The organism is Micrococcus sp. Mcc89, from assembly GCF_024519795.1.
In the GTDB taxonomy this organism is placed as follows: domain Bacteria; phylum Actinomycetota; class Actinomycetes; order Actinomycetales; family Micrococcaceae; genus Micrococcus; species Micrococcus luteus.
This window is the reverse complement of record NZ_JALJRI010000020.1, coordinates 1-55,920: the sequence shown is the minus strand read 5'-3', so window position 1 is coordinate 55,920 and position 55,920 is coordinate 1. Positions and strand designations below refer to the sequence as shown.

Annotated in this window: 51 protein-coding genes and 1 tRNA gene (1 of these 52 only partly in view); 23 read left to right on the top strand and 29 right to left on the bottom strand. The window is 73.6% G+C overall.

Going from position 1 to position 55,920, the window contains the following annotated elements; genetic code table 11:
* The 6 genes in view from NR072_RS02050 to paaA are tightly spaced (at most 31 nt apart) and all read right to left on the bottom strand, a layout consistent with a single transcriptional unit that may run on beyond the window.
* Positions 1 to 356: the start of an enoyl-CoA hydratase/isomerase family protein gene (locus NR072_RS02050; RefSeq protein WP_049146507.1), read on the bottom strand. Its footprint begins 430 nt before the window's first position; the window shows 356 of its 786 coding nt (coding positions 1-356); the start codon lies at positions 354 to 356; its stop codon lies off the left edge, out of view.
* Between the two features lie 31 nt (positions 357 to 387).
* Positions 388 to 1,557 carry a 1,2-phenylacetyl-CoA epoxidase subunit PaaE gene (paaE, locus tag NR072_RS02045; RefSeq protein WP_256835971.1) on the bottom strand — a complete coding sequence of 390 codons (1,170 nt, stop codon included), beginning with the start codon at positions 1,555 to 1,557 and terminating at the stop codon, positions 388 to 390.
* Positions 1,557 to 2,066, bottom strand: a complete 510-nt coding sequence (paaD, locus tag NR072_RS02040) for a 1,2-phenylacetyl-CoA epoxidase subunit PaaD (RefSeq protein WP_373021415.1) — start codon at positions 2,064 to 2,066, stop codon at positions 1,557 to 1,559. The genes paaE and paaD overlap by 1 nt, the downstream gene beginning before the upstream one ends.
* Complete coding sequence (gene paaC, locus NR072_RS02035; protein ID WP_036316649.1) at positions 2,063 to 2,896, bottom strand: 1,2-phenylacetyl-CoA epoxidase subunit PaaC; 834 nt, start codon at positions 2,894 to 2,896, stop codon at positions 2,063 to 2,065. Before paaC ends, paaD begins: the two co-directional genes overlap by 4 nt.
* Positions 2,893 to 3,195: a 1,2-phenylacetyl-CoA epoxidase subunit PaaB gene (paaB, locus tag NR072_RS02030; RefSeq protein ID WP_020624884.1), complete on the bottom strand. Its 303-nt coding sequence runs from the start codon at positions 3,193 to 3,195 to the stop codon at positions 2,893 to 2,895. The genes paaC and paaB overlap by 4 nt, the downstream gene beginning before the upstream one ends.
* A gap of 3 nt (positions 3,196 to 3,198) precedes the next feature.
* Positions 3,199 to 4,206 (bottom strand): 1,2-phenylacetyl-CoA epoxidase subunit PaaA, encoded by a 1,008-nt coding sequence (paaA, locus tag NR072_RS02025; protein WP_036316646.1) that lies wholly within the window; start codon positions 4,204 to 4,206, stop codon positions 3,199 to 3,201.
* Between the two features lie 259 nt (positions 4,207 to 4,465).
* On the opposite strand from paaA, the gene NR072_RS02020 reads away from it, so the two are divergent.
* Together NR072_RS02020 and NR072_RS02015 are read left to right on the top strand one after the other, a co-directional pair.
* The gene (locus tag NR072_RS02020; RefSeq protein ID WP_135019476.1) at positions 4,466 to 4,903 is read left to right on the top strand and encodes a hypothetical protein; all 438 of its coding nucleotides are present in this window, start codon (positions 4,466 to 4,468) and stop codon (positions 4,901 to 4,903) included.
* A gap of 29 nt (positions 4,904 to 4,932) precedes the next feature.
* Entirely contained in the window at positions 4,933 to 6,432 is a 1,500-nt protein-coding gene (locus NR072_RS02015; RefSeq protein WP_256835970.1) for a hypothetical protein, read from the top strand.
* Between the two features lie 34 nt (positions 6,433 to 6,466).
* Here NR072_RS02015 and NR072_RS02010 read toward each other — a convergent pair whose 3' ends face one another.
* Positions 6,467 to 8,380, bottom strand: coding sequence for an FAD-binding monooxygenase (locus NR072_RS02010; protein WP_256835969.1), 1,914 nt, complete (start codon positions 8,378 to 8,380; stop codon positions 6,467 to 6,469).
* 198 nt (positions 8,381 to 8,578) lie between these two features.
* Here NR072_RS02010 and NR072_RS02005 point away from each other — a divergent pair, with 198 nt between their 5' ends.
* On the top strand, positions 8,579 to 9,307 hold the full coding sequence (locus tag NR072_RS02005) for an IclR family transcriptional regulator (protein ID WP_256835967.1): 729 nt from the start codon (positions 8,579 to 8,581) through the stop codon (positions 9,305 to 9,307).
* 56 nt (positions 9,308 to 9,363) lie between these two features.
* The gene (locus NR072_RS02000) at positions 9,364 to 10,494 is read left to right on the top strand and encodes a histidinol-phosphate transaminase (protein ID WP_256835966.1); all 1,131 of its coding nucleotides are present in this window, start codon (positions 9,364 to 9,366) and stop codon (positions 10,492 to 10,494) included.
* A gap of 104 nt (positions 10,495 to 10,598) precedes the next feature.
* Here NR072_RS02000 and NR072_RS01995 read toward each other — a convergent pair whose 3' ends face one another.
* Positions 10,599 to 11,120, bottom strand: a complete 522-nt coding sequence (locus NR072_RS01995) for an HPP family protein (RefSeq protein WP_070709037.1) — start codon at positions 11,118 to 11,120, stop codon at positions 10,599 to 10,601.
* A 286-nt stretch (positions 11,121 to 11,406) separates the two neighbouring features.
* Entirely contained in the window at positions 11,407 to 13,482 is a 2,076-nt protein-coding gene (locus NR072_RS01990; RefSeq protein ID WP_256835965.1) for a LysM peptidoglycan-binding domain-containing protein, read from the bottom strand.
* A gap of 321 nt (positions 13,483 to 13,803) precedes the next feature.
* Between NR072_RS01990 and NR072_RS01985 the strand changes: the two genes are divergently transcribed.
* Together NR072_RS01985 and NR072_RS01980 are read left to right on the top strand one after the other, a co-directional pair.
* On the top strand, positions 13,804 to 14,133 hold the full coding sequence (locus tag NR072_RS01985) for a bifunctional 3-phenylpropionate/cinnamic acid dioxygenase ferredoxin subunit (RefSeq protein ID WP_098094250.1): 330 nt from the start codon (positions 13,804 to 13,806) through the stop codon (positions 14,131 to 14,133).
* The gene (locus tag NR072_RS01980) at positions 14,130 to 15,419 is read left to right on the top strand and encodes an NAD(P)/FAD-dependent oxidoreductase (RefSeq protein ID WP_256835964.1); all 1,290 of its coding nucleotides are present in this window, start codon (positions 14,130 to 14,132) and stop codon (positions 15,417 to 15,419) included. Before NR072_RS01985 ends, NR072_RS01980 begins: the two co-directional genes overlap by 4 nt.
* 27 nt (positions 15,420 to 15,446) lie before the next feature.
* Here the strand turns inward: NR072_RS01980 and NR072_RS01975 are convergent, their stop codons facing one another.
* The 10 genes from NR072_RS01975 to NR072_RS01930 form a co-directional block, all read right to left on the bottom strand.
* On the bottom strand, positions 15,447 to 16,943 hold the full coding sequence (locus NR072_RS01975) for a YdiU family protein (protein WP_256835963.1): 1,497 nt from the start codon (positions 16,941 to 16,943) through the stop codon (positions 15,447 to 15,449).
* 172 nt (positions 16,944 to 17,115) lie between these two features.
* Entirely contained in the window at positions 17,116 to 18,066 is a 951-nt protein-coding gene (locus NR072_RS01970) for a hypothetical protein (protein ID WP_256835962.1), read from the bottom strand.
* 209 nt (positions 18,067 to 18,275) lie between these two features.
* Complete coding sequence (locus NR072_RS01965; protein ID WP_306230454.1) at positions 18,276 to 19,136, bottom strand: HpcH/HpaI aldolase/citrate lyase family protein; 861 nt, start codon at positions 19,134 to 19,136, stop codon at positions 18,276 to 18,278.
* Positions 19,137 to 19,278: 142 nt separating this feature from the next.
* Entirely contained in the window at positions 19,279 to 20,064 is a 786-nt protein-coding gene (locus NR072_RS01960) for a fumarylacetoacetate hydrolase family protein (protein WP_256835961.1), read from the bottom strand.
* Positions 20,065 to 20,458: 394 nt separating this feature from the next.
* Complete coding sequence (gene hpaD, locus NR072_RS01955) at positions 20,459 to 21,625, bottom strand: 3,4-dihydroxyphenylacetate 2,3-dioxygenase (RefSeq protein WP_063188618.1); 1,167 nt, start codon at positions 21,623 to 21,625, stop codon at positions 20,459 to 20,461.
* Positions 21,626 to 21,887: 262 nt separating this feature from the next.
* On the bottom strand, positions 21,888 to 23,432 hold the full coding sequence (hpaE, locus tag NR072_RS01950; protein WP_256835960.1) for a 5-carboxymethyl-2-hydroxymuconate semialdehyde dehydrogenase: 1,545 nt from the start codon (positions 23,430 to 23,432) through the stop codon (positions 21,888 to 21,890).
* An 80-nt stretch (positions 23,433 to 23,512) separates the two neighbouring features.
* Complete coding sequence (locus tag NR072_RS01945) at positions 23,513 to 24,214, bottom strand: GntR family transcriptional regulator (RefSeq protein WP_036383628.1); 702 nt, start codon at positions 24,212 to 24,214, stop codon at positions 23,513 to 23,515.
* 2 nt (positions 24,215 to 24,216) lie between these two features.
* Positions 24,217 to 25,815, bottom strand: a complete 1,599-nt coding sequence (locus tag NR072_RS01940) for a fumarylacetoacetate hydrolase family protein (RefSeq protein ID WP_135039688.1) — start codon at positions 25,813 to 25,815, stop codon at positions 24,217 to 24,219.
* A 94-nt stretch (positions 25,816 to 25,909) separates the two neighbouring features.
* Positions 25,910 to 27,124: a PLP-dependent aminotransferase family protein gene (locus tag NR072_RS01935; RefSeq protein WP_134377408.1), complete on the bottom strand. Its 1,215-nt coding sequence runs from the start codon at positions 27,122 to 27,124 to the stop codon at positions 25,910 to 25,912.
* A 72-nt stretch (positions 27,125 to 27,196) separates the two neighbouring features.
* Entirely contained in the window at positions 27,197 to 28,018 is an 822-nt protein-coding gene (locus tag NR072_RS01930) for a GerMN domain-containing protein (RefSeq protein ID WP_135039687.1), read from the bottom strand.
* Positions 28,019 to 28,176: 158 nt separating this feature from the next.
* Here NR072_RS01930 and NR072_RS01925 point away from each other — a divergent pair, with 158 nt between their 5' ends.
* From NR072_RS01925 to pdxT, 4 genes are all read left to right on the top strand, one after another.
* Entirely contained in the window at positions 28,177 to 29,022 is an 846-nt protein-coding gene (locus NR072_RS01925; RefSeq protein WP_063188606.1) for a CoA ester lyase, read from the top strand.
* 51 nt (positions 29,023 to 29,073) lie between these two features.
* The gene (locus NR072_RS01920) at positions 29,074 to 29,559 is read left to right on the top strand and encodes a DedA family protein (RefSeq protein ID WP_041102620.1); all 486 of its coding nucleotides are present in this window, start codon (positions 29,074 to 29,076) and stop codon (positions 29,557 to 29,559) included.
* A gap of 115 nt (positions 29,560 to 29,674) precedes the next feature.
* A complete protein-coding gene (gene pdxS, locus NR072_RS01915) occupies positions 29,675 to 30,619 on the top strand; it encodes a pyridoxal 5'-phosphate synthase lyase subunit PdxS (protein ID WP_122054694.1) in 945 nt (314 codons plus the stop codon).
* Positions 30,616 to 31,272, top strand: coding sequence for a pyridoxal 5'-phosphate synthase glutaminase subunit PdxT (gene pdxT / locus NR072_RS01910; RefSeq protein ID WP_041102621.1), 657 nt, complete (start codon positions 30,616 to 30,618; stop codon positions 31,270 to 31,272). Before pdxS ends, pdxT begins: the two co-directional genes overlap by 4 nt.
* On the opposite strand, the gene ald is transcribed toward pdxT, so the two are convergent.
* A complete protein-coding gene (gene ald / locus NR072_RS01905; protein ID WP_122054692.1) occupies positions 31,244 to 32,386 on the bottom strand; it encodes an alanine dehydrogenase in 1,143 nt (380 codons plus the stop codon). The two genes, pdxT and ald, sit on opposite strands and share 29 nt — an antisense overlap.
* Before the next feature lie 105 nt (positions 32,387 to 32,491).
* Here ald and NR072_RS01900 point away from each other — a divergent pair, with 105 nt between their 5' ends.
* On the top strand, positions 32,492 to 32,989 hold the full coding sequence (locus tag NR072_RS01900) for a DUF456 domain-containing protein (RefSeq protein ID WP_036339666.1): 498 nt from the start codon (positions 32,492 to 32,494) through the stop codon (positions 32,987 to 32,989).
* A 55-nt stretch (positions 32,990 to 33,044) separates the two neighbouring features.
* On the opposite strand, the gene NR072_RS01895 is transcribed toward NR072_RS01900, so the two are convergent.
* Complete coding sequence (locus NR072_RS01895) at positions 33,045 to 33,773, bottom strand: FadR/GntR family transcriptional regulator (RefSeq protein ID WP_036313468.1); 729 nt, start codon at positions 33,771 to 33,773, stop codon at positions 33,045 to 33,047.
* A 79-nt stretch (positions 33,774 to 33,852) separates the two neighbouring features.
* Complete coding sequence (locus NR072_RS01890) at positions 33,853 to 35,514, bottom strand: L-lactate permease (protein WP_063188601.1); 1,662 nt, start codon at positions 35,512 to 35,514, stop codon at positions 33,853 to 33,855.
* A 201-nt stretch (positions 35,515 to 35,715) separates the two neighbouring features.
* On the opposite strand from NR072_RS01890, the gene NR072_RS01885 reads away from it, so the two are divergent.
* The 3 genes from NR072_RS01885 to NR072_RS01875 are packed head-to-tail and all read left to right on the top strand — an operon-like array spanning position 35,716 to position 38,908.
* Positions 35,716 to 36,579 carry a (Fe-S)-binding protein gene (locus NR072_RS01885; protein ID WP_135019274.1) on the top strand — a complete coding sequence of 288 codons (864 nt, stop codon included), beginning with the start codon at positions 35,716 to 35,718 and terminating at the stop codon, positions 36,577 to 36,579.
* Entirely contained in the window at positions 36,576 to 38,216 is a 1,641-nt protein-coding gene (locus tag NR072_RS01880) for a LutB/LldF family L-lactate oxidation iron-sulfur protein (RefSeq protein ID WP_256835957.1), read from the top strand. Before NR072_RS01885 ends, NR072_RS01880 begins: the two co-directional genes overlap by 4 nt.
* Positions 38,213 to 38,908: an LUD domain-containing protein gene (locus NR072_RS01875; RefSeq protein WP_044658796.1), complete on the top strand. Its 696-nt coding sequence runs from the start codon at positions 38,213 to 38,215 to the stop codon at positions 38,906 to 38,908. The genes NR072_RS01880 and NR072_RS01875 overlap by 4 nt, the downstream gene beginning before the upstream one ends.
* Positions 38,909 to 38,940: 32 nt before the next feature.
* Here NR072_RS01875 and NR072_RS01870 read toward each other — a convergent pair whose 3' ends face one another.
* Genes NR072_RS01870 through NR072_RS01860 form a run of 3 tightly spaced genes read right to left on the bottom strand, consistent with a single transcriptional unit; the run spans position 38,941 to position 41,031 of the window.
* Positions 38,941 to 39,150, bottom strand: a complete 210-nt coding sequence (locus tag NR072_RS01870; protein WP_256835956.1) for a DUF2871 domain-containing protein — start codon at positions 39,148 to 39,150, stop codon at positions 38,941 to 38,943.
* A 21-nt stretch (positions 39,151 to 39,171) separates the two neighbouring features.
* Positions 39,172 to 39,300: a putative transporter small subunit gene (locus NR072_RS01865; RefSeq protein WP_210411798.1), complete on the bottom strand. Its 129-nt coding sequence runs from the start codon at positions 39,298 to 39,300 to the stop codon at positions 39,172 to 39,174.
* A gap of 33 nt (positions 39,301 to 39,333) precedes the next feature.
* Positions 39,334 to 41,031 carry a sodium:solute symporter family protein gene (locus NR072_RS01860; protein WP_256835954.1) on the bottom strand — a complete coding sequence of 566 codons (1,698 nt, stop codon included), beginning with the start codon at positions 41,029 to 41,031 and terminating at the stop codon, positions 39,334 to 39,336.
* 352 nt (positions 41,032 to 41,383) lie between these two features.
* Between NR072_RS01860 and NR072_RS01855 the strand changes: the two genes are divergently transcribed.
* The 4 genes from NR072_RS01855 (at position 41,384) to NR072_RS01840 (ending at position 44,356) form a co-directional block, all read left to right on the top strand.
* Positions 41,384 to 41,785: a VanZ family protein gene (locus NR072_RS01855; RefSeq protein ID WP_256835953.1), complete on the top strand. Its 402-nt coding sequence runs from the start codon at positions 41,384 to 41,386 to the stop codon at positions 41,783 to 41,785.
* 34 nt (positions 41,786 to 41,819) lie between these two features.
* Positions 41,820 to 41,892 (top strand) — tRNA-Ala (locus tag NR072_RS01850).
* A gap of 245 nt (positions 41,893 to 42,137) precedes the next feature.
* Positions 42,138 to 43,265: a glycosyltransferase gene (locus tag NR072_RS01845; RefSeq protein WP_256835951.1), complete on the top strand. Its 1,128-nt coding sequence runs from the start codon at positions 42,138 to 42,140 to the stop codon at positions 43,263 to 43,265.
* On the top strand, positions 43,265 to 44,356 hold the full coding sequence (locus tag NR072_RS01840) for a glycosyl transferase (protein ID WP_256835950.1): 1,092 nt from the start codon (positions 43,265 to 43,267) through the stop codon (positions 44,354 to 44,356). Before NR072_RS01845 ends, NR072_RS01840 begins: the two co-directional genes overlap by 1 nt.
* Before the next feature lie 35 nt (positions 44,357 to 44,391).
* On the opposite strand, the gene NR072_RS01835 is transcribed toward NR072_RS01840, so the two are convergent.
* Positions 44,392 to 46,398: a glycosyltransferase gene (locus NR072_RS01835; protein WP_256835949.1), complete on the bottom strand. Its 2,007-nt coding sequence runs from the start codon at positions 46,396 to 46,398 to the stop codon at positions 44,392 to 44,394.
* A gap of 164 nt (positions 46,399 to 46,562) precedes the next feature.
* Between NR072_RS01835 and NR072_RS01830 the strand changes: the two genes are divergently transcribed.
* The 4 genes from NR072_RS01830 to NR072_RS01815 all read left to right on the top strand — a co-directional run bounded on the left by NR072_RS01830 (position 46,563) and on the right by NR072_RS01815 (position 51,482).
* On the top strand, positions 46,563 to 47,675 hold the full coding sequence (locus NR072_RS01830; RefSeq protein ID WP_256835948.1) for a hypothetical protein: 1,113 nt from the start codon (positions 46,563 to 46,565) through the stop codon (positions 47,673 to 47,675).
* Positions 47,672 to 49,051: a glycosyltransferase gene (locus NR072_RS01825; protein WP_230956251.1), complete on the top strand. Its 1,380-nt coding sequence runs from the start codon at positions 47,672 to 47,674 to the stop codon at positions 49,049 to 49,051. The genes NR072_RS01830 and NR072_RS01825 overlap by 4 nt, the downstream gene beginning before the upstream one ends.
* Positions 49,052 to 49,234: 183 nt before the next feature.
* Positions 49,235 to 50,188, top strand: a complete 954-nt coding sequence (locus tag NR072_RS01820; protein ID WP_256835947.1) for a WcbI family polysaccharide biosynthesis putative acetyltransferase — start codon at positions 49,235 to 49,237, stop codon at positions 50,186 to 50,188.
* Positions 50,189 to 50,300: 112 nt separating this feature from the next.
* Positions 50,301 to 51,482, top strand: coding sequence for an FAD/NAD(P)-binding oxidoreductase (locus NR072_RS01815; protein WP_256835946.1), 1,182 nt, complete (start codon positions 50,301 to 50,303; stop codon positions 51,480 to 51,482).
* A gap of 170 nt (positions 51,483 to 51,652) precedes the next feature.
* Here NR072_RS01815 and NR072_RS01810 read toward each other — a convergent pair whose 3' ends face one another.
* Complete coding sequence (locus NR072_RS01810; RefSeq protein ID WP_256835945.1) at positions 51,653 to 52,414, bottom strand: OBAP family protein; 762 nt, start codon at positions 52,412 to 52,414, stop codon at positions 51,653 to 51,655.
* A gap of 328 nt (positions 52,415 to 52,742) precedes the next feature.
* Between NR072_RS01810 and NR072_RS01805 the strand changes: the two genes are divergently transcribed.
* Positions 52,743 to 53,018 carry a DUF1540 domain-containing protein gene (locus NR072_RS01805; protein WP_041102637.1) on the top strand — a complete coding sequence of 92 codons (276 nt, stop codon included), beginning with the start codon at positions 52,743 to 52,745 and terminating at the stop codon, positions 53,016 to 53,018.
* A 9-nt stretch (positions 53,019 to 53,027) separates the two neighbouring features.
* On the opposite strand, the gene NR072_RS01800 is transcribed toward NR072_RS01805, so the two are convergent.
* A complete protein-coding gene (locus NR072_RS01800) occupies positions 53,028 to 53,855 on the bottom strand; it encodes a hypothetical protein (protein ID WP_101967488.1) in 828 nt (275 codons plus the stop codon).
* A gap of 195 nt (positions 53,856 to 54,050) precedes the next feature.
* Positions 54,051 to 55,823: a DNA/RNA helicase domain-containing protein gene (locus NR072_RS01795; RefSeq protein ID WP_256835944.1), complete on the bottom strand. Its 1,773-nt coding sequence runs from the start codon at positions 55,821 to 55,823 to the stop codon at positions 54,051 to 54,053.
* Positions 55,824 to 55,920 lie beyond the last annotated feature (97 nt).

Here is a 55,920-nt window from a genome sequence, read left to right as displayed (position 1 = left end):
ACGTCCGTGGCGATCGCGAGGCCCAGGCCCACGCCCAGGCAGGCGCCCTGCACCGCCGCGAAGGTGGGCACCGGGATCTCGGACATGGCCCGCAGCACCGGGGTGACCCTGTCCCGCAGGTAGGCGGTGGCGTCGTCCTCGGCCGGGACCACGGCGGAGATGTCGCGGCCCGCGCAGAACCCGCGGCCCTCGCCGCGCAGCAGCACGGCCCGGACCTCGCCGGACTCGACGCCGGCGGCGGCCCGCTCGTAGGCGGCCTGGAGTTCGGCCAGCGCGGCCTCGTCCAGGGCGTTCATCCTCTGGGGGGCGTCCAGCACGATCTCGGCGACGCCGTTCTCGACGGTGATCTCGATCATCGGGGGCTCCTTCGGTCTCGTGGGCGGGCGCTCAGGCGTCGAAGTCCAGCGTGATCGAGTCGGAGGTCGGGCGGGTCTGGCACGTGAGCACGTAGCCCTTCTCCACCTCGTCCTTCTCGAGCGCGTAGTTCTCGTCCATCTCGTAGGCGCCGTCGACGACCTTGGCGCGGCAGGTGCCGCACACGCCGCCGGCGCACGCGAAGGGCACGTCCGAGCGGACGCGCAGCGCCGCGTTGAGGACGGTCTCGTGGGCGGACTTGGGGGACTCGACCTTGGCGGTGAGGCCGTCGAGGTTGAACTCGATGGTCACGTTGTCGCCCTTCGGGTCCACCTCCACCACACGGCCGGAGTGGCCCTGGGGGTTCTCCGGGCGGCCGGTGGTGAACAGCTCGAAGCGCACGTCGTCCTCGGACACGCCGCGGGCGGCGAGCGTCTCACGGGTGAGCTGCACGAGCTCGAACGGGCCGCAGAGGAACCACTCGTCGGTGCCCTCCACGTCGATCACGCGGTCCAGGAGGGTGGTGAGCTTGTCCTCGTCGATGCGACCGGAGAGCAGCGGGGACACGCGCTGCTCTCGGGAGAGCACGTGGTGCACCGTGAACCGGGCCGGGTACTTGTCCTTGAGGTCGCCGATCTCCTCGGCGAACATCACGTCCATGGCGGAGCGGTTCGCGTAGACCAGGTCGAAGCGCGAGGACTCGGAGGCCGCGAGCACGGCCTTGGCGATCGCCATGATCGGGGTGATGCCCGAGCCGGCCGCGAACGCCACCAGGTGCGTGTCCTTCTTCTCCGCGACCTTCTCCGCCGCCACCTTCTGGGCGTCGTTGAGGGAGGTGACGTGCGTGCGGGACGTGAACGCGCCCTGCGGGTTCATCACGTCGATCCTCTCGCCGACCTCGAGGCTCTCGTTGGCCCACGTGGAGAACGTGCCGCCGATGTCCTTCTTCACGGCCACGCGGATCTCACCGCGCTTCGGGACGGCGCAGATCGAGTAGGACCGGCGCACCTCGGCGCCGTCGAGCTCCTTGCGCAGGGCCACGTACTGGCCCGGCACGTAGTCGTAGTCGTCGGCGAGCTCCTCGGGCACCGCGAAGGTGACCTCCACGGCGTCGTCGGTCAGGCGGCGCAGCTCGGACACCTCGAGGGTGTTGAACGTGGCGCGGCGCTTGCCGGTGGTGGGGGCGTCGGTGGTCTCGGTCATCAGTGCACCTTGAAGTAGTCGAAGGGCTCGAGGCACTCCCGGCAGGTGTAGAGGGCCTTGCAGGAGGTGGAGCCGAAGCGGGTGATCTCGCGGGTGTTCAGGGAGTGGCAGCGCGGGCACTTCACAGCCATGCCGATCCTGATCGGGCCGTCCGTGGTGCGCGCGACGGGCGGGGCGATGCCGTACTCGTTGAGCTTGGCCCTGCCCTCGTCCGTCATCCAGTCCGTGGTCCACGCCGGCTGGAGCACCAGGCGCACCTCGGCGTCGGGGAACCCGGCGCGCCCGAGCGCGCGGGTGACGTCCGTGGTGATGGTGTCCATGGCGGGGCAGCCGGAATAGGTGGGCGTGATGACGACGACGGCCCTCTCGCCCTCGACCCGTGCCTCCCGGAGGATCCCCAGGTCCGCGATGGACAGCACGGGGATCTCCGGGTCGTGCACGGTGGAGGCCGCATCCCAGACCCGCGCGTCGGCGGGATCGGCGGGGCGCAGCTCGCTGACGGTGGTCACCAGGTCGCTCCCGGGTGACGGCGCGCCAGTGACTGCATCTCCGCGAGGATGTACCCGCGGTACTCGCTCATGGCGCCGGAACGGTCGCCGCCGCGGGCGGTGCCCGTCGTCGGCACGGTCAGGCCGGCCTCCTCGATGGCCGCGCGGATGCGGGTCATCGTGGGCTCCTCCAGCGAGGACGGCAGCACGGCGACGCCCTGCTCGGCGAGGGCGCGGACGACGTCGTCGTCGTGGAAGAGCTCGGCCACGTAGGGCCACAGCTCGTCCAGGCCGCGCTGCATGCGGCGCTTCGACTCCTCGGTGCCCAGGCCCAGGCGCTGCAGCCACAGGGCGGCGTGGTCCTGGTGGTACAGGACCTCCTTGAGGGCCTTGTCCGCGATGGCGGCGAGCGTGGGGTCCGTGGACTCGCGCAGGCGGGTGTACAGCTCGTACGAGTAGAACGAGTAGTACAGCTGGCGGGCGATGGTCTTGGCGAAGTCGCCGTTCTCGGCCTCCACGAGGCGGACGGAGCGGAACTCCTCCTCGTCGCGGAAGTACGCGAGCTCGTCCTCGGTCTTGCCCCACGCCGTGCCGGCGTAGGAGAGGAGGAAGCGGGCGTGGCCCACGAGGTCCAGGGCGATGTTGCCCAGGGCGATGTCCTCCTCGAGCTCCGGGGCGCGCGAGATCCACCAGGACAGGCGCTGGCCGAGCATCAGGGCGTCGTCACCGAGGGCGAGCGCGTAGCGGGCGACGTCGTCGCTCGCCTTCTGCTCGCCCGCCGCGATCTCCTCCGCGGTGATGGCCACGCCCGCGGAGTGCCTCGTGGCGGAGTCGTTGGTCGCGAAGCTCACAGGTGCGGCACCCCCTCGGACTGCTGGTAGTAGGTGGCGTGACGGTAGGACTTGCCCTGCGCGGACTCGAAGAAGCCGCCCTTGGAGTCCGGGTCGGAGGCCGCGATGGCCTCGGCCGGGACGACCCACACGGAGGTGCCCTCGTTGCGGCGGGTGTACAGGTCACGCGCGTTGCGCAGCGCCAGGGTGGCGTCCGGGGCGTGCAGCGAGCCGGCGTGCACGTGGGAGAGGCCGCGGTTGGCGCGGACGAAGACCTCCCACAGGGGCCAGGCGTGGGAGGCGGCGGTGGTCTCGCTCATGGGTCAGGCTCCGATCAGGTGGGTCTCGGCCGGCGCGTTCTGCTCGGCCTGGCGGCGGGCGTAGGCGGCGGCGGCCTCGCGGACCCAGGCGCCCTCCTCGTGGGCCTGGATGCGGCGGGCCATGCGCTGGGTGTTCATGGGGCCGTCGCCCTTGATCACGGACATGAACTCGTCCCAGTCCAGCTCGCCGAAGTCGTAGTGGCCGCGCTCCTCGTTCCACTTCAGGTCCGGGTCCGGCAGGGTGAGGCCGAGGGCCTCGGCCTGCGGGACGATCATGTCCACGAAGCGCTGGCGCAGGTCGTCGTTGGAGAAGCGCTTGACCTTCCAGGCCATGGACTGGCGGGAGTTGGGGGAGTCCTCGTCCGGCGGGCCGAACATCTGCAGGGCCGGGCCGTAGAAGCGGTCCACGGCGTCCTGGGCCATCTGCTTCTGCTCCGGGGTGCCGTGCGAGAGCTCGTAGAGGATCTCCCAGCCCTGGCGCTGGTGGAACGACTCCTCCTTGCAGATGCGCACCATCGCGCGGCCGTACGGGCCGTAGGAGGCGCGGCACAGCGGCACCTGGTTGCAGATCGCGGCGCCGTCGACGAGCCAGCCGATCGCGCCCATGTCCGCCCAGGTGCGGGCCGGGTAGTTGAAGATTGAGGAGTACTTCGCGCGGCCGGAGAGCAGCTGCTCGTTCAGCTCGTCCCGCGGGGTGCCGAGGGTCTCGGCGGCGGAGTACAGGTACAGGCCGTGGCCGGCCTCGTCCTGGACCTTGGCCATCAGGATCGCCTTGCGCTTCAGGGAGGGGGCGCGGGTGATCCAGTTGGCCTCCGGCTGCATGCCGATGATCTCGGAGTGCGCGTGCTGGGAGACCTGGCGGGTCAGGGACTTGCGGTACGCCTCGGGCATCCAGTCGCGGGGCTCGATGCGCGAGTCCTCCGCGATCAGGCGATCGAAGTTCTCCTGGCCGGCCGCATCCTCGGGGGACGGGACGGAGGCCAGGTGCTGGGGGGAGCTGGTCTGCGTCATGGGGATCACCTCACGCTGAGTGCGGGCTGGTTCCGTGGTCAGGGCGCACCGGGGCGCACCGAATTACTGACCGCTCGTTCAGGATAGGCCAGGGTGTGACCTCGGTCAACACGCCGGAGCCGGCGCGACCCGGGGGCGACGCGGCCGCCGGGACGGTGCGGGACGGTTCGCTCCTGCACAGGCGTCCCGACGGCGTCCCCCATCCCCGGATCGTCCCCCGCCGCGGTCGCGGGACCCGGGCCCTCCCTACGGTGGCCGCATGTCACCCCTCATCGGACCTCAGCAGATCGCCACGGCCCTGCGGGCCGTCGGACTCGACGACGACGCCGCCCGCCTGGCCGCGTGGGCCGACCCCGCCCGGCGCGAGCGGGAGGCCGCCGAGCAGGCCCTCGCCGACCTCGCCGTGGCCCAGACGCAGCTGCGCACGGCGCTGGGCGGGCTGGTCAGCGCCGCCACGGACGTGCGCTCGGCGATGCACACGGCATGGCGCGGGGAGGCCGCCGGCGCCTATGGGGAGGCCGTGCGGCGGGCGGCGACCCTGGCGGCGGAGCTCGAACGGGAGGCCGGGGAGTGGCTCGCCCTGCGGGCCACCGCCGAGCGGGAGGCGGAGGACGCACGCCGGGACGCCGAGGCCCGTCAGCGGGCGGCCGAGGAGACGGCGCTGGCCGCCCTGCGCTCGCTGGCGGTGGCGGCGTGACCGGCGGGAGGGGTGCCGGCCCGGGGGCGGTGGCCTTCAGCACGCACGGCGGCCCGGGCTCGATCTACGCGGAGGCCGAGGAGATGCGCGTCGTGGCCGGGCGGCACGAGCACGCCGCCGACGAGGCGGCCGGAGCCTCGTGGCAGGTCGACGCGGCCGCCTTCGGGCTGGGCCGGTCGGCCGCGTGGCTCGCCTCCGCCGCCCTGCTGCAGGACCGGCTGGTGGAGGCGGTCGGTCGGGTGCGGAGCCTGTCGGAGCAGTGCGCCGAGCTGCACCGTGACCTGCTCTCGGCGGCGGCCCGCTACGAGGAGGCCGAGCGCGCGGCGGCCGGCATCACGGCCGCCGAGGACGCCTCCCTGGAGGAGCTGCCGGCGCTGCTCTGGCGGGACGGCCATGACGGCCTCACCACCCGCGAGGCGGAACGGCTCGTGCAGGACCTCGTCCAGGCGGTGCCCGAGGCCATCGTGGCCGCCCTGCTCACGGCCGCCGGATTCCCCCTGCTCGCGGCCCTGGCGCGGATCGACGTGAAGATGCTGACGAGGGCGCAGAAGCGGGTGCTGAAACGGCCCGTCTCCTCCGCGGCGAAGAAGGGGGCGGATGCCGCGTCGGACCTCACCGAGGCGCTGCGGGTCTCCCCGGACGAGGCGTGGACCGTGGCGGCGGACGCCCTGACCCTCGCCGGCGCGGCGCCCCAGGGCGCGGTGACCCTGCACGGGGCACCGCAGGACCGGCCGACGGCGCCCGCCCTGCTGGACGGCTCGGCCACGGGGCTGGCCTCGCTCATCCCGCGCGAGGAGGGGGACGGGGACCTCACGGTCACGGAGGTGGTGCGAGGGAACGGGAGCCGCGCCTGGGTGGTGGGCCTGCCGGGCACCCGCGGCGGCCTGATCCCGGATCCCGAGTCGACCGACCCGTGGGACGCCGGCGGGCTGCTGGACGCCCTCGGCTCCGGGTCCGAGGTCACGGCCCCGGCGGTGCGGGCGGCGCTCGAGGCGGCCGGCGTCCCGCACGGCGCCCCGCTCGTCCTTGCCGGCTACTCCCAGGGCGGGGTGCACGCCGTCAACCTGGCCGGGCGCGAGGACTTCACGTCCGTGTATCCCGTGGCCGGCGTCATGACGATCGGGGCTCCGTCCGGCAACGCGGTGGAGACCGGGCGGACCGCGGTGCTGGAGTTCTCCTCGGACGGGGACCTGGCCGTCGCCGCGGACGGGGCGCCCACCCCCGTCTCGTCGCGCCGGGCCGAGGTGGTCTTCCACCCGGCCGGCCACGGATGGGATGCGCCCGGGGGTGGCTTCCGGACCGCCTCTCCGCTGGCGGTCGAGGACGACCTGGGCGTCGCCCACGACTTCGACGTCCAGGTGGACCTGATCCGGCAGTTCGAGGCCGCCGAGCCCGCGTCCCGGGCGGAGGTCGCCGGGCTCTCCGCCGCGTTGGCCGGGCTGACCGCCGGCACCGTGGCCTCGAGCCGGGCGGTGCGCCTGCGCCGCACGCCGCCCGAGCGGGGCCACCTGCCCCCGGGATCCCGGTGAGCGCGCCGGCGGCGGGGCGCCCGCCGCTGCCCGCTCAGTTCGCGTCGAGCAGCACACCCGCGAAGAACGCGTTCAGGCGGTCGACCTCGTCCAGGCCGAAGACGCCGGAGACGTACTGGTCCGGGCGGACCACGACGACGGCGCCGTCACGGCTGATGCCGCGGGCCTCGAAGATGTCCTCACCGTGCGTGGGCCGGCACGTGGCGAAGATGTTGTTCAGGTCGTGCAGGCCGAGGGAGCCGGTGGTCGGCCAGAAGACCGACGGCACGTCTGGGTGGGCGAATTCGGTCTGCTTCTGCTGGTACACGACCTTGATGTCGAAGCGGGCGTCCTCCGGCCCGTCCGACGGGGTGTGGCGGTTGCGGAAGGACCGCGGGTCCTCCTCGATCGCCTTCGCCCACGCCGCCACCTTCGAATCCTCGGCGCGCGGGGAGGCGGCGTCGGCGAACACGTACACGCGCCAACGGCCGTCCGCGCGGTGCAGGTGGCCCAGGTGCTTGACGTTGGTGTCGCACGAGCGCTCCACCAGCGCCGACTTGAAGCGCTTGCCGATGGGGTAGCCCTGCGCCAGCGCCTGACCGGTGGCGTCCGTGGTGAGGAGGGAGGGCCGGTACTCCGTCATGAAGCCGGCCGGGAACTCGGCGGTCTTCGTGTAGAACTCGGCCACCTCGTTCGGGTCGCCCAGCTCGGAGGTGGGCTTGGCCATGAGCGTCGACCACTCCTTGTCGAAGTCGATCAGGTTCTTGGCGATCTCCTTGCGCTCCTCCGAGTAGGTCGGCACGAGCTCGACCGGGGCCATCCCGGAGAGCACCTGGCCCAGCTTCCAGCCGAGGTTCCAGCCGTCCTGCATGGACACGTTCATGCCCTGGCCGGCCTTCGCGGAGTGGGTGTGGCAGGCGTCGCCGAGCAGGAACACGTTGGGGTGGGCCACGCGCTCGCGGTTGTCGAAGCCCGAGGTGAGGCGGTGGCCCACCTCGTACACCGAATGCCAGGCGACCTCCTTCACGTCCAGCGTGTAGGGGCGCAGGATCTGCTGGGCCCGGCGGATGATCTCCTCGAGCGGGGTCTGGCGCACCTTGTGGTTGTCGTCCGCCGGGACCTCGCCGAGGTCCACGTACATGCGGAACAGGTGGCCGCCTTCGCGGGGGATCAGGAGGATCGAGCCGCTGGACGAGTGGATCGCGCACTTGGTGCGGATGTCCGGGAAGTCCGTGTCGGCCAGCGCGTCCATGACGCCCCACGCGTGGTTCGCGGCGTCGCCGGTCAGGGTGTGGCCGATCGCCTTGCGGACGCGAGAGCCCGCGCCGTCCGCGCCCACCACGTACTTGGCGCGCACCTGGCGGGTCGGACCCGAGGCGGGGTCCTCGAGGGCGTTGCCCTCGGCGTCCACGGTGCGGCGCAGGGTCACGAGCACGGGGTGCTCGCCGTCGTTCGTGTCCTCGAGGGTCTCGAACGCCCAGCCGTAGTCCGGCCGCGCGCGGGTGGGGGAGTTCTTCATGTACTCGGCGAACCAGTCCAGGATGCGGGCCTGGTTCACGATCAGGTGCGGGAACTCGGAGACGCCCTCCGGGTCGTCCTCGGCCAGCGAGGTGCGCACGATCGTGTCCGCGTCGTCCCCGGCCGGGTTCCAGAACGCCATGGAGGTCAGGTCGAAGGCCTCGTCGATGATCTCGCTCGCGAAGCCGAAGGCCTGGAAGGTCTCCACGGAGCGGGCCTGGATGCCGTCCGCCTGGCCGATCTCGAGGCGGTGGGGGCGGCGCTCGATGATGCGGGTGTGGACGTCCGGGAACATCGCGAGCTGGGCGGCGGCGATCATGCCGGCCGGGCCCGAGCCGACGATCAGCACGTCCATCTCGTCCGGCAGCTCGGCGGGGCGGTCCAGGCCGATGCCGGCCGCCACCTGGACGCGCGGGTTCGTGGAGACATAGCCGTGGTGGTGGAAGAGCATGGGGGTCCTTTCGCTGCGGGGGATGTCGCTGCGCGGCGCGCGTGCCACCCGACGGTGTGTTCTCTCAGAGAACACGGTGTTCCCCCTGGGAACACATGTGTGCCAGACTGTACGCGGACGTGACCGGGTTCACAACAGGCGCGCGGGTCGACTACGCCCCGGGCGCGTCACGTCCGGCACGCGAGGCGAGGAGCACGGATGGCGGAGCACGACGGCGGCCCGGTCCGGGAGGGCGCGCCCTCCCAGGCCCTCTCCCGCGCGCTCACCCTGCTCGAGACCGTCGTGGAGGCGCCCGAGCCACCCACCATCGCCGACCTCGCCGACGGCCTGGGCGTCCATCGCTCGGTCGCCTACCGCATGCTGCGCACCTTCGAGGCCCACGGCCTGCTGCGCCGCGACGGCCTCGGCCGCGTCCACGCCGCCCCCGGCCTGGCCGTCCTCGCCCGCCGGGTGGAGCAGGATCTGCGCGCGGCGGCCATGCCGCACCTGACGGCCGTCTCCACGGACCTGGGCATGACCGCGTTCCTGGTGGTGTGGGACGGGGCCCACTGCCTCACCCTGGCCACGGCCGAGCCGCCCAGCGGCAACCTCGTCACGCAGCGGCCGGGGACCCGGCACCCCCTCGGGGTCGGTGCGCCGGGGATGGCGATCGCCGTCGCCCTGACCGGACAGGAGTGGGCGCGGCTGCCCGGCGAGGCCGCGCCCGAGCGGCCCGAGCTCGACGACGTGCGGGAGCGCGGCTGGGCCGTCAGCTCCGACGAGGTCATCACCGGCGTCTCCTCGGTGGCCGTGCCGCTGCGGGTCCCGGGCCAGCTGCCCGCCGCCCTCGCCGTGGTCTACGCGACGCGGCCGGAGGACCCGGCACGCCTCGGAGACCGGCTCGGTGAGGCGGCCCGGGCCGTCGCCGTCGCCTTCGGCGCAGCCTGAGCCCGGGGCCCGTGGGGCGGATCACAGCGTCCGCGGCCCGCATTACCCTGGTGGCCATGACTGATGACGCACAGCAGACGCCCGCCGTGGTCGCGCCCCACAAGAAGGTCGGCATGCTGCCGCCGTACGCCGCCGGCAAGCCGCCGGTCGCCGTCCCGGGCCTGCACCCCTACAAGCTCTCCTCGAACGAGAACCCCTACGCGCCCGTGCCCGGCGTGATCGACCGGGTGCGTCAGGTCGTGACCGGCCCGGAGGGCGCGCCCAGCACCCTCTGCCGCTACCCGGACACCCTCTCCACCAGCCTGCGCCAGGCCCTGGCCGCACACCTGGACGTCCCGGCGGACGACGTCGTGACCGGCGCCGGCTCCCTCGGCGCCCTGGCCCAGGTCATCACCGCCTTCGCCGGCCACGGCGAGGCCGGGGAGGGCGACGAGGTGATCTTCGCGTGGCGCTCCTTCGAGGCCTACCCGATCGTGGTCCGCACCGCCGGTGCCGTGGACGTGCAGGTGCCGCTCACCGCGGACCACCGCCACGACCTGCCGGCCATGCTGGAGGCGATCACGGAGCGCACCCGCGTGATCCTGCTCTGCACCCCCAACAACCCGACCGGCCCCGTGCTCACCACCGCCGAGGTCGAAGACTTCCTGGCGCGCGTGCCCGCGCACATCCTCGTGGTCATCGACGAGGCGTACGTGGAGTTCGTCCGCGACGAGGACGCGGTCAAGGGCCTGGAGATGTACCGCAAGCACGCGAACGTCGTCGTGCTGCGCACCTTCTCAAAGGCGCACGGCCTGGCCAACCTGCGCGTGGGCTACTCGGTCTCGCAGCCGGAGATCACCAAGGCCCTGCGCACCGTGGCCACCCCGTTCGCGGTGTCCACGGTGGCCGAGGAGGCCGCGATCGCCTCGCTCGAGCACCTGGACGAGGTCCTCGAGCGCGTGCAGATCGTCGTCGACGAGCGCGAGCGCGTCGCCGCCGCCCTGGCCGAGGCCGGCTGGGACCTGCCCGCCTCGCAGGCTAACTTCGTGTGGCTGCCGCTCGGGGAGCGCACACAGGCGTTCGCCGAGGCCGCCCAGGCCCGGGCCCTGTCCGTCCGGGCGTTCGCGGGCGAGGGCGTGCGCGTGAGCATCGGCGAGAAGGAGGCCAACGACCGCTTCCTCGAGGTCGCGCGCGACTTCCTGACGTGAGCGGGCCGGCGTGAGCAGTACGCTTGACCGGCTGATCCGGGTCCTCTCCGCGTTCGACGCGGAGCATCCGGCGTTGACCGTGGCGGCCCTGGCCCGGCGTGGGCTCACTCCGCCGGCCCGATCACCCGCCACATCAGGCGGCGGTACAGCAGCGCGCACGCGGTGAGGACCAGCGCCCCGGCGAGCACCGGGGTGACCAGGTAGTGCCAGTCCGCGTTGCTCAGCATGACCGTCAGCGCGGTGGCGCCCGCGGGGGCGTGGATCACGCGAAGCCCGGCCATGACGGCCATCGCCAGGCCCATGCCGGCCGCGAGCGAGTACCAGGCCAGGGGCAGCACGGAGATCACGGCGATCCCGCATGCGGCCGAGACCACGTGCCCCACGAGCACGTTGGCAGGGTGGGAGTGCGGGCCGTGCGGCACGAGGAACACGAGCACGCAGGACGAGCCGAAGGCGCCCACCAGCAGCGGCACGGAGGCCAGGTCCTCGCCGAGGCTGAGGGTGGCGATGGTCAGTGCCCCCGCGATCGAGGCCGCGAGGACCACGTGCCAGGGCAGACGGGGGGCCAGCGGGCGACGCCACGGGTCCAGGAACCGCGGGGGACGCAGACCGGGCAGGCGGGTCATGCGCTCGTCTCATCTCCTCGTGACTCGGTCGCGGCCCGGGTCGGGCTCCTCCAGGGTAGGCCGCAGGCGGGGCCCGGGGCCGTCCGGGGGCCGAGGGGGAGGGACTGTGACGGCCGCTCAGCGGCGCAGCGCCACGAGGGCGTCCTCGGCGTCCCACTCGTGCCTCGGGGGAACGCCGGTTGACTTATCCCGGGTGCAGCGGCCTGCGACCGGTGATAACTCAACCGACGACGGCGGCCCGCACCGTCACGCGCAGGTGCGGGCCGACGTCGTCCCGGCGGGGCGCTCAGGCGGTGCGCAGCACCATGCCCGGGTGGAGCATGGTCGAGACCGTCATGCCGTTGAGGCGTTGCAGGCGCTCCATGGAGACGCCCGTGCGCTGGGAGATGAGCCACCAGCCGTCGTTCGCCTGGACCACGTACGTGGCGGGCGAGGGCGCCGGGGCGGAGGCGGTCTGGCCGGTCCGCAGCACCATCCCCGGGTGCAGCACGGTGGTCGCGGTCATGCCGTTGAGGCGCTGGAGGGTCTCCATCGTCACGCCGGTGCGGTGGGCGATGATCCACCAGCCGTGGCCCTCGCGGACCGTGTACGTGCCCGGGGCGGGGGCCGGGGCCGGGGCAGGCGCGGGCGGGGAGGCCGGCGCCGTGGCGGCCGTGATGAGCACCATCCCCGGGTGCAGGACGGTCGACGCCGTCATGCCGTTGAGCCGCTGGAGCTCCGCGGCGCTGACGCCGGTCCGTCGGGCGATGACCCACCAGCCGTCGTTCGGCTGCACCGTGTAGGTGCCGGTGGTGATCGGGGTGGGCTCCGGGGCGGTCGGGTCGGCGACGGTGCGCAGCACCATGCCCGGGTGGAGCACGGTCGACTCGGTCATGCCGTTGAGCTCCTGGAGGGTGGCCGCGGGCACGCCGGTGCGGCGGGCGATGGTCCACCAGCCGTCGTTCGGCTGCACCGTGTACGTGCCGGCGGTCGACGGCGCGGTCGTCGGGGCCGGCGTCGGAGCCGGGGTGGCCGGTGTCGGCGGCTGGCCGGCCGCCGTCGCGATGGCCTCGGCGCGGTCCCGCAGGTCGTCGAAGCGGGCCATCAGGTGCTGCCCCGGGCACGCGGTCGCGGACGTGGCCCGGTGCGGGAAGATCGTGTCCACGGTGACGGGGGTGCCCGCGGCGTACTTCGTGCTGCCGCCCGAGGTCAGGGTGACCCGGCCGCGCGCGTCGATGCCGTCGCGGTACAGGTAGTAGGCGGTGGCGCGGGCCATCGCGTCCACGACCTCCTCGGACGGGGCGACCACGTCGTAGTTGCCCATCGTGGAGATGCCCATCGTGCCCCGGTTGAACCCGCCCGCGTGCGTGCCCAGCGGGTTCGAGTCCAGGGCGCCGCGGCGGCCCTCGTAGATGTTGCCGAAGCGGTCCGTGATCAGGTGGTACGGGAAGTCGCCCCAGCCGAGGGTCTTCGTGTAGTACGCGTAGATGCCGCGCATCTGCTCCACGGCCTGGGCGCGCGTGTAGTCGTTGGTGCCGGCCGTGTGGTGGATGGTCAGCGCGCGCACCTGGTCGAACTGCGGGGAGTCCTCGGCCCAGGACTCGTCCGCGCCCCACTGTGCGCGGGTGATCACGTCCGGGAGGATCTTCGCGCGGGCGTCCGAGACCGTGGCCACGGTGTGGCCCTCGGCGGGCTCCGCGCCCCCGACGACGGCGCTCGACTTCACGCCCCGGGGCAGGCCGGCCGTCTCCGCGGCCTGCTCGGCGGTCACCGCCGGGTGCGCGCTCGCAACGGTCTCGTCCGTGGCGGCCGTGCCCGGGTCGATGAGGGACAGCTCGAGGCCGGCCGGGGCCGCGCCGTCGACGGTGGTCACGCGCAGCTGGGCGCCGTCCGCGCCGAACGCGACGAACGGGTCCGTGCCGGTGCGCGCGGGGGCGGCGTCCTCGGGCAGGACGGGCCGATCCAGGACCTGCCACGGACCCCAGGCCCCGTCCTGACGCACGCGGATCTCCACGCGCTCGACGGCGTCGTCCGCCGCGGCGTCCCACACGGCGGCGGCCACCGTGAACGGGCGGTCCACCACGGGCTCGCCGAGCACGACGCCGGCCGGAGCCTCCTCAGCCGGGACGAGGTTCTCGCCCTCCTGCGGGACGGTCGCGACGCCGGCGCCCTCGACGGGAGCGGCCGACGCGGGGGTCGCGGCCGCGCCGACGGTCGTGGCGCGGGCGGCGTCGTCGAGCGGGCGCACGTCGGGGGCGCCCTCCGTGGTCGCGGACGGCTGCTGCGGGAGCAGGCCGCCGACGAGGACGGAGAGCGCGGCGACCGCGACGGCGGGCGCGAGCGGGCGGGGGGACGCGGCGGAACGCGGCGGGAGAATCTTCATGCGGATGCCTTCGGAAGGTGGAGTGCCCGAGGAGCGACAAGCGCGGGCCGTGTCGCATCCCCGGGGCGGTGGCGTGGTGCGGGCGGGATGAGGGCCGGAGAGCCGTCGTGATCGTAGCGTGATCGACCATTCCTGGGAACCGTTTCCTAAGGCCTGTCGGGTGATTTCATGCCCCGGTGATGTCCGGTTCATCCATTCACAGGTGGGCGCGGTGTGGTACCGGGGCGGGGCACAGCGGAGGGGTGCCGGGTCCGCGCCGGGGGATACGGTGACGGGAGACCACCACGGGCCGCCCGGCCCGGGAACCAGAGGAGGCAGACCATGGCGGAGTCGATCCACATCGGCGCGGCGGCGGACGTCCCGGAGGGCGAGGCGATCGTCGTCCCGGCGGCGACGGCGGGGACGAGGGACGACGTCGCGGTGTTCCACACGGACGCGGGCGAGTTCCACGCGATCGACGACACGTGCACCCACGAGGACGCCTCGCTGGCCGAGGGCTGGCTCGAGGACGACCGCGTGGAGTGCCCCCTGCACGCCGCGCAGTTCTGCCTGCGCACCGGCGAGGCGCTCTGCCTGCCCGCTACCAAGGGCGTCGGCGTGCACCGCGTCGAGGAGCGCGAGGGCCAGCTCTACCTCGTCCCCGGCGCATGAGCCACGACGTCGACGCCCCGGCGGGCGTGCCCGGCTCGGTCGTGGTGGTGGGCGGCGGCGTCGCGGGCTTCGCCGTGGTCCGCGAGCTGCGGCGCCGCGGTTTCGCGGGCGGGATCGCCCTCGTGGACCCGCAGGGCGTGCCCTATGACCGGCCGCCCCTGAGCAAGGAGTTCCTGACCGGCGACACGGACGCGCACCGCCTGCTGCTCGCCCCGCTGGCGTGGTTCGCCGAGCACGGGGTGGAGCTGGTGGAGGACCTGGCGGTCCGGGTGGTGCCGGGCGGTGTCCACCCCGACGGCGGCCCCGCGCCCCACCGGGTGGAGACGGCCTCCGGGCGGGTCCTGGACGCGGACGCGGTCGTGCTCGCCACGGGCGGGCGACCCCGGGCCCTCGACGTCGCCGGTGCCGACCACCCGGACCTGATCACCCTGCGCACCCGCGCCGACGCCGAGACCCTGCGCGACCGCCTGACGTTCGGGACCGAGGTGGCGGTCGTGGGCGGCGGCTTCACGGGGGCGGAGGTCGCGGCCGCGGCGCGCCGCTCGCTCGCCGCGGTGACGCTCGTGACCGGGACGGACGCCCCGGCTCGCGCGGCGGTCGGGCCGGCGCTGGCCGCCCGCCTGCACCGGATGCACGCCGAGCACGGGGTCGCGGTCGAGGTCGGCCGGGCGGCCTGGATCGAGCACCGGGACGCCGACGGTGGCGCCGCGCTGCCGGCCGCCCACCGGCTCCACCTCCACGACGGGCGGACCGTGGACGCCGACGTCGTGGTGCTGGCCGGAGGCACCGTGCCGGACACCGCCCTCGCCGAGGACGCCGGTCTGGACGTGGCCGACGGCGTGCTCACGGACGCGATGGGCCGCACTGCCGTGCCTGGGATCCTGGCCGTGGGCGACGCCGCGCGCGCCCGGGAGTCCGCGTGGGCGCCGTCGCGGCACTGGGAGCCGGCCCTGCGTTCCGGCGCGGCCGCCGCGGCGGCGCTCCTGGGGGAGCAGGCGGACGCCCCAGGCGCCCCGTGGTTCTGGTCCGACCGGTACGACGCCCACGTGGAGGCCGTGGGGGACATGACAGTGCCGGCCGGCGGGCGGATCGTGGACCGGGAAGTGCGCGGGACGGTGGTGGCGAGCTTCGCCCTGGCCGCGGACGGGACCCTGCGCGGGGCCGCGTCGATCGACGACCCCATGACCGTCAAGGCCGGCCGGCGCATCATCGACCGGGGGATCGTGGTGGACCCCGCCGCGCTCGCGGACCCGGCCGTGCCGGTCAAGTCGCTGGCGCGGGGGTGAAGGCGTCCGTTTCGTCAACGAAAGCGGTCAGGTGCCGCAGTAGGTGACGAACGGGGCCCCGTCCGCCGGACCCGGCTCCGCGTACCGCTCGAACCCGGGGCCCGGGGTGAAGGGATCCGTGACGGCCTCGAGCAGCCGGTGGACCGGGGCGAGGTCCCCGCCCTCCGCGGCCGTCAGGGCCTCGTCGAGCAGGTGGTTCCGTGGGATGTAGACGGGGTTCACCGCGCGCATCCGGGCCGGATCGGGACCCATCGCCCGCCAGTCCGCGAGCCAGGCGGCGAGCCCCGCGGGGTCCGGGGCGCCGGGGACGAGTCGTGCCGCCTCGGTGCGGGCCGCGTCGTCGTCCACGGGCGGCGCCGTGTGCTCGGCCAGCCGCACCCAGAACGAGGTCCAGTCGGTCCGCGCCGCGGCCAGCCACGGGAACAGGCGGTCGGTGAGCGCGGCGACGTCGTCCTCCGCCACCGACGCCGGGAGGCCGAGCTTGTCCCGCAGCCCGCCCCGCCACGCCGCGAGATGGGCGCCGTGGAACCGGCCCAGCGCCTCCTGGGCGAGCGTGACGGCGCGGTCGGGGTCGTCGTCGAGCACGGGCACGAGGGCCTCGCCGAGCCGGGCGAGGTTCCACGCGGCGATGGGCCCCTGGTTGCCGTACGCGTACCGGCCCTGGGTGTCGATCGAGGAGAAGCTCGCGGCCGGGTCGAAGGCGTCGATGAACGCGCAGGGGCCGTAGTCGATGGTCTCGCCGGACAGGGTCATGTTGTCCGTGTTCATCACACCGTGCACGAAGCCGACGAGCATCCAGCGGGAGACGAGCTCGGCCTGCGCGGCGATCACCGCCTCGTAGAGCGCGAGCGCGGGGTGCTCGGCGTCGGCGGCGTGCGGGTGGTGGCGGGCGATGGCCTCGTCGACGATCCGGCGCAGCACGTCCGTGGGGTGCGCCTGCTCGGGGAGGGCCGCGGCGTACTGGGCCGTGCCGACGCGCAGGTGCGACGCGGCCGTCCGGGCCAGCACCGCGCCCGGCAGCACGGTTTCGCGGCGGACCGGGTGGCCCGTGGCGACGACGGCCAGCGCCCGCGTGGTCGGCACGCCGAGGGCGTGCATCGCCTCGGAGACCACGTACTCGCGGAGCATGGGGCCGAGCACGGCCTGCCCGTCGGCGTTGCCGCGCGCGAAGGGCGTGCGACCGGAGCCCTTGAGATGCAGGTCGTGGAGCCGACCGTCCGGGGCCGTGAGCTCGCCGAGGAGGAGGGCGCGCCCGTCGCCCAGGCGAGGGGAGTAGTGGCCGAACTGGTGGCCCGCGTACGCCTGTGCGACCGGCCGCGCGTCCGGGCCGGGCTGCTCGCCGGTGAGGAAGCGGACGCCGTCGTCGGTGGCGAGCCACTCGGCGTCGAGGCCGAGCTCCGCCGCGAGGCCGGCGTTGAGCAGGACGAGTTGCGGGCCGTCCGTGGCCTGGGCCTGCCAGGGCAGGGCGAGCTCGGGGAAGGTGTCGGCGAAATGCGAGCTCAGGGTGGGGGCGGACGTGGTCATGGGGCCACGCTACGTGGGGGAGGACCGGTGTTCACGGGCCGACTCCCACCGGGCCCGTCCTTTCGAGGCGGGAAATCGACCCCATGGGCGTGGACCAGAGTGCTATGACCTGGATTTCCCGCCTCGAAACGAGGGGCCGTGGCGGGCCGCGGGGGCCGTGGATCTCACCGGGTCACCCACCGAACTCGGCCGCCCGGCGCCGCACGCGCACGACGACGTCCGCGTAGTCGTCCCGGGCGTCGGCCCACATGACCTTGATCGACAGCCAGTCGTGGTCGGCGCACCAGCGGTCGCGCCGCACGTCCCGGGCCTGCTGCTCGGCGGTGCGGTGGTGCTCGCCCTCGTATTGCAACGCGAGGCGCCACGGCCGATACCCGAGGTCGACCGTCGGAGCGTGGCGGTCTGACGGGTCCAGCCGGCACTGCACCTCGGGCTCCGGCAGCCCGGCGTCGACGAGCGCCAGCCGCAGACGCGTCTCGCGCGGCGAATCCGCCCCCACGCGCATCCTCGCCAGCGCTGCCCGGGCCAGTCCGCGCCCCCGGAAGCGTCCCCGTTCGGCCAGCGATCGGACGAGCTCCTCCGGGGTGTAGGCGGGATCCCCGCGTCCGCCGCCGGGCAGCCACGGCGGGCAGAGCAGGGCGTCACCGGCGACGACGACGTCCCGCTCCGTGAGCGCCGCCCGTGCCGCGCACAGGTCCCACAGGGTGCGGGCCGGCGTCGTCACAAGCACGCCGCCCCGCGTCATCCGCTGTCCCTCCGGCACCTCGATGCGGTGGGGCACCAGACCCGCCTGGACCGGCCGGCCGCCCGAGGTGCCGACGCTGACGTGCACCGCACCGGGGGCCAACAGCCGTGCGGGCACGGTCAGGCCGTGCAGGCGCGCGGCGGTCTCATGGCTGACGACGACGTCGGGATGGCGCCGCTGATACGCGCGGATCTCATCCATCGTCCACTCACGGACGGAGACCGCCGCAGGGCCGGCCGGCCCGTAGATGCCGTGGCGCAGCCGCCGCAGGTCTGAGGACTGCAGTCGGGACCACGTCACACCCGCCCGGCGCGCGTCATCGACCGTGAAGGCGGTGGGGTCGATCGACGGCGGAAGCGGGGCGGGGCGACGGGACATGCGGCGAGCGTGCCCCGTCGGTCGGCATCCCGAGACGGACGAGCGGGGGCCTGGGGATGCACGAGGGGGCCCGACGCGGTTGTGCAGGAGGCGGTGATGTCCCCCGGGGCGCCAGCCGCGAGCCATTCGAGGCGGGAAATCCACGTCATGGGCCAGGACCGGGCGTCCATGGGGTGGATTTCGCGCCCCGAAGTGAGGGGATGACCAGGTCAGTACGACGCGCGGGGCGCGCCCTCCCTGTCGGCCGCGGCGTCGCGCGGGGCCGGGCACCAGCGGTCGGCGAGGGCCTCGGCGGCCCGGGCCAGCAGGGCGACGTCGGCGCCCACGTTGACGTAGTCCGCGCCGGCGGCGGCGTAGGCGTCGGCCTGCGCGGGCACGAACGCATTGACGCCCACGAACTTCCCGGCGGCCTTGACCTTCGTGATGACCTCCTCGACCGCGGCCACTACGTCCGGGTGCGACTGCTGGCCGAGCAGGCCCAGGGACGCGGAGAGGTCCGAGGGGCCGATGAAGACGCCGTCGATCCCGTCCACTGCCGCGATCTCCTCGGCGTTGCGCACGCCCGCGGCCGTCTCGATCTGCACGATCACGGAGACGTGGTCCGCCGCGCCGGGCAGGTAGCCGGGGATCCGGTTCCAGCGGCCCGAGCGTGCCAGGGCGGAGCCCACGCCGCGCACCCCGCCCTCGGCGGAGCCGTCCGGGTAGCGGGCGGCGGCCACGGCGCTGCGGGCCATCGCGGCGTCGTCGACCATGGGCACCAGCAGCGTCTGGGCGCCCAGGTCCAGGAACTGCTTGATGGCCACGGTGTCCAGCGCCGGCACACGCACCAGGGTGGGCACGCGGTAGCCGGCGATCGTGCGCAGCTGGGTGAGGACGTCCTGCAGGGTCAGCGGGGCATGCTCGGCGTCGATGAGCAGGTAGTCGAGGCCCGCGCCGGCGCAGATCTCCGCCGTCGTCGGGTCCCCGGAGGAGAGGAACATGCCGGCGGCGGGGCGGCCCCCACGGGCGGCGACGGCCTCGGGCGTGAAGAGGTCGCGGAACAGCGGCTGCGGGTTGTGGCGGACGGGCATGGGACGTTCCTCCGGGGTTCTCCGCGCCCTCCACCCGACGCGGGTTGAGTTGTCGCGGGTGGAGCGGGGTCGTACTGGTGATAGGTCAACCCGCGTTGCGGGCGGGCGGGCGCGGGCGGGCGGGGCGACGACGACGGGCGGGTCAGGCGAAGCGGCAGGTGATGGTGCCGAGCGGGCCGTAGTCGGCGTAGACGGTGTCGCCCTCGTACACCCACATCGGGCGGGTGAAGGAGCCGGCGAGCACGATCTCACCGGCTTCGAGCGCGTCCCCGTGCTCGGCGATGCGGTTGGCCAGCCAGTGCACGCCGTTGGCCGGGTGGTTCAGCACGCCCGCGGCCACGCCGGTCTCGATGATCTCCTCGTTGCGGGAGAGGATGCCGGAGACCCACCGCAGGTCGACGTCGTGCACGCCCACGGGGCGGCCGCCGATCACCAGGGAGCCCAGCGCGGCGTTGTCCGAGATGGTGTCCGTGATGGTGCGGCCGGCCATCTCGATGCGCGAGTCCAGCACCTCCAGCGCGGGCACCACGTACTCGGTGGCGCGCAGCACGTCCATCAGGTTCAGGCCGGGCCCACGCAGCTCGTCCTTGAGCACGAACGCCAGCTCCATCTCGATGCGCGGATGGGTGTACTTCTTCCACTCGTACACGTGGCCGGACTCGAACACCTGGTCGTCGAAGATCACGCCGTAGTCCGGCTCGTCGATCCCGGTCGCGTCCTGCATGGCCTTGGAGGTCAGGCCGATCTTGTGGCCCACCTTGCGGCGGCCCGCCTCGACCTGGCGCTCGGCCCAGATGCGCTGGACGGCGTACGAGTCCTCGACTTCCATCTCCGGGTAGCGCGCGGTCAGCCGCGGCACGGGCACGCGGTCGATGCCCGCGCGGTGCAGCTCGTCGGCGATCTTGACGTGGGTCTCGTGGTCCAGCACAGCGGTCTCCTTCACGACGACGGGCAGGGGCCTGCCCTTGATCGTATACGATTGCGCGGCTCGGCCCCTGGTCCCGTCGCCATCCTGTCACCGCCCCGGATCAGTCCGGGGTGCGCGTCCCGATCCCCAGCCCGGGCTGGCGGCGGTGCACCGTGAGGCAGGCCCGCCCCTCGACGCCCGTCTGCGAGGCGGGACACCCCTGCTCCCCATGCTTCGAGGCGGGAAATCGAGCTCAAACTGGCCCTCCTGGCTCGAATGAGATGGATTTTCCGCCTCGAACGGCGCGGGGCGGGGAGACGCGGAGGGTGGCAGGGAGGGCGGACGCCGACGGCGGGCACCTGCGTTGGGTGCCCGCCGTCGTCGTGGTGTCCCGAAGCGGCGCCCGGCAGTGCCGTCAGAGCTGGTTGCCGAGCTTGTACTCGCCCTGCTTCCACTCCGGCATGGACTCCTCGCCCTGCCCCTCGCGGGTGTAGGAGAAGCCGTCGGCGCCGATGGTCACGGCCATCTCCGAGTCGTCGGTGCGGGAGACCAGCGGCTGCAGGTTGCCGTCGAGGTCCAGTACGCGGGAGGCGTCGGTGTACCAGGACGGCACGACCGGGGTGCCCCACCAGTCGCGACGCTGGTTGTCGTGCACGTCCCAGGTGACCACGGGGTTGTCCGGGTCGCCGGTGTAGTAGTCCTGGGTGTAGACCTCCACGCGGTGGCCGTCCGGGTCGCGCAGGTAGAGGTAGAACGCGTTGGAGACGCCGTGGCGTCCCGGGCCGCGCTCGATGTGGTCGGACATGCGCAGGGCGCCGAGCTTGTCGCAGATCGCCAGGATGTTGTGCTTCTCGTGCGTGGCGAAGCACACGTGGTGCATCCGGGGGCCGTCGCCGCCGGTCATGGCGGTGTCGTGCACGGTGGGCTTGCGGCGCATCCACGCGGCGTAGACGGTGCCGTTCTCGTCCTGGATGTCTTCGGTGATGCGGAAGCCCAGGTCCTGCATGTAGCGGGCGGCGCGCGGCACATCCGGGGTCACCTGATTGAAGTGGTCCAGGCGGACCAGGGCGCCCGGGGTGTAGAGGTCATAGCGCCAGGCCAGGCGCTCCACGTGCTCGACGTCGTGGAAGAACTCGTAGGGGAAGCCCAGCGGGTCCTCGACGCGCACGGAGTCGCCGACGCCCTTGACGAAGCCGTCCCTCCGGCGCTCGACACGGCAGCCCAGCTCCTCGTAGAAGGCGACCGCCTTGTCCAGGTCCTCGGGGGTGCGCACGCGGTAGGAGAACGCGGCCACGGCGGCGGTCTCGCCCTGGCGCAGCACCAGGTTGTGGTGGATGAACTCCTCCATGGAGCGCAGGTAGACGGTCTCCTCGTCCTCCTCGGTGACCACGAGGCCGAGCACGTCCACGTAGAACTCGCGGGAGGCGGCGAGGTCCGTGACCACGAGCTCCATCGAGGCGCAGCGCAGGATGTCCGGCGCCTCGGACGTCGGGGTGGGGAGGGGGTTCTCCGGGTCGATGGGGGCTTCCTTGGTGACGAAGAAGCCGGAGGAGGTCTTCTGGCGGCTCTCGAGGTTGGTCATCGGTGCTCCTTGGTGAGGGGGCGGTGCGCTGTGGCCTGGGACACGGTCACGGGCTCGATCGTATACGATCCGCGCGGCCGACGGGAAGGCGGTCGAGGAACGCGGGTTGAGTTGTCGCGGGACCGGGGCGCCTGCACCCGCGACAACTCAACCCGCGTCGGTGGGCCGGGGGAGAGGCCCGGCCCGGCCCCACCACGACGACGGCGCCCGCACCGTCGCGGGGACGGTGCGGGCGCGGTCGTGGTCGCCGGTCAGGGCGGGGTCAGCCGTCGATCTTCGCCGCGGCCTGCTCCTGCTTGCCGAACACCGGGTTGTGGACCTCGCCGAGGTTGATGTGCACGGCCTGCTGATCGGTGTAGAAGTCGATCGAGCGGTAGCCGCCCTCGTGGCCCAGGCCGGAGGCCTTCACCCCGCCGAACGGGGTGCGCAGGTCCCGCACATTGTTGGAGTTCAGCCACACCATGCCGGCCTCCACGTTCTGCGCGACGTTGTGGGCGCGCTTGAGGTCGTTGGTCCAGATGTAGGCGGCCAGGCCGTACTTGGTGTTGTTGGCCAGCTGCAGGGCCTCCTCCTCCGTGTCGAAGGGGGTGATGGCCACCACCGGGCCGAAGATCTCCTCCTGGAAGATCCGGGCGTCCGGGGCCACGTCCGCGAACACGGTGGGCTGCACGAAGTTGCCCTCGGGGAAGCCCTCCGGGCGGCCGCCGCCGGCCACCAGGCGGGCCTCGGTCTTGCCGATCTCCACGTAGGACATGACCTTCTCGAAGTGCTCCGGGTGCACGATGGCGCCGACCTCGGTGGTCTCGTCGTCCGGCAGGCCGACCTTCACGCGGGAGGCCTGGGCGGCGTAGCGCTCCACGAACTCGTCGTAGACGGAGCGCTGGACCAGGATGCGGGAGCCGGCGGTGCAGCGCTCGCCGTTCAGGGAGAACACGCCGAAGATGGTCGCGTCGATCGCCGCGTCCAGGTCCGCGTCCTCGAACACCACGGCCGGGGACTTGCCGCCGAGCTCCATGGACAGGCCCTTCAGGTGCGGGGCGGCGTTGGCGAAGATGATCTGGCCGGTGCGGGACTCGCCGGTGAAGGAGATCAGCGGCACGTCCGGGTGCTTCACGAGCGGGTCGCCCGCGTAGCCCTCCTCGCCGAAGCCGTGCACCATGTTGAACACGCCCTGGGGCAGGCCGGCCTCCTCGAAGATCCCGCCCCACAGGGAGGCCGAGAGCGGGGTGAACTCCGCCGGCTTCAGGACCACCGAGTTGCCGGTGGCGATGGCCGGGGCCAGCTTCCAGGACTCCAGCATGAACGGGGTGTTCCACGGGGTGATCAGGCCGGCGACGCCGATCGGCTTGCGGTTCACGTAGTTGATCTGGCGACCCGGCACCTTGAAGGTGTCGTCGTGCTGGGCCACGATCAGGTCCGCGAAGAAGCGGAAGTTCTCGGCGGCGCGGGCGGCCTGGCCCCTCGCCTGCTTGATCGGCAGGCCGGTGTCGAAGCACTCCATCTCGGCCAGCTGGTCGCCGCGGGTCTCCATGATGTCGGCGATCCGGTGCAGCACACGGGAACGCTGGCGCGGCAGGGCCTGGGACCATTCGCCGGACTCGAAGGCCCGCTTCGCGGCGGCGACGGCGCGGTCGATGTCCGCGGCCTTGCCGGAGGCGGCCGTCAGGTACGGCTCGTTGGTCACCGGGTCGAGCACCTCGAAGGTGTCGCCGTCGATCGAGTCGACGAACTCGCCGTCGATGTAGTGGCGCAGGACGTCGGGCAGGCCCTCGGGCGTGCGGGCCTCGATGCTGGTCTTCTCCGTCATGGTGTCTCTTTCGCTGAGTGCTTCGGGGGCGGATGGTCGGGGTCTGGCGCCGACGACGTCGGCGCCGGTCCGGCCGGCGGTCACGCGGACGGCTCGGCGCTGTGCTCCAGGTAGGCGCGCAGGGTGTTCAGGCGGTGGGCGCGGGCGGCGGCCTCGATCTCCTCGAAGCGCGCCCCGTCCTCGATCAGGCGCAGCAGGTGCTCGTGCTCGTCCACGGAGGCCACCGCCCGGCCGGGCACGTACGCGAACGTGGAGGAGCGCAGCGCGGCCAGGCGGTTCCAGCCGCGGTGCACCAGGTCGTGCACGTGCTCGTTCTGGTGATGCTCGAACAGGATCGAGTGGAAGCGGCGGTTGAGCTCGGTGAACGTCACCGGGTCCCAGGCCGTCTCCGACTCCGTCATCGCGCGCATGGTCGCGTTCACCTCGCGGGCCGCCGCGAGGTCCTCGGCGGTCACGTGCGGGGCGCACTGGGCGGTGGAGAACCCCTCCACCAGCGCCAGCGTCTCCATGGTGTGGCGGTACTCGACCGGGTCGATGCCCACCACGGTGGCGCCCACGTTGCGCTCGTAGGCCACCAGCTTCTCGGACTGCAGGCGGCGGATCGCCTCCCGCACGGGCACCACGGACATGCCCAGCTCCGCGGCGATCTGGGACAGCACCAGCCGGTCGCCCGGCTCGTGGCGCTGGTCCCGGATCCCCTCGAGGATCGCCTGGTAGGCGCGGTCCGCCTTGGAGACGGGGGCGCCTGCGAGGCCGACCGTTCCGATGTCCGTGCGGCGCATGCTCAGGCGTCGCCCTCCGGGGCCGGGGCGTCCGGCAGGGTCTTGCGGTACTCGGCGAACTTGGCCTTCCACTCGGCGTTCGGGGGGAACATCCCGTCCACCGGGTAGCCGGCCTTGACCTGCTCGTACGCCCAGGCGTCCTGGAGCTCCTGCTCGTAGGCGTCGTCCACAACCTCCTGGAGCAGGGACGGCGGGATGACCACCACACCGTCGTCGTCGCCGACGATGATGTCGCCGGGCTGCACGGTGGTGCCGCCGCAGGCGATGGTGCCGCCGACCTCCCACGGGATGTGACGGCGGCCCAGCACCGCCGGGTGCGTGGCGCCGGCGTACACCTGGAGGCCGACCTCGGCGACGGCGGCGGAGTCGCGGATGCCGCCGTCCGTGATCACGGCGTTCGCGCCGTTCACCTGGGCGCGCAGGGCCAGGACGTCCCCGAGGGTGCCGGTGCCGTGCTCGCCACGGGCCTCCATGACCACCACGTCGTCCGGCTGCACCGAGTCGATCGCCCGCTTCTGGGCGTTGAAGCCGCCGCCGAACTCCTTGGCCAGGTCCTCGCGCTTGGGGATGTAGCGCAGGGTCTTGGCGTAGCCGAGGACGCGCCGACCCCGGTGGATCGGGCGCGGGCCGTCGATGGTCGCGTTCTGGACGCCGCGCTTCTGCAGCTGGGCGGTGAGGGTGGCCACCGCGATGGCGTCGATCTTGGCGCGCAGCTCGGGGGTCAGCAGGGAGCGGTCCGGCTGCGGGGCGCTCGCGACCCAGTGGCCGTTCTCGTCCACCGCGGACGACGACGGCGCCGCGGCCTGCGGGGCCAGACCGGCGGCCTCGCGGGAGCCCCAGGCCTCCTCGCGCTGCACGTCGTCCACCTGCGGCTGCGCGCCGAACGGGGCCAGGGAGTGCTCCGAGTCGACGACCGTCGTCACCAAGCGGCCGGTGGTCGGTGCGCCGGGGGCGCTGGGGGCGTCCACCTCCACCTCGACGACGTCGCCCGGCTGGGCCACGGAGGAGCCGGCGGGGGTGCCGGTGAGGATGACGTCGCCCTCCTCGAGCGTCATGAGCTGCGAGAGGTCGGCCACGAGCTGGCCGAACGGGAAGACGAGGCCCTCGGTGGTGTCGTCCTGGACGATCTCGCCGTTGACCCAGGTGCGCACGCGCAGGGCGGCCGGGTCCAGGCCCGCGGCGGAGATCACCGCGGGGCCGAGCGGGGTGTAGCCGTCGCCGGACTTGTTCTTGACGTTGGAGCCCTTGTCCGCGTGGCGGAGGTCGTAGAGGCCCCAGTCGTTGGCGGCGGTGATGCCGGAGACGTGCGACCAGCCCTCCTCCGGGCTGACGCGCCGGGCGGTGCGGCCGATGATCAGCGCGATCTCGCCCTCGTAGGCGAGCAGCTCGGTGCCGGCGGGGCGCTCGATGGTGTCGCCGGTGCGGGCGAGGGAGGTGCCGGCCTTGAGGAAGTAGCCGGGGGCCTGCGGGGACCGGCCGCGCTGGGCGATGCGGGAGGGGTAGTTCAGGTGGACGGCGAGCACCTTGCCCGGCCGGTTCTCCCGGACGGTGAAGTCGTGCTCGGTGACGGTGGGCGTGGGATCCGGTGTGCTCTGCGTCATGGTCGAGATCGTATACGATCTCGCGGGCCCGGGGAAGAGGTCGCACGTCCGGCAGACGCGCCGGGCCGACGTCGTCGTGGGCGCCCGCCGCGGCTCAGCGGGCCCGGTCGATCGACTCGTTCACCGCCGGGGCCAGGCGTCGCACGCCCTCCACGAGCTTCTCGGCCGCCACGAACGAGTACGCCAGGCGCAGGGTGGAGTGCGTGCCCTCGACGGGGGTGAAGGCCGCCCCCGGCACGAACACCGCGCCCGCCTCGATGCCGCGGTGCATCACCTCGAGGGTGTCCACCCCGGCCGGCAGGGTGGCCCACAGGAAGAAGCCGCCCTGCGGGGTGATGAACTCGACCGCCGGGTCCCAGTGCTCACGCACCGCGTCCACGAGCGCCGCGGCCCGCTCGCGGTACAGCCCGGTCACGTGGCGGACGTGGCCCTGCCAGTCCAGCTGCGTGACGAAGGCGGTGGAGAGCATCTGCGAGTACGTGGACGCGTGGATGTAGGCGGACTCCGCGCACAGGTAGAACTCGCGCTTGAGCGCGGCCGGCACGAGCGCCCAGCCGATGCGCACGCCCGGGGAGAAGATCTTGGACATCGTGCCGAGGTGGACCACGTTGTCCCGGTGGTCGGCGGCGATCGGGGCGACGGGCTCGCCGTCGAACGCGATCTGCCCGTACGGGTTGTCCTCCACGATGAGCACGCCGTGCTTCTCGCAGATCGCGCCCACCTCGGCGCGGCGGCCCGGGGGCAGCAGGGCGCCCGAGGGGTTCGCGAACGAGGGGATCGTGTAGAGGAAGGCCACGCGGCGGCCCTCGGCGGCCAGGCGGGTCAGGGTCTCGTCGAGGGCCGCGGGCACCAGGCCGTGGTCGTCGGTGCCCGTGGCCACGGCCTCGAGCTGCCAGGTGGTGAAGGTGGTCAACGCGCCCACGAACGTGGGGTCCTCCACCACGACGACGTCGCCCGGGTTCGCGAACGCCCGGCAGGCGGTGTCGATCGCGGCCTGCGAGCCGGGGGTGATGACCACGAGGTCGGGATCCGCGTCCGGGATGCCGTCGGCGGCCATCACGGCGGTCGCGGCGGCACGCATCTCCTCGGTGCCCTGGCCCGGGCCGTACTGCAGGGACTCCGTGCCGAACCGGGTCATCAGGTCGGAGGCGATCCGGCCCAGCTCGTCGAGGGGCAGGTCCGCGAGCCACGGGTTCCCGCCCGCGAGCGAGACGAGGTTCGGGTCCATCGCGATGTCGAAGACGTCGCGGACCGCGGACTGCTTCACGCCGACGGCGCGCTGGGACAGGTGATCTCGGAGGTTCCGCACACTCGGCACCCTATAGCACGGCGCGGCCGGGCCCGAAGGTCCGATGACGGGCGACGACGGCGGGTCGCCCGGTCAGGGGGCGCTCGGCTCCTGGGCGGGGGACCACGTGCCCTGGGTCGGCTCGGCGGGACCCCACGACGACTCCTCGGCCGGCGCCCAGGTGTCGTCCGAGGGCTCGGCCGGCGCCCAGGTCGAGGGCTCGGCCGGAGCCCACGTGTCCTCGGACGACTCGTCCTCCGGCGCCCACGTCTGCTCGCCGGATCCGTCGCTCGGCTCCCCACTCGGCGTGGGCTCCCCCTGCGGGACGTCCACGGACTCGCCGAGGCGGAGCGGCTCGAGCCCCAACACGTCGTCGAGGTCCCGGCCGTCCACCTCGAGCCGGACCTGTCCCGCTGACGTGAAGGCGGCGGCGGTCGCCTGCAGCTGGGCGCGGATCCGCTCGGCCGTGCAGTCGTCCTCCGGCGTCACGGTGCCGGTGAAGGTGAAGATCTCCACGTCGCCCTCGCGGCGGTGCCCGGTCGGGGTGAGGGTCTCGCGCGCGTCGAACACGGCGTTCCACAGCGACGGGTCGCCGTGCCAGCCCTGCTCGTCCGCGAACAGGAAGTCCAGGGCGGCGTCCGCCTCGTCCTCGGTGTCCGTCGGCACGGTCTGCACGGGCACCAGCAGGTCGCCGCAGCCGAAGGGCCGGCCGCTCGTCCCCGGGACCGCCTCCGCCTCCGCGACGGCGAGGTAGACCGTCAGCGGCTGATACCCCTCCGTCGCGGGCAGGGGCACGCCGTCGTCGGACGCCGAGTCCTCGGCCAGGCCGGGGTCGACCGCGCAGCCGGCCAGCAGGCACGCGGCGGCCACGGCACCCGTGAGCCGCAGGGCGCGGGGAGGGGAGGTCGGGCGCATCGGGTACTCCTGGCGGTCGGGGCTCGGCGGCGTCGGACGGGCCGACGGCCTCTCCATGCTACGGCCGTCCGCCTCGCCCGCCGCGAGCGGATGTGAGGCCTCCCACGGGTGGGAAGGGGCCCGCGGGCGGACGGCCGTGGCGGGCTAGGCTGGAGGCCATGCCCGTGAGGAACCGTCGCGCCGCCGCCCTGCCCGCCAAGCTCAGCCGCTCCTGGCTGCTGGTCAACGCGGCCACCCCCGACGCGTTCGCCCCCGCCCTGGCCTCCGAGGCCGACTCCGTCATCTTCGACCTCGAGGCCGCCGTGCCGGAGGAGCAGAAGGACGCGGCCCGCCGGCACGTCGTGGACGCCCTCTCCGGCGGCATGACGGCGTGGGTGCGCATCTCCGCGACCTCCACGGACCACTGGCAGCGGGACCTCGAGGCGCTCGCGGGCCTCGACGGCGTGCGCGGCGTCGTGCTGGCCGAGACCGAGGAGCCGGAGCAGGTCACGTTCACCGCCATGCGGCTGCGCGCCGGCACCCCGGTGATCGCCCTGCTGGAGTCCGCCCTGGGCATCGAGAACGCCACGGCCGTGGCCAAGGCGCCGGGCACGTTCCGTCTCGCCTTCGGCGTGAACGACTTCCGCAAGGACGTCGGCGTCGGCGAGGACCCGCTGGCCATGGCCTACGCTCGCTCCCGCATGGTGATCGCCTCCCGCGTGGGCGGTCTGCCCGGGGCGATCGACGGACCGCCCGGCAACACGGACGGTGAGGACGCGGTCATCGAGTCCAGCGCCGTCACCGCCTCGATGGGCATGACCGGCCGCCTCGTCCTGAACCGGGATCAGGTGGACTGGGTCAACCGGGCGATGTCCCCGTCCGAGGACGAGCTCGCGTGGGCCCGCGACCTGCTCGAGAAGCATGCTCAGGGCGCCGCCGTCGGCGACGGTTCGTACCTGCCCCGCGTGCTGCGCGCCCAGAAGATCGCGGACCTCGCGGACTCGTACGGGCTCTGGAACGCGTGAGCACGGCCGGGGCGCGCGCATGAGTCCCCGCACCGACGGGTGGCTCCGCCCATGATGGCGTGGATCGACGGGCTGCCGCTGCTGTGGTCCATCGGGTTCTTCTGGATGCTGGCGATCCTGCGCACCCTGATCGTGTTCTCGCTCGGGCGGGGGCTGGCCTCCGGCGTCGAGCGGACCCGCTGGTTCGCCCGCGTGATGGAGGGGCCCGTCTATGTCCGCGCCCAGCGCTTCATCCAGCGCCACGGGGTGTGGGCCATCCCGTTCTGCTACCTCACGGTGGGCATCCAGACGGCGGTGATCGGCTCCGCCGGCGTCGCCCGCATGCCCTGGCGCCGGTTCCTGCCGGCGGCCGCGCTCGGCACGTTCCTGTGGGGCGTGGTGTACGGGACCGTCGGGATGGCCGTGGTGTGGGCCGTCATCGGCGCGGCGCTCGGAGAGGGCCGGGGTGTCCTCGCCCTCGTGCTGATCCTCGCGGCCGTGGCTGCGTTCGTCGTGTGGCGCCGACGCCGCACGCTGCGCCGGCACGGGGCCGGGTGACGTCGTCGTCCGTGACGCGGGCCGGGCTGCGCCGCCGGGGGACTAGAGTTGACCGCGTCTTCGCCCTGGCCAGCCGCCCCGCGGCCGGGGCCGCCACCCCTTCGGAAGGACCACCATGAGCGACGAGCGCGCCCGCAACTTCTCCGCCTCCACCGCCTCCGCCGCCGACGACGGCGCCCGCGGCACCGGCACGACCCGCGTCAAGCGCGGCCTGGCGGACATGATGAAGGGCGGCGTGATCATGGACGTCGTCAACGCGGAGCAGGCGCGCATCGCCGAGGATGCCGGCGCCGTGGCCGTCATGGCGCTCGAGCGGGTCCCGGCCGACATCCGCGCCCAGGGCGGCGTGGCCCGCATGTCCGACCCCGACCTGATCGACGGCATCGTCGAGGCCGTGTCCATCCCCGTGATGGCCAAGGCGCGCATCGGCCACTTCGTGGAGGCCCAGGTGCTGCAGGCGCTCAAGGTGGACTTCATCGACGAGTCCGAGGTGCTCTCCCCGGCGGACTACGTGAACCACATCGACAAGTGGGACTTCGACGTGCCCTTCGTGTGCGGCGCCACCAACCTCGGCGAGGCCCTGCGCCGCATCACCGAGGGCGCGGCCATGATCCGGTCCAAGGGCGAGGCCGGCACCGGCGACGTCTCCGAGGCCGTGAAGCACATCCGCACCATCCGCAAGGAGATCGCCCAGCTCCAGGGCCTGGCCCAGGATGAGCTGTACGTGGCCGCGAAGGAGCTGCAGGCGCCGTACGAGCTGGTGCGCGAGGTCGCCGAGACCGGCACCCTGCCCGTCGTGATGTTCACCGCCGGCGGTGTGGCCACCCCGGCCGACGCGGCCCTGATGATGCAGATGGGCGCCGACGGCGTGTTCGTGGGCTCCGGCATCTTCAAGTCCGGCAACCCGGCCGAGCGCGCCCGCGCCATCGTCAAGGCCACCGCCCAGTTCGACGACCCGATGGCGGTCGCCGAGGCCTCCCGCGGCCTGGGCGAGGCCATGGTGGGCATCAACGTGGGCGACCTGCCCGCCCCGCACCGCCTGGCCGAGCGCGGCTGGTGAGTCCACAGAAGACCGTCGGCGTGTTCGCCCTCCAGGGCGACGTGCGGGAGCACGTGCACGTGCTCGAGGCCCTCGGCGCGCGCACGCGCCCGGTGCGCCGCCCCGCGGACCTCGAGGGTCTGGACGGCATCGTGCTGCCCGGCGGCGAGTCCTCCGTGATGGACCGCCTCGCCCGGATTATGGGGCTGAAGGACCCGCTCATCGCCGCCCTCCGCGACGGCCTGCCCGCCTACGGCACGTGCGCGGGGCTGATCATGCTGGCCCGGGAGATCCGCAACCCGGCGCCGGATCAGGGCGGGCTCGGCGTGCTGGACGTGGCCGTGCGGCGCAACGCCTTCGGCGCGCAGGTCGACTCGTTCGAGGAGGACCTGGACATCCCCGCGGTCGCGGCGGAGCCGGTGCACGCTGTGTTCATCCGCGCCCCCGCCGTCCTCCAGGCGGGGGAGGGCGTCGAGGTCCTGGCGAGCGTGCCGACGTCGCGTCTGTCCGTGCCCGCGGCGGACCCGGGGCTCGACGGCGACGCGCGGCTGCCCGTGGCCGTGCGGCAGGGCCACCTGCTCGCCACGGCCTTCCACCCCGAGGTGACCGGCGACTGGTCCTTCCACCGGGCGTTCCTCGCGGGGCTCAGGCCTCCGCGAGCACCTCGGAGGTGACGCGGACGTCCTTCTGGGGGTCCAGGCCGAGCTCGTCGGCCACGGCCGTGGCGACGGAGGGCAGGGTGAGCGCGCCGTCGTGGGCGTTGAGGCCCCCGGCGAAGCCCTCGTCCGCGGCCAGCGCCGCACGCCATCCGAGGTCGGCGATGCGCTTGATGTAGGGCAGCGTCGCGTTGGTCAGGGCCGAGGTGGAGGTCTGGGGCACGGCGCCGGGCATGTTGGAGACGCAGTAGTAGATCTTGTCCCCCACGAGGTACGTCGGGTCCTGGTGGGTGGTGGCCCGCGAGTTCTCGAAGCAGCCGCCCTGGTCGATCGCGATGTCCACCAGCACCGAGCCGGGCCGCATGGACTCCACCATCTCGGCGGTCACCAGCTTCGGGGCCGCGGCGCCGGGGATCAGCACGGAGCCGATCACGAGGTCCGCGTCCGCCACGGTCTCACCGATGTTCAGGTGGGACGAGGCCAGCGTGCGGATCCGGCCCTGGTGGACGGCGTCCAGCTGCGCGAGCCGCTCGAGGGAGATGTCCAGGACGGTCACGTCCGCGCCCATGCCCGCGGCGATCACGGCCGCCGCCTCGCCGGCCACCCCTCCGCCGATCACGGCCACCCGGGCGCGGCGGGTGCCGGGCACGCCGCCCATCAGCACGCCCGAGCCGCCCTGCGGCTGGAGGAGGTGGTAGGCGCCCGCGGCGGGGGCCAGGCGGCCGGCCACCTGGCTCATGGGGGCCAGCAGCGGCAGGGAGCGGCCGCGGGTGACCGTCTCGTAGGCGATCGCCGTCGTGCCGGCGTCCAGGATCGCCCGCGTGCACGCGGGGGAGGCGGCCAGGTGCAGATAGGTGAAGAGGACCTGGCCGCGGCGCAGGCGACCGTACTCCTCCGGCTGCGGCTCCTTGACCTTGAGGACCAGCTCGGCGCGCTCCCAGAGCTCGTCGACGTCGTCGACCAGCTCGGCGCCGGCGTCGCGGTAGTCCTGGTCCGAGGCGCCGGAGCCGACGCCGGCCCCCGACTGCACGAGGACCTGGTGGCCCGCGCGCACCAGCTCCTGGACCCCGCCCTGCGTCAGGGCCACACGGAACTCGTTGTTCTTCACTTCGGTGGGCACGGCGACCAACATGCGGCGAATCTAGCCCATCCGGCACGTTCCAGCGAGGGCGCGGGGGCCGCTGCGCGATCGCCCATGCATACGTCACCGCGGTGCCCGTCCCGTCATACTGGTGCGGTGACTCCCGCGCTGATCTCCCTCGTGGCCGTGCTCCTGCTCCTGGTGGGGCTGGTGGGCACCGTGTACCCCGTCCTGCCCGGCTCGCTGCTCAACCTCGTGACGGCTCTCGGCTGGGCCGCGCTGCTGGGCTCCCCCGCGTCCTGGACGTTCGGCGTCATCGCGGCCGGTCTCGCCGTGGCGGGGCTGAGCGCGTCCGCGGTGCTGACCGGCCGACGGCTGCGACGTGAACGCGTCACCCGCGGCCCGATCCTGTGGGGGGTGGCCGGCGCCGCCGTCGGGTTCTTCGTGATCCCGGTGGTAGGGCTGTTCCTCGGCTTCGCCGTCGGCCTGTTCGCCTCCCAGTGGGCCCGCACCCGGGACGCCCGGGCCGCGCTCAGCAGCTCGATCGGCGCGCTCACGGCCATGGGCATGGGCATGCTCGTGGAGTTCTGCTGTGCGCTGGGCTCGCTGACCGCCGTGGGCGTGGGCGCCCTGGTGCACGGCGTCACCGCCTGAACCGCCGGAGCCGTCCGTCCGGCGGGACCCCGCGCGCGCCGGACCCTTCGCCGGCTCAGCCGCCGGCGGGCACCCTGCCGGTCTGGGCGAGGGCGGCGAAGCCGAGGACGTGCTCCCGCAGCTCCTGCGCGGCCGCCCGGCCGTCCCCGGCGGCGGAGGCGGCGAGGATCCGCCGATGGTCGGCCTGCAGGCCGGCGCGCACGGCGGGCCAGTCGGACAGCCCGGCCACGGTCTCGGTCACGTAGCCGATGGTCGCCTGGCGCAGGGAGTCCAGCATCATCGCCGTCACGACGTTCCCGCCCAGGGTGGCCAGCCGCACATGGAACTCGGTGTCGAGCAGGTGGAAGTCCTCTTCCGGCAGCGCGGGGTCGTCCATCCGGTCCAGCAGGGTTTCCACCTCGGCCAGGACGGCGACGCTCTCGGGGTCGCCGGAGGTGGCGGCGGCCGCCTGCGCCGCATCGGTCTCGAGGAGCACGCGCGCGGCGACGACGTCGGCCATCGGCAGGGACCGGGTGGCGATGTGCAGGCGCAGCGCCCAGCCCAGCGCCGCGGACGGCTCGGAGACGACGACGGCGCCCGAGTTCGGCCCGGAGCCGGCGCTGGCGCGGATCAGGCCCATGGCCTCGAGCATCCGGGTGGCCTCCCGCACGGACGCCCGGGAGATGCCGAAGCGTTCGGCCAGGGTGCGTTCGCCGGGCAGCTTGTCCCCCACGACCACGGCGCCGGAGCGCAGCTCGGCCTCGAGCCAGTCGAGCACGATGGTGTAGGCGGGGGCAGCGGTCATGGACGGACCTTCCGAGGGGGCGGGGCGGCGACCGTCCATCCTACCGATGGACGCCGCCCCGCTCGGGTGGTGCAGGCGGTCAGCCCGCCGCCGGCAGCATCCACGCCAGCACGTTGGACTGCAGGTACACGAGCGTGCACACCGCCAGCAGGAGCACGAGCGACCACACCACCACGCGGCGCAGGATCTCGGACTCCCGGCCCTCCATGCCGACCGCCGTCGCGGCGATCGCCAGGGACTGCGGGGAGATCATCTTGCCCACGACGCCGCCGGAGGTGTTGGCGGCCACCAGCAGGGCCGGATCGGCGCCGATGTTCGTGGCGGCGGTCTGCTGCAGGGTGGAGAACAGGGCGTTCGCGGAGGTGTCCGAGCCGGTCACGGCGGTGCCGAGCCAGCCGAGCACCGGGGACAGGAACACGAAGGCCGCGCCCAGGCCGGCCACCCACGTGCCCATGGCGACCGTCTGGCCCGAGAAGTTCATGACGTAGGCCAGGGAGAGCACGATCACGATCGTCAGGGCGGACCAGCGCATGCGGGCGAAGCAGCGGCCGATCTCGGCGAGCGCGTTCCCCACCGAGAGCGGGAACCGGCCGTCGTGGTCGAACCGGGAGTAGACCACGGCCATGATCAGGCCGGCGATCAGCAGCAGCGTGCCGGGGGAGGCCAGCCACTCGAACTTGTACACGGTGCTCGCCAGGGGCGCGCCGGAGGCGTCGACGAGGTGCCCGTCGAGCCCGGGCCACGGGATCTTGGCGGTGGCGGAGTTCAGGGCCGCGGTGATCGAGGGGACCAGCTTGGCCAGGGCGAACACGGCCACGACCACGATGTAGGGCAGCACGGCCATGAAGATCCGGCCGGGGGTGAGGTCCTGCGCCGCCGCGCGGGCGGGGGCGTCGAGGCGCTGGCGGGCCTCCTCGGCGCCCCGCGGCCGCCAGAAGCGCAGCAGCAGGACGGCGGCGGCGAGGGAGACCAGGGAGGCCACGACGTCGGTGAGCTCGTAGGAGAAGTAGGTCGAGGCCAGCCAGATGGCGACGGCGAAGCTCGCGCCGATCACGATCAGTGCCGGCCACGTCTGCCGCACGCCGCGCAGCCCGTCGATGATGAACACGAGCAGGAACGGCACGAACACGGCCACGAACGGGGCCTGGTGGCCGACGATCGCGCCGATGTGCGAGGCGGGGATGCCGGTGAGCGTGCCGGCGGTGGTGATGGGGGTGCCCACGGCGCCGAAGGCCACGGGCGCGGTGTTCGCCAGCAGCACGGCGGTGGCCGCCCGCAGCGGGGGCACACCCAGGCCGAGCACCATGGTGGCCGTGATGGCCACGGGGGCGCCGAAGCCGGCGAGGGCCTCGAGCAGGCCGCCGAAGCAGAACGCGATGAGCACGGCCTGGATGCGGATGTCTCCGCCGCCGAGCGAGTCGAAGATCGCGCGCATGTCGTCGAATCGCCCGGAGAGCACGGTGACCTGGTAGAACCACAGCGCCATCACGACGATCCAGACGATCGGGAACAGGCCGAAGGTCGCTCCCTGGGCGGCGGCCAGCGCCGCCAGGTGGGCCGGCATGTGGAAGCCCAGCACGGCCACGAGCAGGGCCACCACGAGGGCGGCGAGGCCCGACTGCCAGGCCTTGAGGCGCAGACCGAGGAGGGTGGCGAAGAACGTCAGCAGGGGCAGGACGCCGAGCGCGGCGGAGAGCGCGACGCTGCCGGCGGCATCGGGGGTGGGGGTGAAGGTGTGCACGGGGGTCTCCCGGTGGGCGAGGGGACGGGGCGGGATCCGGTCGGGCCGGTGATGGTCGGACCACTGTGGTCAGACCAAGGAGCGTACTGTGAGGGCGGTCACCTCGCAAGCGGCTGGCATGATATGGTCTGACCACTACGGCACCCGTGTGCTGCCGCACCGCACGGCGCCCCAGGCGCCCCGTCCGGAACGGAGACCGGCATGAGAATCGCCCTGTTCGCCACATGCATCGTGGACGCGATGTACCCCAAGGTGGCCCTCGCCACCGTCCGCATCCTCGAGCGGCTCGGCCATGAGGTGGTCTTCCCGCCCGGCCAGGTCTGCTGCTCGCAGATGCACGTCAACAGCGGATACATGGAGGACGCCCTCCCCGTCGTGCGCAACCACGTCCGCACCTTCATGAAGGCCGACTACGACCTCGCCGTCGCCCCCTCCGCCTCCTGCGTGGCCTCGCTCGGCCACCAGCAGCCGGACGTCGCCCGCTCCGGCGGGGACGAGGGGCTGGCCCGCGACGCCGAGGTCGTCGCCTCCCGCACCCTCGAGCTGTCCCAGCTGCTCACGGACGTCCTCGGGGTGACGGACGCCGCGGCCCAGCTCGGCTCCTGGTTCCCGCACACCGTGACCTACCACCCCTCCTGCCACGGCATGCGCCTGCTGCGCCTGGGCTCGCGCCAGGAGGACCTGCTGCGCACCGTCGCGGACATCGACCTGCGCCCGCTGCCGGACGCCGAGGAGTGCTGCGGCTTCGGCGGCACCTTCTCCCTGAAGAACCCGGACGTCTCCGCCGCCATCGCGGAGGAGAAGATCGAGAAGGTCACCGCGTCCGGCGCCTCCCTCTGCACGGGCGGCGACGTCTCCTGTCTGCTCCACCTGGACGGGGCCATGCACCGTCGTGAGGCGCGCGGCCAGGACGGCCGCCCGCTGCGTACCGTGCACCTCGCCGAGATCCTCGCGGCCACCCGGGAGAACCCGCTCGAGGTCGACGGCCCCGTCGAACTGTCCATCCCCGCGTCCGCCGGCGTCCGCCGCGGACCGTCCGCCCGTGTTGAGGAGGCCCGCCGATGAGCACCGCACCCACCCGCGTGCGCCTGGGAATGCCCACCGTCCGCCCCGTCCACGGTGAGGGCGAGATCCTGCTGAAGACCCCGTTCCCCGAGTCTTCCCGCGAGCAGCTGGGGAACGGCCAGATGCGCGCCAACATCCGCCGGGCCACCCACACCATCCGTGCCAAGCGTGCCGGCGTCGTCGAGGAGCTGCCGGACTGGCAGGAGCTGCGCGCCGCCGGCTCCGCGCTGAAGCAGTCCGTCATGGCGGACCTGCCCGCGCTCCTCGAGCGGCTCGAGTCCGAGGTCACCGCGCGCGGCGGCGTCGTGCACTGGGCCCGGGACGCGGCCGAGGCCAACCGCATCATCACGGAGCTCGTCACCGCCAAGGGCGTGGACGAGGTGATCAAGGTCAAGTCCATGGCCACCCAGGAGATCGGCCTGGACGCCGCGCTCGAGCATGCCGGCGTGGCCGCCGTCGAGACGGACCTGGCCGAGCTCATCGTCCAGCTCGGCCACGACCGGCCCAGCCACATCCTCGTCCCGGCGATCCACCGCAACCGCGAGGAGATCCGGGACATCTTCCGCCGGGAGATGCCGGAGACGGACGAGAGCCTCACCTCCGAGCCGGCCGACCTGGCCGAGGCCGCACGCCGGCACCTGCGCGAGAAGTTCCTGAGCACGAAGGTGGCGATCTCCGGGGCGAACTTCGGCGTCGCCGAGACGGGCACGCTCTCCGTCGTCGAGTCGGAGGGCAACGGCCGCATGTGCCTGACCCTGCCGGAGACGCTGATCACCGTGATGGGCATCGAGAAGCTCGTGCCCACCTTCGAGGACCTCGAGGTGTTCCTGCAGCTGCTGCCGCGCTCGTCCACGGGCGAGCGGATGAACCCGTACACCTCCATGTGGACGGGCGTCACCGAGGGCGACGGTCCCCAGGAGTTCCACCTGGTCCTGCTGGACAACGGCCGCTCCGCGGTGCTGTCCGACCCGAAGGGCCGTTCCGCGCTGCACTGCATCCGCTGCTCGGCGTGCATGAACGTGTGCCCCGTGTACGAGCAGACCGGCGGCCACGCCTACGGCTCGGTCTACCCGGGCCCGATCGGCGCGATCCTCTCCCCGCAGCTCACCGGTGTGGACGCGGGGGAGAACGGCACCCTGCCCTACGCCTCCACGCTGTGCGGGGCGTGCTACGACGTGTGCCCCGTGGCCATCGACATCCCCTCGATCCTCATCCACCTCCGGGACGAGGACGTGCAGGCCACCCACGCCGCCCGGAAGGCCCTGCGCACGGACGAGGACGCCGCCGCCGGCCCCCTGGCCCGCGCCAAGGCGGCGGTGGAGTCCGTCACGCCCTCGCAGATGGACGTGGCGATGAAGGGCGCCTCCGTGGTGATGTCCTCGGGTCGGCGCATGTCGCTGGCCGAGCGGGGCCTGGGGCTGGGCCGGGTCGCGGCCGGGCCGGACCGGGTGCTCGGCTGGCTGCCGGGCATCGCCGGCGGGTGGACCGACGAGCGTGACGTGCCGGCGCCCCCGCGGGAGTCCTTCCGCAACTGGTGGGCCCGCCACAAGGATGAGACCGAGCACCGGACCGCCCTGGACGGCGTCGCCGGGCTGGACCGGCCGGAGGACGAGCACGTCGAGGAGGGCGGACGATGAGCGAGGCGAAGGCCGAGATCCTGCGGCGCATCCGCGAGGCGACGGCGGACGGGCCGGTCGCGGACCCGGTGCAGCGCACCTACCGGCGGACCTCCTCCCGGGACCGGGCCGAGGTGGTGGAGATGCTGCGTGACCGGCTGATCGACTACCGGGCCTCCGTGCGGGACGAGACCGAGGAGACGGTGGCCGCGGCCATCGCCGAGCTGCTCGGCCCGGACGCCCGGTACGTGGTGCCGGCCGGTCTGGAGCCTGACTGGCTCCCCGCGGACTCGCGCGGGGCCGGCCGGGAGCGCATCACGGAGCCCGCGGTGGGTCACACGGGGGAGCGGGCCGCGGTCCGCGGCGCCCACGACGGCGAGCGCGAGCCCCTCAGCGTGGACGCGCTGAACGAGGTGGACGCGGTGGTGACGTCCTCGACGGTCTCCTGCGCGGAGACCGGGACGATCTTCCTCAGCGGCCGCCCGGACGAGGGCCGCCGGGCGATCACCCTGGTCCCGGACCACCACGTGTGCATCGTGCCGCTGGACTCCGTGGTGGAGCTCTTCCCGGAGGCGCTGGCCCGCGTGGAGGCGACGGCGCCGATCACCATGATCTCCGGTCCCTCGGCCACGAGCGACATCGAGCTCGAGCGCGTCGAAGGCGTGCACGGGCCGCGCCGCCTGGACGTGATCCTGCTCGACCGCGCTCGCTGACGCGGGCGCGGTCGGGCAGGGGAGCGAGCGGGTCAGGCCCCCTCGACGACGGCGTCGCCGCCGCGGACCGTCTCGAGGCGGGCCTGACGCTCGTGGATGCCGCTGTACAGGGCCACGAACAGCAGCGCGAGGCCGGCGGTCACGAGCATGTGGCCGAGCCCGGCGATGCCCGGGATGGCGGCCGAGGTCTCGGCGGGGGTCAGGCGGACGACCGCGTCGAGGGCGAGGACCACCAGGGTCACGGGCCGCCCCCGGCGGATGCCTCAGATGATCGAGCGGCCCTCGCGGCGGGCCGCGGCCCAGTCGGCGAAGAAGCCGCGGGCGATCGAGACGAGGACGGCCAGCACGAGGACGGGCCACATCAGGACGTACAGGGTGAGACCGACGGTCACGCGGATGCTCCTTACGGGTCGGTGGAGGGGGGATCAGGACACGGAGGCCGAGACGCGCTCGACCTGCGGCAGGTCCTCGGTCGCGGGGTCGAAGTCGCCGGTCACGCGCGCGATCCGGTCGAAGTCGAAGTCCTGGCCGGACCGGACGGACAGCCCCCAGCACACGAGGAAGGACACGGCGTAGGCCACGAGCGAGCCCGTGAGGGTGGCGTAGTCCCGCAGGAAGCCGTAGCCGAGGAACAGCATCACGACCGAGGCGATCGCGCCGACCACGACCGCCGGACGCAGGCCGAAGAAGCCGAAGCACATGATGCCCAGCACGACGCCCACGCCGAGGATCGCGAGGGTCTCCACCACGAATGCCCAGGCGCCCTCGATCGGGATCCACTCGAAGCGCACGGGCAGGAACACGGCCAGCGCGGCGAGCACGGACACCGTGAACGCGACGTTGGTGATCCTGCCCCAGTAGAAGGACGCGATCACGGGGAACACGAGGCAGCCCCACAGGGCGCCCACGAAGACCAGCAGGTCGAGGATGTCGAACTTGGCGGTGGCGAAGTACAGGGCCGCCGCCGTCGCCACGATCATGGTGATGCGGCCGATCAGCAGCATGGTCTTCGGGTCGGCGTTCTGGCGGCCGACCGACTGGCCGTAGACGTCCGTCATCACGATCGACGAGAGGGCGGACAGGTCCGAGTCGGCGGTGGAGGACAGCGAGCCGATGATCATCAGGAACGCCAGGGCCACGAGCGCCAGCGGCAGGTGGTCGGCGACCATCTGCGGCAGGAGGTTGTTGACGTCGCCGTCGAGCGGCTCGGCGCCCAGGTAGAGCGCCATGACGCCGAGCATGCCGACGCCGATCACGGTGCCGCCGTAGCCGAGGGTGGCCGTGACGAAGGTGGGCTTGATGAGGTCCTCACGCACGGCGAAGAGGCGCTGGGCGATGGTCTGGTTGCCGATCGCGTAGGCCAGCACGGCGGCGATGTACGGCGCCCCCTGGTTCATGAACGCCTCGGAGGAGAAGAAGCTCTGCTGCTGGGCCGTGACGTGGCCGGCCTCGACGCCGGCCTGGAACATGCCCGGGCCGCCCGCGGCGAAGAACACGGCGGGGATGATGATGACGGTCGCGCCGAGCATGGCCATCACCTGGGCGAAGTCGGTGAGCACGGAGGCGCGGAAGCCGGACCACAGGGTGTACAGCAGCACGCCCGCGGCCACGATCAGGATGCCCGCGCCGAAGGACAGCGGGGACAGCAGGGAGATCAGGGCGCCGCCGGCGATGAAGTTGGAGGTCAGGGAGATGACGGAGCCGAGCACGTTGGAGCCGGCCAGCATGAGCTGCGACGAGCGGCCGTGCCGGGCGTACATGACCTCGGCGAGGGTGTGGGCGCGCGGCGCGACCGCGCGGATGCGGCGGCCGAACGGGTAGATGAACAGGATCATCAGGGCGCCCCAGAGGCCGTAGTGGAGGGGGCCGGAGACGCCGTACGTGTAGCCGGCGGTCACGGAGGCGTACATGGAGGCGGCCCAGATCCAGGTGGCCGTCATGGAGGCGGCGGACACGCCGAAGCCGATCTGATTGCCGGCCGTCATGTAGGCGTCGGCGTTCTCCTTCTTCTTGGAGATGGCCACGGACATGATCATGGTCCCGCCGTAGAACAGCGCGACGAGCAGGATCACCCCGATCACGCCGAGCTGGGTCAGGGATGCTGCGTCCTGGGAGGGCGGCATCGGACTTCCTTTCGCACGAGTGACTGTGGACGTCCCGATCCCCCGGCGCGGTCCGGTCAGGGCACGGCTCCGCAGGGCGGAAGGTGGCGTACCGATCACGTCGCGGCCAGGGGGCCGGGGAGGTGGAGGGCATCCCGCCGGGTCCCGAGTCCACGAACGGCGAGCTCTCTGCTCAAGCCATCGCGGTCCCTCGGCCCTGGGCGGCGCTGTCAACACCGGCATCCTGGCGGAACGAGCCCACCCGGATGGGGTGATCATCACATGATCGGAGCAAGAATGGCAAAATCAGAGACCCTTTTGACTGCCGTGAGGAACATGAGTGCGCGGTGCAGAAGCACGACAGAATGGGCGGATGACCGTTCCCCCCGGCTCCCCGACCACCTCCGCTTCCCGACGACGGCGCCGCGCCCTGACGGCGGCGCTGGCCGTCGCCGTCGTGGTGCAGCTGGTGGTGCTGTACCTGCCGGGCGAGCAGGTGCCGCAGGCCGGATTCGCCGTGCCGGGGCTGGACAAGGCGATCCACGCGGCGGTGTTCGCGCTGCCCTCGTGCCTCGCCGTGTGGCGCGGGCGGAGTGCGTGGTGGGCGCTGCCGTTCGCGGTGCACGCGCCGGTGAGCGAGCTCGTGCAGCACGCGTGGGTGCCGCTGCGGACGGGGGACCCGGTGGATGTCGTCGCGGATCTGGCGGGTGTGGTGCTCGGCGTGGTCGCCGCGCGGCGTCGCCGGATTGGAGGATCGGGGGCGGCGGGCGTATGATGGTCCGGTGCGCTCCCGCGGGAGGGCATGACCTGGGGCTATAGCTCAGTTGGTAGAGCGTTTCGTTCGCAATGAAAAGGTCAGGGGTTCAATTCCCCTTAGCTCCACGGACCGTCCCGGTCCGCGATCCTCGAGGTCGCGGGCCGGGACTTTCTCGTGACGGGGGCGTGTGCGCCCGCCCTGCCCTCATCCCGGGAGGGGGGCCGGTGCTTCCGGGGGGACCCCCCGGGTGTCTACAGTGCCGGGGTACGTCAGCGCGGACGTGATGTGGTCGTCTCACCGCAGGTCAGTCGCGCTTCTGCCGCCCCGCACGGGGCCGTTCGGCCCGGCCCGGGCCGGGAAGGGGTCGCCGATGCGCATCAGCGTGCTCACCCACATGCTCCACCCCATCCGTTCGCCCTACGAGGGCGGGCTGGAGATGCACACGGCCATGACCGTGGAGCACCTCGTGCGCCGGGGCCACGACGTCACCGTCTACGCGCGGGAGGGCACCCGGCTGCCGGGCGACGTCGTCGCCGTGCTGCCCGCCGAGGGCGCCGGCCCGGGCCGCGCGGGCGCCCGCGTGCGCGAGGAGGCCGCCCGCCGGGCCTGCGCGCTGATCCTCGACGACGACTCCGACGCCGTCCTGAACAACTCCCTCTCCCCGGCGCCGCTCGAGCTGCTGCGCGCCCGCCCCATGGTCACCGTCCTGCACACGCCGGCCACGCTGGCGGAGGTGCTGGCCGTCGTCGACGCCCCGGACTGGACGGCCCCCGACCACCACCGGTGGGCCTCGGTGTCCGCGTCGAACGCGCTGGCCTGGCAGCACCGGTTGCCGCGGGTGGACGTGGTGCCCAACGGGATCGAGCTGCACCACTGGGTCTCCGACGCCGTCCCCGTGCGTGGCCGCGCCGTGTGGTCGGGCCGGATCACGGCGGAGAAGGGTCTGCACGTGGCGATCGACGCCGCCCGGATCGCGGGCATGGAGCTGCACTTCGCCGGGCCGATCTCGGACGAGGAGTACCACGCCCGGGAGGTCGTGCCGCGGCTCGGCCCGGACACCGTCTACCACGGCCACCTCGACCACCAGACGCTGCCGCACATGCTCGCCACGGGCGAGGTCTTCCTGGCCACGCCCCTGTGGGCCGAGCCGTTCGGGCTCGCCGTGGTCGAGGCCATGGCGCTCGGCGTGCCGGTGGCCGCGCTGCTCAGCGGCGCGATGGGGGAGATCGTCGCCCCGCAGGCCGGCGCGCTGGCCGTGCACCACACGGCGCAGGAGCTCGCGGTCTCGATCCGCCATGCCCGCCGCAAGGACCGGGGACGCGTGCGTGCGTGGGCCTGCCGGTTCAGCGCGGAGACCATGGTGGAGGGCTACGTGGACCTGCTCGAGCAGGCCGCCGAGGACGCCCGCGATCTCGCCGCCGCCGAGGACGCGTACGGGTTGGATCCCCAGGAGGCCCCGCGCTCGTCCGCCGAGGCGGCGGACCTGGAGTCCCTCTGATGGCCCCGGCCCGCAGGCGGGTCCTCTACTACGCCCACCAGCACGGGGCGGGACACCTGCGGCACGCCGCCGGCCTGGCGTCGACCGGGGCGTTCGACGTGACGGTCGTGACCGCCCACCCCCGGGCGGCCGAACTGCTGCCCGCGGACGTCCCCGTCATCCCGCTGCCCTCGGACCTCGTGCCCGGCCACGAGCAGCCCGCGCGCTCGCCCCTGCACTGGTCCCCGGTGGGGCCCGAGATCCGGGCGCGCTTCGACGCCCTCCACGCGGCGGCGCGGCGGGTGGACCCGGACGTGTGCGTGGTGGACGTGTCCGTGGAGGCGGCCCTGTTCCTGCGCCTGGCGGGCTGGCCCGTGCTGCACCGCCGCATGCACGGCGAGCGCACCGACCCCGCGCACGCCCTCGTCTACGCCGAGGCCGACGGCCTCTTCGCCCACTACGCCGCCGAGCTCGAGGTCCCCGCCTGGCGCGCCGCCCACGCGGACCGGGTCACCTACCTCGGGGTCGCGGACGTCACCGGCCGGCTCGGCACCCGTGCCACGACGACGTCGCCCGCCGGCGGCGCCCCGCGCGTCGCCGTGATCGCCGGCACGGGCGGCGGCGGGGTGCGGGCCGCGGACCTGGCCCGGGCGGCGTCCGCCGTGCCGGAGGCGACGTGGGAGGTGTACGGCCCGATCGCCGGGGTGGGCGAGCCGGAGGCGCCGGGCGGGCTCGCGGCGGAGGCGATGCCCGCCACCGTGACGCTGCACGGCTGGGTCCAGGCGCCGGCCCGCCGGGCCGCGGACGCCGACGTCGTGGTGGTCTCGGCCGGGCACAACGCCGTGGTGGACGCCGCCCGCTCCGGCCGCCCCGTGGTGCTCGCCCCCGAGCCGCGGCCGTTCGACGAGCAGCGCGTGTTCGTCCGCGAGATCCACCGGGCCGCGGGCGTGCCGTGGTGCGCGTGGGAGGACCCGGACGCCGACTGGGCCGGCGCGGTGCGCGGCGCGCTCGCCGACCCGGCCGCCGCCGACCGGCTGGCGGACCTGCTGCTCGTGGCGCCGGACGAGTACCGGCGGCGCTGGGAGGCGGCGATCGAGGGCGCCCTGGGCTGAGTCCGGCCCGCGCTCGCCCCCGGGCGTCGGGGCACTCAGTACGCGGCGTCGTCGCGGCGGGCGGCCGTCAGCTCCGCCTCCGTGGGGTGACGCAGCAGCTCGAGCCGCTCGCCCTCGGGGTCCCACGCGATCAGCCCCGCGTCCGCGAACGCGCGCAGCCACCCCTCCATGGCCCATCGGCCGTGCACCTGCCGGAAGCGGCGGGCGTTGACCAGGATGTCCTCGAGGTGGTGCAGCGGCGGGGTCATCACGCCGTGGTGCTGGTGGAACGCCTCGGCGGGGCTGAACCGCAGCGTCAGGCCGGCGTCGCGGGCGCGGAAGGCCAGGTCCGTGTCCTCGGCGCCGTAGCCGGTGAAGCCCGCGTCGAAACCGCCGATGCGGGCCAGGTCCGCGCGCCGCAGCGCCAGGATCAGCGTCCACACGAGGTGCCACTCGTCCGAGGGCCCGGCGGTCAGGTGCGCGCGCGCCCGGTGGGGCACGGAGAGGCGGCGCAGCAGGGCGTCGGCGCGCTGCGAGGTCAGGTCGGCCTCCCCGACGTCGCGGGTCCAGCCCGGCCGCAGGTAGCGGGGCCGGCCCATCACCACGGACCCGGGGTGGGCCGCGACCTCGGTGGCCAGCACGCCGACGGTCTCGGCCGCCGGGATGCAGTCCACGTCGAGGAAGACGAGGATCTCGCCGGTGGCGAGCTCGGCGGCACGGTTGCGGGCCTGCGCCAGGGGCAGGCCCGCCTCGGCGGCCACGTGCCCCACGGTGACGGGCAGGTCCGTGGCCGGGACGCGCCCGTCCGGCTGGCCCATGAACACCACGACCACCTGGTCCGGGCGGCGGTGGGAGCGTTCCAGCCCGGCGATCACGCGGGCCAGGTGCTCGTCCCGGTGCCCCGTGATGACCAGCACGGACACGCCCGGCAACGCTCCGCGCGCCCGGGCGAGGGCCTCGCGGTAGACCGCCACGTGGGCGGCGGCCACGCGACGACGCTGCCGGGCCCGGGCGGCGGGATCGGCGGGGGCCGTGCGCTCCCGGGCGCGCACCAGCGTCTCGAGCGCGTCGGCGAGGGAGTCGGGATCCTCCGGGTCGAACGCGGCGAGCGAGTCGGGGGTCAACCAGGCGCCGGACTGGTCCGCGATGTGCCCGATGTCCGCGACGGCCACCGGCACCCCCAGGTCCCGGCACATCTCCACCCAGCCCGAGTGGGTGCCGATGCGGTACGGCAGCACGGACACGTCCACGTCGCGCAGCAGCGCGTGCAGGGCGGGGTCGTCGAGCCGGTCGTGCTGCCACAGCTCGAAGCCGTGGTGGGCGCAGCCCGCGCGCAGCGCGGCCAGGGCGTCCTCGTCCTGCACGGTGTCCTGGACCTCCACGGTCACCCGCGCGTCGACGCCGCGGTCGGCCAGCGTCGCGACGGCGGCGGCGAGCACCGGCAGCAGCGCCACCGGGGCCACCTGGGCGCGCAGGTCCTTGGCGTGCACCAGCAGGCGGGCGGGGGCGGCCGCGCCGTCGCCGTCGTCGGACGCGTCGGGGGGCAGCGCGCCGGGCGCCCCGCCGGGGGCGTCGTCGTCACCCCGCGCCGCGAGGTCCTCGAGCGGGACGATGTGCGGGTGGGGGACCACGAGGGCGCGCACGCCGTAGTCGCGGGCGAGGGTCGCCGCGGCGCCGGGGGTGAGCGTGAGCACGGCGTCCGCGCGGCCCAGCAGCACGGCCAGGCGGTCCCGGTGGGGGCCCTGGTCCGTCAGGTGCGGGTTCTCGAGGTCGTGCACGGTCACGACGACGGCGCCCCCGTGCGCGTGCTGCGCGTCCAGGGCGGCGGCCAGCTGGGCGGGGCTGAAGTGCTCGAAGCCGAAGTGCACGTGCAGCACGTCCGGGCGGTGCTCGGCCAGCCACTCCGCGCGCAGGGCCCGGGGCGGCCACCACTGGTGCGCGGGCGCGCCCGGCACCGGCGGGTCCGGCAGGAACTCCACGTCCGGCGCGGCGCCCGGGTCGAGGGGGCGGATCGCGCGGGTGTACGGGTGCTGCGCGGGCACGTGCTGGACGGTGATGCTCACGGGGGAGGGCCTCCTGACCTGGGGATGCGATGCCGCGCGGGCGGCGTGTCCCCGTCCCGGGTCGGGGGTCGCGGAATCTAGTCTGTCAGGGCAGGATCGGAGAATCGGAGCAGCGGCATCCTGCCCGTTCCGGCGCGCCGCCGCGTCGAGGAGCGCCGCCGCAGGTGAAGGGGATCGTGGACGTGGACTCGCAGCCGCAGGGACGTGTGCTGTACGTGACCGTGGGCGCGCCGGAGCACGGCGTGGTGCGCCATGGCCGGCAGACCGCCGCCGCCCTCCGTCGGGTGGGCGCCGAGGTGGAGCTGCTCACGGCGGAGGACGTCGCGGCGTTCCGGGGCCTCGTGCCCCTGCTGGAGGAGGCGCGCGCGCTGGGCGCCGCCGTGCACCTGGACGTCACGGACGCGCTGTTCGGCCCCACCGCGACCGCCGCCGCGGACCTGCTCGTCGACGTCCTGCCCGAGGGCACCACGCTCACCCTGCACGACATCCCGCAGCCCGCCGAGGGCGACGGCCGCTACCGCCGCCGCGGCGAGGCATACGCGCGGCTCGCCCAGGCGGTGGACGGCGTCGTGGTCTCCTCGCAGCACGAGCGGGCGCTGCTGGCGGACCTGGTGGACGTGGCCGCGGACGTGGTCCCGCTGCCCGTGGAGGACCGCCGGGCCGCGGCCGCCCGCGCCGAGCCGGTGGTGCCGGAGAGCATGGCCGGCCTCGACCGGGACCTCGTGCTCTTCGGCTTCGTCTACCCGGGCAAGGGGCACGCCCTCGCCCTGGAGGCCCTCACCGAGCTGCACCGCCAGTGGGGCCCGGACTCCGGGGCGCCGCGCCGGCTGACGGCGCTCGGACCCGTCAGCGCCGGGCATGACGACCTCGTGGCGGAGCTGACCCGCGACGCCGAGGCGCGCGGCCTGGAGTTCCGCGTCACCGGGTTCGTGCCGGACGAGTTCGCGGACGCGGCCCTGCTCTCGGCGGGCATCCCGTTCGCGGCGCACCGCAACGTGTCCGCGTCCGGGTCCCTGGCGGCGTGGACCTCGGTGGGGCGGCGGGCCATCGCCTCCGCCGGCCGCTACACGGAGGAGATGGCGCGCCTGCGACCGGGCACCCTGCGGCTCGTGCACCCGAACGGGTCGCCGGCCTTCGCGATGGCCGAGGCGATCGCCGAGGCGGTCGAGGCCCCCGAGCGCACGTGGCTGGGCCCCGGCGTGGACCTCTCGCCCGGGGCCGAGGACTGCGCGCGGATGCTCTTCGACGTGCTCCGCCGCGTGCACAGGTGGACGTGAGCGCCGCCGTCTCCGTGGTGGTGCCCTACTACCGGGCCCAGGCGGACCTCGACCGGCTCACGGCCGCGCTCGCGGCCCAGCGCGGCCTGACCGGCGGGCTGCAGCTCGTGGTGGCCGACGACGGCTCGCCCGTCCCGCCCCGGGTGGACCCGGGCCTGCCGTTCGACGTGGTGACCGTGCGCCAGCCGGACCGCGGGTTCCGCGCCTCGGCGGCCCGGGCGCTCGGGGCGGAGGCGGCCGACGGCGACGTGCTCGCCTTCCTCGACGGGGACATGCTCCCCGAGCCCGGGTACCTCGCCGCGGCCCTGGCGGCGGTGGCCGAGGCGCCCCGGGACGCCGCGGTGGTGGGCCGGCGGCGGCACCTGGCCGAGGCCTGGCTGGAACGGGCCTGGGCGCACGGATGGCGGCCCGGGCACGAGGTGCCCGCGGACGCCCGCCTGGCCGAGCCGGCCTGGCTGCGCGAGGGGTACCGCGCCACGGACGACCTGCGCCGCGCCGACTCCACCGGCTACCGGTACGTCATCTCGGCCGTGCTCACGGTGGCGCGCGAGGTCTACGAGGACGCGGGCGGCTTCGACCCCGCCTTCGTGGGCTACGGCGGGGAGGACTGGGAGCTGGCGCACCGGCTGTGGCGCGTGGGGGCGGCCCTGCGCCACGCGCCGGACGCCGTGGCGTGGCAGGCCGGCGCCGACTTCGGCGGGCGCGGCGACGCCGCCGAGGCCGCCCGGGTGAAGGCCCGCGAGGCGCTCGTGCTGGCCTCCCGCATCCCCGCGACGACGGCCCGCGGTCACGGCCTCTCCCTGGCCGGCCCGCTGCGGGTCGAGGCGCGCGTGCGTGTGCCGGAGGGCACAGACGGCGCGGCGGCGGCCGTGGTGGCGGTGGACGCCGTGCTGCGCGCGGCACCGGGGGCGCGGGTCGGCGTCGTGGGCGGCCTCGACGAGGCGGCGGCGCGGGCGCTCGGCGACCCCCGCGTGCGGCTGCTGGGCGAGCCCGACGGCGGCGCGGCGGCGGGCGAGGACCTGCCGCCGACGCCGGCGCGCGGCGACCTCGACGCCGTGCGGTCGGTGCCCGACTGGTCCGTGGACGTGCACGTGCCGCTGCGGCCCGCCGCGGCCGGAGCCCGGCCTGACGCGGACGCCGTCGCCGCGTGGCTGCTGCGCCTGGAACGGGCCGGCGTCGAGCGCGTGGAGGTGCTGGGTGAGCCGGCCGAGCCGGGCGAGCGGGCCGTGCTCGCCGTGCTGACGTGTGCGCGGGCGCGGTGGCGGCACCGGCGGGGCGGGACGGCGCGGGTGTGGCGGGTGCCCGCCTCCCGGCTGGGCTGGGCGCCCGTGGCCGCCGTGCCGGACCTCGAGGCGTGGTGGGGCGGCTGGGGCTGAGCGGGCCGGTGCCCGCGGGGCGGGGCTGGCACAATCGCGGACAGGACGGAACACGGGAGGACCGATGAGCGAGCTGGACGAGCTGGACTTCGCGGCGCTCTCCGCGTTCCTGGCCTGGTGGTTCGGGAAGACGGGCGTCGACTGGATCCGGCGCGAGGACGGCTGAGGAGAGAGGACGCAGGCGTGCACGAGGACGAGGGACGACGCCGGCACTACGGGCACTTCTACGGGCTCGAGGACCTGCCCGAGGACGACCTGCTGCTGGTGTGGGGCAACTGCCAGGGCGAGTCGTATCGGCGGCTGCTCGGCGGGGAGCCCGGCACACCGCTGCACGGGGCGGACCTGGTGAGCGTGCGCGTGCCGCCCGCCTTCGAGGCCCAGCCGGACGAGGTCGCGCACCTGGAGCGGCTGCTGCCGCGCGTGAAGGCGCTCGTCACCCAGCCGATCCCGCACGACTACCGGGGCATGCCCATCGGCACGGACCAGCTCGTGGCCCGGCTGCCCGAGGACGCCGCCGTGGTGCGGATCCCCGTGGTGTACGACGTCTCGCGCTTCCCCTGGCAGGTCACCCTCCGCAACTGGAAGTTCGCGCCCGGGGCGGCCGAGCGGCCGGGGGAGGACCCGCCCGTCGTGCCGTACCACGACCTGCGCGTGCTGGCCGAGGCGGCGACGGGCCGTCGTCGGGAGGTGGCGCCGGCGGCGATCCGCGAGGCCGCGGCCGCGTCCGTGCAGGCGCTGCGGGCGAGGGAGGAGGCGAAGGGGACGCTGTCCATGGCGGATCTGGTGGCGGCGGAGCGGGGCGTCGGCTTCTACACCGTGAACCACCCGACCAACACACTGCTGACCCGCGTGGCCGAGCGCGTGGCCGAGCGCCTGCCGGGCGATGTCGCCGTCCAGCCCGTGCCCGCCTCCCGCGTGCTCCTCGGCGGGGTGCGCGCGCCCCTCGAGGCGGCCGTGGTGGAGGCCCTCGACCTCGACGCCGAGCCGACCGAGGACTGGACCGTGGCCGGACAGACCGTTCCGGCCGAGCAGCTGCGACAGACCCACCTGGACTGGTACGCGCAGAACCCGCAGGCCGTGGAGGTGGGGCTGCGCAAGTACGCCGACCAGCTGCGGCTGCTGGGCCTTACGGGCTAGCGCCGGCTCCGGCCCCCAGTGGAGGATGGGCGGCACGTCCCGTCTGCCGCGGAGCACGTCTGCGGGGGCGGACGTACCGTTCCTTTGACCCCGTCACCCCACGGAGGACCACGTGACAGAGCAGTACGACATCCTGATCGTCGGTGGCGGCAACGCCGGCGTGTCCTTGGCCGCCGCACTGCGGCGGAAGCGGCAGGGCCGGGTCGCCATCGCCGACGGCCACCAGCTGCACCGCTACCGGCCGATGCTGAACTACGCGGCGGGCGGGCAGGCGGACATGGCCCGGTTCGAACGGCCGATGCGGGCCGTCATCCCGGACGGGGTCGAATGGATCCCGGACCACGTCGTGGCCGTGGACGCCGAGGAACGGACCGCGGTGACGAGCACCGGGCTGACCGTGGGCTTCCGCCACTTCGTGCTCTGCCCGGGGCTGACCCCGTGGTGGGGTGCGATCGACGGGCTGCGTGAGGCCTACGCCGCCGGATGGGCGGCGAGTGCGCACGTGCCCGAGCACGTGGACGCCGCCCGGGCGCTGCTGTCGCGTGTGGCCGCGGGGGACCGTGTGGTGGCGAATGTGCCGGCTGAGCCCTCCTCGTGCGGCGGCACCGTGCTCAAGGCGCTGTTCCTGGCCTGCGCGGCGTGGGAGCGCACGGGGATCCTGCCGGACGTGGACGTCCACCTGGTGACCCCGTACGGCCGGATCCTGGACCGGCAGACCATCGACCCCGCTCTGGCCGAGGCCGTGGCGAGGTACGGCATCCATGTGCACGCCGGCGCAGAGGTGAACGCCGTGGACCACGAGGCCCGCGAGGTGGTGCTCAACACCGGTGAGCGGATCACCGACGTCGCGGCCGCGTACATCACGCCCGTGGTGCGGGCCCCGGAGTTCATCGCCGAGGCAGGCCTGGCGGACGACGGCGAGGCCGGCCTGGCGGCCGTGGATCCCGCGACCCTGCGGCATCCCGTGCACCCGCACGTGTGGGCGCTGGGCGACGCCGCCGCCCTGGGCACACGGCCCTCCGGCGGAGCCCTGCGCCGGCAGGTCAAGATCCTGACCCAGAACATCCAGGCCGCGGACGCGGGGAAGCCGCTCCAGAAGTACGACGGCTACACCGTGATCCCCGTGATGGTCAGCCGGGACGAGCTGGTCCTGGACGAGCACGTCCGCGACGGCTCCGAGGACCGGTCGATCCCCGGCGTGGACCTGACGAAGCCGCGGAAGAGCACGGCGGTCTTCGACCGCTTCGGCCAGCCCCGGATCTACTGGCACCGACTGCTCAAGGGGAAGGTCTGAGCCCAGCGTTCCCGCTGACGTGACACGTGCGGCGAACGTGCTGTCCCTCGCGGGGCGCCCCCGCCCGATCCGGATGACGGCGCCGGCCCGCCGAGCGTTTTCGTTCGGGAAACGGCGGCGTGTCGCACCGTTTTCGTTCGGGAAACGGCGCCCTGCCGACGACGCCGGCCTCAGTCGTCGCGGCCCCGCACCGGGCGCTCCTCGAGCGTGGTCTGCACGACCCGCCCGCGCTCCCAGCTGTTCGCCCCCGGCACCACGTCCGGGACCGGGATGTCCGCGCGGTTGCGCCGCTTGGCCGCGGTGTCCACGCCCACGCGCTCGTCCCGGGCGCGCAGGAGGGCCTCGTCCACCTGGTCGTCGCCGGTGAGGCCCATCATCAGCTGGGGGATGCCGTACGGGAAGTCGTCCCGGTCGTACTGCCAGGTGTGGAACGTCTTCCCGTAGGTGTGGATGAGGTCTTCGAAGTAACTGTGCTCGGCCAGCTCGGGCACCCCGGGGGCGGTGAGGGCGCCGGAGCTCACCTCGTAGTGGTGGCTGTGCCACAGGCGCCGCTCCTCGTCGGGGAGGCTGCGGAACCGCTCCTCGCTGATGATGTACTCGATGCCGATCAGCCGTGCGTCCGGCGCGTTGCGGTCGAAGATCACGCACTGGTGCAGGTCGTGGCGCAGGTGGATGCAGAAGTGGCTGGCTTCGACCTGTCGGCCGAGGTCGTCGGCGTAGAAGTGCAGTCCGTTGAGATAGGTGCTCATCGCGCCCATGGGGTACTTCGGCTGGACCAGGCCGGATGCCGCGTCCAGGAGGCGGTGCTTGAGCGGGTGGCCCTTCCCGACGGCGCCCATGAGGGCGATCTTGCGGGCTGCGGTGACAGCGGCCGCGGTGCCCAGTCCGGCGGCGAACCCGAGGGCGGTGGAGGACGGGCGATGGGTGCTCATGGCCTCACGCTAGGAGCACGGGGCGGACTCGGCCAGGGTGGTGGGGCTGCCGGGGCTGCTCAGGAGGCGGGGACGGGGGAATCTTCTGCGCATCTGACCCTTCTGAGTGGGCGCGTGGTCGCCAGAAGGGCCAGAGATGCAGAAGATTCCGGGCGGCCGGCGGGCACGACGTCGGTCCATACGACACGCGACAATGCGCAAAATACATTTGCGCTAATCTTCTATTAACTAAGGATCGCCCCTCTTGTGCTATTCGTGAGCGGGAGTAATCTCGATTCCAGCAGCACCGTCCCGGCCCGGGGCGGTCCCGAACCGGGAGGATCACGCCATGACCACCGCCGTCCGCACCTGCGCCGCCAGCGCCTGCGCCTTCAACGCCGAGTCGTCCTGCAACGCCCTGGCCATCACCGTCGCCGGCTCCGACCGCACGCCCGGCTGCGGCACCTTCGTCCAGCTGGACGTCCGCCGCCCGGTGACCGAGGGCGCCTCGACCGTCGGTGCGTGCCACCGCCTCGAGTGCACCTACAACGCCGACCTCGCCTGCACCGCCGAGGGCATCGAGGTCACGGACGTGGCCACCTGCGCCACCTACACGATCGACTGACGCCGCCCCTCAGGGGTGGGCGACCCGCGCCGGGATCGCGTCCAGCAGTCGCCGCCAGGCGTGCCGGGGGCTGTGGTCGAGTCGGCCTGCACCGGGCAGGGCCACGTGCACCGCGGTGGTCTCGCCGTCGCGGATGCGGAGCAGGGTCACCCCGGCTTCGTCCGCGTCGAGGGCGTGGGCGGGGGACTCGGGCAGGGGTTCGGTGCCGACCTGCAACGGGGTGCTCTCGCCCGGCAGCAGGCCCAGGGCGACGGCGTCGGCCAGGTCCGCGAGCACCTCGGGGGCGGTGCCCAGCACGTCGTCCGCCAGGTCTGCGAGCTCAGCCTGGTCGACGAGTCCGCGCGACGTGAGCGGCAGGGTGTGGCGGCAGAACACGGCGACGCCGTCGACGTCGTGCAGCAGGATCCGCTGGGTCTCGACGACGCCCACGCGCACCCGCGGGCCGACGTCGGCCACGAGGTCCGCGACGCGACCGCGCAGCCCCAGCTCCGCGACCTCGGCCGAGTCCCGGCACCAGCGCAGGGTGCCGAGCAGATGCACGGACGCCAGGCGGGTGGGGAGCGTGAGGTCCAGGGCGTCGCGCAGGACGTCCACGCGCACGTCCAGCGGCGCGGGCGTGTGGAACGCGCCGAGCGAACCGAGGAGGTTGGGGACGTGGGCGACCACGAGGCGGCCGTCCGCGCTCACGCCGTGGACGGCCGTCGTGAGCGTCTCGCCGGCGCGGAAGGCCGTGACCTCGACGGAGCCCTCGCCGCGGAGCAGCCGCTGGGCCAGCAGCAGACGACGGGGCGCCACGGGCGGCAGCGGATGGGCGGGGTGCGTGGAGGCGTGGGCCATGGGGGTCCTTCCGGCGGGGGTCCGAGAACCAGTAAGGCACACCTCAGTGATATACGCAAGGCGAGTGTTGTGTATTTGTCGCACACGGGGCGGTGGGGCGTGTGTCAGGGATCGTCTGCGCATCTGACCCTTCTCGGCGGCCGTGGCGGGGCCAGAAGGGTCAGGTGCGCAGAAGATTCCCGAGGGTAGGGGCTGTCACTCCCGGGTCCGCTGCCGGGATCGGCGGAGCTCCTCAGCACGACGACGGGCCTGCTCGAGGTCGTCCGTGGAGGGAATGAACTCGACCTCGGCCGTGTGGCCGACATCGACGGTGCGCAGGACCTCGCCCGGGCGGCCACCCGGAGGGATGCCGAAGGGCGCCGACGTCACGTCGGGCCCGCTGATGCCGGGGAACCAGCGGGCGAACTGCTCCCGGAGACCCGCGTCCACGACGTACAGGTAGGTCCCGCGGACGCCGCGGGTCAGGAGCACGTTGTAGATGTTGATGACGTACTCGCGCAGGTCCTCGTCCGAGTAGGTGCGGCTGAGGTAGCCGTTGTTCTTCTTGCCGCCCGTGTCCGCATAGTCGGCACGGGAGAAGACCACCCGCTGGGCCGTGTCGTCCCACTGCAGGTCGGGGCCGATGACGACCCCGGCGTAGTTGAGGTCGTATCCCTGGAGGGTATGGATGGAGCCGATCTCGTCCAGTGAACCGGGGGAGTCGACCCAGTCGGTGTCGGCGACGTTCCACGGCAGCCGTACCCCGTCGAGCTCGATGTCCCAGTCCGGCTTCGACGGATTCGTGCGGAAGCCCTTGCTCTGCCACTTCCAAGCGAACCCGGCGGCAAGACGGGCGAGCGTGAACTCGGTGTCGCGCGCACGGATCGCCTCGCGCATCGCGCCGAAGTCCGTGAACATGCGCAGGTCGTACTCGCCCAGATCCGGGGCCGGAGGGTGCTCGCCTCGGAGGAGTTTGCCGAAGAAGTCGACGTATGAATCGGATGCCTTGACTCGGAGCTGTGACACCAGCGCGTGATGCCGGTGCTCGGCGTGCGCCCGCGCGAGGAGGGCGTCCATCGTCGCGGCGTCGAGGTCGGCCGGACGCACCGTCTGGCGCGGGTCCACGAGCAGGACGACGTCCCTGGCCTGCTGGGTGATCCAGTCGAGCTGGGTGTGGGAGACGTCGTCGTCGCCGAAGAGGCGCTGGTTGATGGCCGTGTACTTGTTGTTGAGGGCGCCGTTGGACTGCGCCGAGCGCAGACCGAGGCGGTGGGCCTCGTCAACGATCAGGATGTCGTAGCGCTCCTCGGCGTCTCCGACGTTCCACACGGACAGCACCATGGACGGGTGCAGCCCCGGCGTCCGGCGGAAGACACGCTTGAGGGACTGGCGGAGGGACTGCTGCGGCACGACGATCCCGATGCGCAGACCACGGCCTTCGGTGCCGCGCAGCAGGGCGTTCCGGTTGGCGTGGGTGAACAGGTCGAAGAAGTCGTGGTCGGAGCTGAGATCCACCTCGACGTCCTCCTCCGTGAGGTTGGCGAGGTCCACGAGCAGTTTCGTTAGGAACACGCCCACCACCGTCTTGCCGGTGCCGGGGCCGCCCTGAATGACGAGCGGGCCGCGATCGACGTCGTCATCGGCGACGAGCAGCTGGACGATGTGCCGCAGCGATGCCTCCTGCTCCGGCGTGAGCACCTTGAAGGGCGAGAGCTTGAACAGGGTGCTGTTGAGGATCTGCTCGCGGGAGCGGCTGAACACCTTCTCCGCCCGCAGCCGCTCGAAGATGTCCGCGAACATCTCCTGGTAGCGCGTGCGGTCGTAGTAGTCCGACTCCGTCATGCCGGCGTTGCGGTTCAGGACCTCGCGGGCGCCGTCGCCGCTGAGCATCTGGATGAGGTAGCGCTCCAGGTCCAGGGCGGCGGACTTGTTGAACTCGTCATGGAGCACCACGCGCATCGTCGTCAGGCGGGCCTTGCGCGGGTCCATGTGGTGCTGTCCTCGTCGGGCGACGACGTTCGTCGTCTCGCCGAGGGCGTGTCAACTTGTCTGTGTAAGCGGGGTGGTCACAGGTAGGGGTTGATCC

Excerpts from the sequence above, each read along its gene's own strand:
- paaE (WP_256835971.1), bottom strand. The coding sequence starts at position 1,557 with ATGACCGAGACCACCGACGCCCCCACCACCGGCAAGCGCCGCGCCACG.
- paaB (WP_020624884.1), bottom strand. The coding sequence starts at position 3,195 with ATGAGCGAGACCACCGCCGCCTCCCACGCCTGGCCCCTGTGGGAGGTC.
- paaA (WP_036316646.1), bottom strand. The coding sequence starts at position 4,206 with ATGACGCAGACCAGCTCCCCCCAGCACCTGGCCTCCGTCCCGTCCCCC.
- NR072_RS02020 (WP_135019476.1), top strand. The coding sequence starts at position 4,466 with ATGTCACCCCTCATCGGACCTCAGCAGATCGCCACGGCCCTGCGGGCC.
- NR072_RS02010 (WP_256835969.1), bottom strand. The coding sequence starts at position 8,380 with ATGCTCTTCCACCACCACGGCTATGTCTCCACGAACCCGCGCGTCCAG.
- NR072_RS02005 (WP_256835967.1), top strand. The coding sequence starts at position 8,579 with ATGGCGGAGCACGACGGCGGCCCGGTCCGGGAGGGCGCGCCCTCCCAG.
- NR072_RS02000 (WP_256835966.1), top strand. The coding sequence starts at position 9,364 with ATGACTGATGACGCACAGCAGACGCCCGCCGTGGTCGCGCCCCACAAG.
- NR072_RS01995 (WP_070709037.1), bottom strand. The coding sequence starts at position 11,120 with ATGACCCGCCTGCCCGGTCTGCGTCCCCCGCGGTTCCTGGACCCGTGG.
- NR072_RS01990 (WP_256835965.1), bottom strand. The coding sequence starts at position 13,482 with ATGAAGATTCTCCCGCCGCGTTCCGCCGCGTCCCCCCGCCCGCTCGCG.
- NR072_RS01985 (WP_098094250.1), top strand. The coding sequence starts at position 13,804 with ATGGCGGAGTCGATCCACATCGGCGCGGCGGCGGACGTCCCGGAGGGC.
- NR072_RS01980 (WP_256835964.1), top strand. The coding sequence starts at position 14,130 with ATGAGCCACGACGTCGACGCCCCGGCGGGCGTGCCCGGCTCGGTCGTG.
- NR072_RS01975 (WP_256835963.1), bottom strand. The coding sequence starts at position 16,943 with ATGACCACGTCCGCCCCCACCCTGAGCTCGCATTTCGCCGACACCTTC.
- NR072_RS01970 (WP_256835962.1), bottom strand. The coding sequence starts at position 18,066 with ATGTCCCGTCGCCCCGCCCCGCTTCCGCCGTCGATCGACCCCACCGCC.
- NR072_RS01965 (WP_306230454.1), bottom strand. The coding sequence starts at position 19,136 with ATGCCCGTCCGCCACAACCCGCAGCCGCTGTTCCGCGACCTCTTCACG.
- hpaD (WP_063188618.1), bottom strand. The coding sequence starts at position 21,625 with ATGACCAACCTCGAGAGCCGCCAGAAGACCTCCTCCGGCTTCTTCGTC.
- hpaE (WP_256835960.1), bottom strand. The coding sequence starts at position 23,432 with ATGACGGAGAAGACCAGCATCGAGGCCCGCACGCCCGAGGGCCTGCCC.
- NR072_RS01945 (WP_036383628.1), bottom strand. The coding sequence starts at position 24,214 with ATGCGCCGCACGGACATCGGAACGGTCGGCCTCGCAGGCGCCCCCGTC.
- NR072_RS01940 (WP_135039688.1), bottom strand. The coding sequence starts at position 25,815 with ATGACGCAGAGCACACCGGATCCCACGCCCACCGTCACCGAGCACGAC.
- NR072_RS01930 (WP_135039687.1), bottom strand. The coding sequence starts at position 28,018 with ATGCGCCCGACCTCCCCTCCCCGCGCCCTGCGGCTCACGGGTGCCGTG.
- NR072_RS01925 (WP_063188606.1), top strand. The coding sequence starts at position 28,177 with ATGCCCGTGAGGAACCGTCGCGCCGCCGCCCTGCCCGCCAAGCTCAGC.
- NR072_RS01920 (WP_041102620.1), top strand. The coding sequence starts at position 29,074 with ATGATGGCGTGGATCGACGGGCTGCCGCTGCTGTGGTCCATCGGGTTC.
- pdxS (WP_122054694.1), top strand. The coding sequence starts at position 29,675 with ATGAGCGACGAGCGCGCCCGCAACTTCTCCGCCTCCACCGCCTCCGCC.
- ald (WP_122054692.1), bottom strand. The coding sequence starts at position 32,386 with ATGTTGGTCGCCGTGCCCACCGAAGTGAAGAACAACGAGTTCCGTGTG.
- NR072_RS01895 (WP_036313468.1), bottom strand. The coding sequence starts at position 33,773 with ATGACCGCTGCCCCCGCCTACACCATCGTGCTCGACTGGCTCGAGGCC.
- NR072_RS01885 (WP_135019274.1), top strand. The coding sequence starts at position 35,716 with ATGAGAATCGCCCTGTTCGCCACATGCATCGTGGACGCGATGTACCCC.
- NR072_RS01880 (WP_256835957.1), top strand. The coding sequence starts at position 36,576 with ATGAGCACCGCACCCACCCGCGTGCGCCTGGGAATGCCCACCGTCCGC.
- NR072_RS01875 (WP_044658796.1), top strand. The coding sequence starts at position 38,213 with ATGAGCGAGGCGAAGGCCGAGATCCTGCGGCGCATCCGCGAGGCGACG.
- NR072_RS01860 (WP_256835954.1), bottom strand. The coding sequence starts at position 41,031 with ATGCCGCCCTCCCAGGACGCAGCATCCCTGACCCAGCTCGGCGTGATC.
- NR072_RS01855 (WP_256835953.1), top strand. The coding sequence starts at position 41,384 with ATGACCGTTCCCCCCGGCTCCCCGACCACCTCCGCTTCCCGACGACGG.
- NR072_RS01845 (WP_256835951.1), top strand. The coding sequence starts at position 42,138 with ATGCGCATCAGCGTGCTCACCCACATGCTCCACCCCATCCGTTCGCCC.
- NR072_RS01840 (WP_256835950.1), top strand. The coding sequence starts at position 43,265 with ATGGCCCCGGCCCGCAGGCGGGTCCTCTACTACGCCCACCAGCACGGG.
- NR072_RS01810 (WP_256835945.1), bottom strand. The coding sequence starts at position 52,414 with ATGAGCACCCATCGCCCGTCCTCCACCGCCCTCGGGTTCGCCGCCGGA.
- NR072_RS01805 (WP_041102637.1), top strand. The coding sequence starts at position 52,743 with ATGACCACCGCCGTCCGCACCTGCGCCGCCAGCGCCTGCGCCTTCAAC.
- NR072_RS01800 (WP_101967488.1), bottom strand. The coding sequence starts at position 53,855 with ATGGCCCACGCCTCCACGCACCCCGCCCATCCGCTGCCGCCCGTGGCG.
- NR072_RS01795 (WP_256835944.1), bottom strand. The coding sequence starts at position 55,823 with ATGGACCCGCGCAAGGCCCGCCTGACGACGATGCGCGTGGTGCTCCAT.